This window comes from Flavobacterium sp. Root186 (genome assembly GCF_001428525.1).
Lineage (GTDB): Bacteria > Bacteroidota > Bacteroidia > Flavobacteriales > Flavobacteriaceae > Flavobacterium.
In genome coordinates this window covers 1-57,671 of record NZ_LMHW01000016.1, presented here as the reverse complement: position 1 = coordinate 57,671, position 57,671 = coordinate 1, and the positions used below count along the sequence as shown (strand labels likewise).

General features: G+C 32.9%; 46 protein-coding genes. 34 read left to right on the top strand and 12 right to left on the bottom strand.

Going from position 1 to position 57,671, the window contains the following annotated elements:
* The first annotated feature begins 145 nt into the window (after nucleotides 1–145).
* From ASD98_RS20910 to ASD98_RS20805, 21 genes are all read left to right on the top strand, one after another.
* On the top strand, nucleotides 146–715 hold the full coding sequence (locus tag ASD98_RS20910) for a DUF3109 family protein (protein ID WP_056208366.1): 570 nt from the start codon (nucleotides 146–148) through the stop codon (nucleotides 713–715).
* Between the two features lie 337 nt (nucleotides 716–1,052).
* On the top strand, nucleotides 1,053–2,030 hold the full coding sequence (locus ASD98_RS20905; RefSeq protein ID WP_053472511.1) for a ribonucleotide-diphosphate reductase subunit beta: 978 nt from the start codon (nucleotides 1,053–1,055) through the stop codon (nucleotides 2,028–2,030).
* A gap of 266 nt (nucleotides 2,031–2,296) precedes the next feature.
* Nucleotides 2,297–4,690, top strand: coding sequence for a ribonucleoside-diphosphate reductase subunit alpha (locus ASD98_RS20900; protein ID WP_056208363.1), 2,394 nt, complete (start codon nucleotides 2,297–2,299; stop codon nucleotides 4,688–4,690).
* An 88-nt stretch (nucleotides 4,691–4,778) separates the two neighbouring features.
* Entirely contained in the window at nucleotides 4,779–5,003 is a 225-nt protein-coding gene (locus ASD98_RS20895; protein ID WP_056208360.1) for a hypothetical protein, read from the top strand.
* 5 nt (nucleotides 5,004–5,008) lie between these two features.
* Nucleotides 5,009–5,284, top strand: a complete 276-nt coding sequence (locus ASD98_RS20890) for a hypothetical protein (protein WP_056208357.1) — start codon at nucleotides 5,009–5,011, stop codon at nucleotides 5,282–5,284.
* Nucleotides 5,285–5,665: 381 nt separating this feature from the next.
* On the top strand, nucleotides 5,666–6,508 hold the full coding sequence (locus ASD98_RS20885; protein ID WP_056208352.1) for a prephenate dehydratase: 843 nt from the start codon (nucleotides 5,666–5,668) through the stop codon (nucleotides 6,506–6,508).
* A gap of 117 nt (nucleotides 6,509–6,625) precedes the next feature.
* Entirely contained in the window at nucleotides 6,626–7,771 is a 1,146-nt protein-coding gene (locus tag ASD98_RS20880) for a pyridoxal phosphate-dependent aminotransferase (protein WP_056208349.1), read from the top strand.
* A gap of 116 nt (nucleotides 7,772–7,887) precedes the next feature.
* Nucleotides 7,888–8,745 (top strand): prephenate dehydrogenase, encoded by an 858-nt coding sequence (locus ASD98_RS20875; protein WP_056208346.1) that lies wholly within the window; start codon nucleotides 7,888–7,890, stop codon nucleotides 8,743–8,745.
* A gap of 13 nt (nucleotides 8,746–8,758) precedes the next feature.
* The gene (locus ASD98_RS20870; RefSeq protein ID WP_029270594.1) at nucleotides 8,759–9,841 is read left to right on the top strand and encodes a bifunctional 3-deoxy-7-phosphoheptulonate synthase/chorismate mutase type II; all 1,083 of its coding nucleotides are present in this window, start codon (nucleotides 8,759–8,761) and stop codon (nucleotides 9,839–9,841) included.
* A 216-nt stretch (nucleotides 9,842–10,057) separates the two neighbouring features.
* Entirely contained in the window at nucleotides 10,058–13,495 is a 3,438-nt protein-coding gene (locus tag ASD98_RS20860) for a VIT domain-containing protein (RefSeq protein ID WP_056208340.1), read from the top strand.
* A 131-nt stretch (nucleotides 13,496–13,626) separates the two neighbouring features.
* Nucleotides 13,627–14,604, top strand: coding sequence for a ribosome small subunit-dependent GTPase A (rsgA, locus tag ASD98_RS20855; RefSeq protein WP_056208337.1), 978 nt, complete (start codon nucleotides 13,627–13,629; stop codon nucleotides 14,602–14,604).
* 139 nt (nucleotides 14,605–14,743) lie between these two features.
* Entirely contained in the window at nucleotides 14,744–15,196 is a 453-nt protein-coding gene (dtd, locus tag ASD98_RS20850) for a D-aminoacyl-tRNA deacylase (protein WP_056208334.1), read from the top strand.
* 64 nt (nucleotides 15,197–15,260) lie between these two features.
* Nucleotides 15,261–17,168, top strand: coding sequence for a DUF3857 domain-containing protein (locus tag ASD98_RS20845; protein ID WP_056208329.1), 1,908 nt, complete (start codon nucleotides 15,261–15,263; stop codon nucleotides 17,166–17,168).
* A 20-nt stretch (nucleotides 17,169–17,188) separates the two neighbouring features.
* On the top strand, nucleotides 17,189–19,213 hold the full coding sequence (locus tag ASD98_RS20840; RefSeq protein WP_056208326.1) for a DUF3857 domain-containing protein: 2,025 nt from the start codon (nucleotides 17,189–17,191) through the stop codon (nucleotides 19,211–19,213).
* 2 nt (nucleotides 19,214–19,215) lie between these two features.
* A complete protein-coding gene (locus tag ASD98_RS20835; protein WP_056208323.1) occupies nucleotides 19,216–21,180 on the top strand; it encodes a DUF3857 domain-containing protein in 1,965 nt (654 codons plus the stop codon).
* Between the two features lies 1 nt (nucleotide 21,181).
* Nucleotides 21,182–23,173, top strand: a complete 1,992-nt coding sequence (locus tag ASD98_RS20830) for a DUF3857 domain-containing protein (protein WP_056208320.1) — start codon at nucleotides 21,182–21,184, stop codon at nucleotides 23,171–23,173.
* A 2-nt stretch (nucleotides 23,174–23,175) separates the two neighbouring features.
* Complete coding sequence (locus tag ASD98_RS20825; RefSeq protein ID WP_012022600.1) at nucleotides 23,176–23,502, top strand: nucleotide pyrophosphohydrolase; 327 nt, start codon at nucleotides 23,176–23,178, stop codon at nucleotides 23,500–23,502.
* Nucleotides 23,503–23,636: 134 nt separating this feature from the next.
* Nucleotides 23,637–24,866, top strand: a complete 1,230-nt coding sequence (aroA, locus tag ASD98_RS20820; RefSeq protein ID WP_056208318.1) for a 3-phosphoshikimate 1-carboxyvinyltransferase — start codon at nucleotides 23,637–23,639, stop codon at nucleotides 24,864–24,866.
* A gap of 333 nt (nucleotides 24,867–25,199) precedes the next feature.
* Nucleotides 25,200–26,249 (top strand): tRNA preQ1(34) S-adenosylmethionine ribosyltransferase-isomerase QueA, encoded by a 1,050-nt coding sequence (queA, locus tag ASD98_RS20815; RefSeq protein ID WP_056208315.1) that lies wholly within the window; start codon nucleotides 25,200–25,202, stop codon nucleotides 26,247–26,249.
* A 198-nt stretch (nucleotides 26,250–26,447) separates the two neighbouring features.
* Complete coding sequence (gene kynU, locus ASD98_RS20810; protein WP_056208312.1) at nucleotides 26,448–27,725, top strand: kynureninase; 1,278 nt, start codon at nucleotides 26,448–26,450, stop codon at nucleotides 27,723–27,725.
* A gap of 384 nt (nucleotides 27,726–28,109) precedes the next feature.
* Nucleotides 28,110–28,532 (top strand): YMGG-like glycine zipper-containing protein, encoded by a 423-nt coding sequence (locus ASD98_RS20805; RefSeq protein WP_056208309.1) that lies wholly within the window; start codon nucleotides 28,110–28,112, stop codon nucleotides 28,530–28,532.
* Nucleotides 28,533–28,590: 58 nt separating this feature from the next.
* On the opposite strand, the gene ASD98_RS20800 is transcribed toward ASD98_RS20805, so the two are convergent.
* Nucleotides 28,591–30,399, bottom strand: coding sequence for a hypothetical protein (locus ASD98_RS20800; protein ID WP_056208307.1), 1,809 nt, complete (start codon nucleotides 30,397–30,399; stop codon nucleotides 28,591–28,593).
* A gap of 409 nt (nucleotides 30,400–30,808) precedes the next feature.
* Entirely contained in the window at nucleotides 30,809–32,365 is a 1,557-nt protein-coding gene (locus ASD98_RS20795; protein ID WP_056208305.1) for a hypothetical protein, read from the bottom strand.
* A 117-nt stretch (nucleotides 32,366–32,482) separates the two neighbouring features.
* On the opposite strand from ASD98_RS20795, the gene ASD98_RS20790 reads away from it, so the two are divergent.
* Both ASD98_RS20790 and ASD98_RS20785 read left to right on the top strand, forming a co-directional pair.
* Nucleotides 32,483–34,870 carry a penicillin acylase family protein gene (locus tag ASD98_RS20790; protein ID WP_056208304.1) on the top strand — a complete coding sequence of 796 codons (2,388 nt, stop codon included), beginning with the start codon at nucleotides 32,483–32,485 and terminating at the stop codon, nucleotides 34,868–34,870.
* A gap of 57 nt (nucleotides 34,871–34,927) precedes the next feature.
* Nucleotides 34,928–36,628: an RDD family protein gene (locus ASD98_RS20785; RefSeq protein WP_056208301.1), complete on the top strand. Its 1,701-nt coding sequence runs from the start codon at nucleotides 34,928–34,930 to the stop codon at nucleotides 36,626–36,628.
* Nucleotides 36,629–36,729: 101 nt separating this feature from the next.
* Here ASD98_RS20785 and ASD98_RS20780 read toward each other — a convergent pair whose 3' ends face one another.
* The 7 genes from ASD98_RS20780 to ASD98_RS20750 form a co-directional block, all read right to left on the bottom strand.
* A complete protein-coding gene (locus ASD98_RS20780) occupies nucleotides 36,730–37,176 on the bottom strand; it encodes a hypothetical protein (RefSeq protein WP_056208299.1) in 447 nt (148 codons plus the stop codon).
* Nucleotides 37,177–37,328: 152 nt separating this feature from the next.
* Entirely contained in the window at nucleotides 37,329–38,786 is a 1,458-nt protein-coding gene (locus tag ASD98_RS20775; protein ID WP_056208297.1) for a serine hydrolase domain-containing protein, read from the bottom strand.
* Nucleotides 38,787–39,008: 222 nt separating this feature from the next.
* Nucleotides 39,009–39,476 carry a nuclear transport factor 2 family protein gene (locus ASD98_RS20770; RefSeq protein ID WP_242412147.1) on the bottom strand — a complete coding sequence of 156 codons (468 nt, stop codon included), beginning with the start codon at nucleotides 39,474–39,476 and terminating at the stop codon, nucleotides 39,009–39,011.
* Nucleotides 39,477–39,515: 39 nt separating this feature from the next.
* A complete protein-coding gene (locus ASD98_RS20765; RefSeq protein WP_056208293.1) occupies nucleotides 39,516–41,024 on the bottom strand; it encodes a serine hydrolase in 1,509 nt (502 codons plus the stop codon).
* 74 nt (nucleotides 41,025–41,098) lie between these two features.
* Nucleotides 41,099–41,893, bottom strand: coding sequence for an AraC family transcriptional regulator (locus ASD98_RS20760; protein ID WP_056208292.1), 795 nt, complete (start codon nucleotides 41,891–41,893; stop codon nucleotides 41,099–41,101).
* 89 nt (nucleotides 41,894–41,982) lie between these two features.
* The gene (locus ASD98_RS20755; protein ID WP_056208288.1) at nucleotides 41,983–43,446 is read right to left on the bottom strand and encodes a P-loop NTPase fold protein; all 1,464 of its coding nucleotides are present in this window, start codon (nucleotides 43,444–43,446) and stop codon (nucleotides 41,983–41,985) included.
* A gap of 59 nt (nucleotides 43,447–43,505) precedes the next feature.
* The gene (locus ASD98_RS20750) at nucleotides 43,506–44,099 is read right to left on the bottom strand and encodes a GNAT family N-acetyltransferase (protein ID WP_056208285.1); all 594 of its coding nucleotides are present in this window, start codon (nucleotides 44,097–44,099) and stop codon (nucleotides 43,506–43,508) included.
* Between the two features lie 212 nt (nucleotides 44,100–44,311).
* On the opposite strand from ASD98_RS20750, the gene ASD98_RS20745 reads away from it, so the two are divergent.
* A complete protein-coding gene (locus ASD98_RS20745; RefSeq protein WP_056208281.1) occupies nucleotides 44,312–45,655 on the top strand; it encodes an NAD(P)/FAD-dependent oxidoreductase in 1,344 nt (447 codons plus the stop codon).
* Nucleotides 45,656–45,815: 160 nt separating this feature from the next.
* Here the strand turns inward: ASD98_RS20745 and ASD98_RS20740 are convergent, their stop codons facing one another.
* The gene (locus ASD98_RS20740) at nucleotides 45,816–47,333 is read right to left on the bottom strand and encodes a helicase HerA-like domain-containing protein (RefSeq protein ID WP_056208278.1); all 1,518 of its coding nucleotides are present in this window, start codon (nucleotides 47,331–47,333) and stop codon (nucleotides 45,816–45,818) included.
* 380 nt (nucleotides 47,334–47,713) lie between these two features.
* Here ASD98_RS20740 and ASD98_RS20735 point away from each other — a divergent pair, with 380 nt between their 5' ends.
* The 8 genes from ASD98_RS20735 to ASD98_RS20700 all read left to right on the top strand — a co-directional run bounded on the left by ASD98_RS20735 (nucleotide 47,714) and on the right by ASD98_RS20700 (nucleotide 54,209).
* Nucleotides 47,714–48,538, top strand: a complete 825-nt coding sequence (locus tag ASD98_RS20735) for a MotA/TolQ/ExbB proton channel family protein (protein ID WP_056208276.1) — start codon at nucleotides 47,714–47,716, stop codon at nucleotides 48,536–48,538.
* A 55-nt stretch (nucleotides 48,539–48,593) separates the two neighbouring features.
* Nucleotides 48,594–49,220: a biopolymer transporter ExbD gene (locus ASD98_RS20730; RefSeq protein ID WP_053472544.1), complete on the top strand. Its 627-nt coding sequence runs from the start codon at nucleotides 48,594–48,596 to the stop codon at nucleotides 49,218–49,220.
* 19 nt (nucleotides 49,221–49,239) lie between these two features.
* Nucleotides 49,240–49,797 (top strand): biopolymer transporter ExbD, encoded by a 558-nt coding sequence (locus ASD98_RS20725; protein WP_056208273.1) that lies wholly within the window; start codon nucleotides 49,240–49,242, stop codon nucleotides 49,795–49,797.
* A 37-nt stretch (nucleotides 49,798–49,834) separates the two neighbouring features.
* A complete protein-coding gene (locus tag ASD98_RS20720; protein ID WP_056208272.1) occupies nucleotides 49,835–50,635 on the top strand; it encodes an energy transducer TonB in 801 nt (266 codons plus the stop codon).
* The gene (locus tag ASD98_RS24460) at nucleotides 50,635–50,865 is read left to right on the top strand and encodes a hypothetical protein (RefSeq protein WP_056208268.1); all 231 of its coding nucleotides are present in this window, start codon (nucleotides 50,635–50,637) and stop codon (nucleotides 50,863–50,865) included. Before ASD98_RS20720 ends, ASD98_RS24460 begins: the two co-directional genes overlap by 1 nt.
* Nucleotides 50,866–50,867: 2 nt before the next feature.
* The gene (locus ASD98_RS20710; RefSeq protein ID WP_056208266.1) at nucleotides 50,868–51,791 is read left to right on the top strand and encodes a PstS family phosphate ABC transporter substrate-binding protein; all 924 of its coding nucleotides are present in this window, start codon (nucleotides 50,868–50,870) and stop codon (nucleotides 51,789–51,791) included.
* Between the two features lie 16 nt (nucleotides 51,792–51,807).
* A complete protein-coding gene (locus ASD98_RS20705) occupies nucleotides 51,808–53,475 on the top strand; it encodes a tetratricopeptide repeat protein (RefSeq protein WP_056208263.1) in 1,668 nt (555 codons plus the stop codon).
* Nucleotides 53,476–53,576: 101 nt separating this feature from the next.
* Nucleotides 53,577–54,209: a 7-carboxy-7-deazaguanine synthase QueE gene (locus ASD98_RS20700; protein WP_056208260.1), complete on the top strand. Its 633-nt coding sequence runs from the start codon at nucleotides 53,577–53,579 to the stop codon at nucleotides 54,207–54,209.
* Nucleotides 54,210–54,291: 82 nt separating this feature from the next.
* Here the strand turns inward: ASD98_RS20700 and ASD98_RS20695 are convergent, their stop codons facing one another.
* Complete coding sequence (locus ASD98_RS20695) at nucleotides 54,292–54,837, bottom strand: YfiT family bacillithiol transferase (protein WP_056208958.1); 546 nt, start codon at nucleotides 54,835–54,837, stop codon at nucleotides 54,292–54,294.
* A 13-nt stretch (nucleotides 54,838–54,850) separates the two neighbouring features.
* A complete protein-coding gene (locus ASD98_RS20690) occupies nucleotides 54,851–55,558 on the bottom strand; it encodes a bifunctional 2-polyprenyl-6-hydroxyphenol methylase/3-demethylubiquinol 3-O-methyltransferase UbiG (protein WP_056208256.1) in 708 nt (235 codons plus the stop codon).
* A gap of 73 nt (nucleotides 55,559–55,631) precedes the next feature.
* Here ASD98_RS20690 and ASD98_RS20685 point away from each other — a divergent pair, with 73 nt between their 5' ends.
* A complete protein-coding gene (locus ASD98_RS20685; protein ID WP_056208252.1) occupies nucleotides 55,632–56,126 on the top strand; it encodes a YkgJ family cysteine cluster protein in 495 nt (164 codons plus the stop codon).
* Nucleotides 56,127–56,233: 107 nt separating this feature from the next.
* Complete coding sequence (locus ASD98_RS20680; RefSeq protein WP_056208250.1) at nucleotides 56,234–57,469, top strand: ABC transporter permease; 1,236 nt, start codon at nucleotides 56,234–56,236, stop codon at nucleotides 57,467–57,469.
* The last annotated feature ends 202 nt before the right edge of the window (nucleotides 57,470–57,671 follow it).

Here is a 57,671-nt window from a genome sequence, read left to right as displayed (position 1 = left end):
TTCACAAAGCTAAAATTGCGAAAAGAGCAAAAGCTGAATTATTCTTCGAATCTTCGTGGAAGTCTTTGTGAATCTTTGCGGTAAATTTTTTATCCGCTTTCTTTGACTATCTTTGCATTTTATAAATTTAGCGTATTTTATTATCATGTTTCAGTTAGGGAAAACTATTATTTCAGAAGACATTCTGGAAAAAGAATTTGTATGCAACTTGTCAGCTTGTAAAGGGGCTTGTTGTGTTGATGGAGATGCGGGTGCGCCTTTGAATGAAGCGGAAACTAAAATCTTAGAAGAAATTTATCCAAAAGTAAAACCTTTTTTAAGAAAAGAAGGAATTGCAGCAATCGAAGCACAGGGAACCTGGGTAAAAGGAACCGACGGCGATCTTGAAACGCCGCTTATCGATAATAAAGATTGTGCTTATGTTATTTTTGATGGAAAAACCGCGCTTTGCGGAATCGAACAAGCGTATAACGAAGGAATCGTAGATTGGAAAAAACCAGTTTCCTGTCATTTGTATCCAATTCGTGTAAAAGACTTCACAGAATTTGCAGCGGTAAATTATGACAAATGGGATATTTGCGATGATGCCTGTTCTTTAGGAAAAGAATTAGAAGTTCCGGTTTATAAATTTGTGAAAGAAGCATTGATTCGTCGTTTTGGTGAAGACTGGTATATGGAACTTGAAAAGGTAGCTCAGGAACTTAAAAATTCTTAAAAACTAAAGTGTAAAAAATACTCTTTTGCGAGGCTGTATTTTAACTCAAAAAATTAAAGTTTTAACTCAAAAAAAACTTTTCAAAACAATTTAAAATTTCTTGCTTTTTATATTTAAAAGTCTATATTTTACGGGACTTCAAGGAGTAATTGGTGTATTTAACCTGTTCATTTACAATAAATTAATTATTGTATGAAAAATGTTTCAAATTTGGGTCGTTGTTAAAAACTACATCAAATTGTGAATAAGTTTGACTTTCATTTTTGGCAGTAATTGACAATCTTTGTAGTCTATTGAATTGGTAGAAATTCAATACAAAAATTAAACAAAAATTGTCATGTCACAAGTAGAGCCAATCTTACAAGAAAATAAAAATCGTTTCGTTATTTTTCCTATCAAACATCATGATATTTGGGAATGGTATAAAAAAATGGAAGCTAGTTTCTGGACTGCTGAAGAAATCGATTTGCACCAGGACTTGACAGATTGGAACAATAAACTGAATGACGACGAAAGATATTTCATTAAACATATTTTAGCATTCTTTGCTGCTTCTGACGGAATCGTAAATGAAAACCTTGCTGAGAACTTTGTAAATGAAGTTCAATATGCTGAGGCGAAATTTTTCTACGGTTTTCAAATCATGATGGAGAATATTCATAGCGAGACCTATTCACTATTAATTGATACTTATGTGAAAGATGAGGCAGAAAAAGCAGAATTGTTTAATGCATTGGAAGTTTTCCCGGCAATTGCTAAAAAAGCAGAATGGGCTTTAAAATGGATCGAGTCTGATTCATTTGCAGAAAGACTAATTGCTTTTGCTGCTGTTGAAGGAATCTTTTTCTCAGGTGCTTTCTGTTCAATTTATTGGTTAAAAAAACGTGGTTTAATGCCAGGTTTAACTTTCTCTAATGAGTTGATTTCTCGTGACGAAGGCGTACATTGTGATTTTGCAGTTCACTTGCATAATCACCATTTGGTAAACAAAGTGCCAAAAGACAGAATCAAAGAAATTATTGTTGATGCACTGGATATCGAAAGACAGTTTGTAACTGAATCTCTTCCGGTAAGTTTAATTGGAATGAATGCAGGTTTAATGACACAGTACCTGGAGTTCGTCGCAGATAGACTTTTGGTTGAATTAGGTTGCGAACGCGTATACGGATCAGCGAATCCATTCGATTTCATGGACATGATTTCTCTTCAGGGAAAAACTAATTTCTTTGAAAAACGTGTTGCCGAGTATCAAAAATCTGGAGTTATGAACACAGACAGCGATGCTCAAAAAATTTCATTTGACGCAGATTTTTAGAACAACAGCATTTTTTTAATTCGGGACAATTTTATCTAAAGCCTGAATTAATTTTTTACAGAACATTTTAGGTTAAATCTCTATCACCCAAATCGGAGATTTAATAGCAATTTTAACGGCTTTTCGGTTTGATATTCAAATTGGGAAAGGACAACTATTGAGAATCCTGTAATTCTCGAAAAATAATTTAAAAACACGCAATGTTTAAGGACTGGAATTCGTTTTCTAGTTACTTTCATTTATTCAATAACTAAAATAGTAAGCTTATGTATGTAGTAAAAAGAGATGGACACAGAGAGCCTGTAATGTTTGACAAAATTACAGAAAGAATCAAAAAATTGTGTTACGGCCTGAATGAGCTTGTAGATCCGGTTAAGGTAGCGATGAGAGTTATCGAAGGATTGTATGATGGAGTTTCGACTTCTGAACTAGATAATCTTGCAGCAGAAACTGCGGCATCTATGACTATTGCACATCCTGATTATGCACAATTAGCAGCTCGTGTGGCGATTTCAAATTTACACTCTAATACAAAAAAATCTTTCTCAGAAACGATGAAAGATATGTATCACTACGTAAATCCAAGAAATGGTCAGGATGCACCATTAATTGCTGATGACGTATTTAAAGTGATTCAGGAAAATGCTGCTTTTTTAGATTCTCATATCATTTACACAAGAGATTTTAATTACGATTACTTTGGGTTTAAAACCTTAGAGCGTTCTTATCTTCTTAAAATAAACGGAAAAATCGTAGAGCGTCCGCAGCACATGTTAATGCGTGTTTCTGTTGGTATTCACTTAGACGATTTAAAATCGGTAATTGAAACTTACGATTTAATGTCTAAAAAGTTTTTTACGCATGCAACACCAACGTTGTTTAATGCCGGAACTCCGAAACCGCAAATGTCTTCTTGTTTCCTTTTGGCAATGCAGGATGATAGTATTGATGGTATTTATGATACATTAAAACAAACAGCAAAAATTTCGCAGTCAGCTGGAGGAATTGGACTTTCTATTCATAACGTTCGTGCGACAGGATCTTATATTCGTGGTACAAACGGAACTTCAAACGGAATTGTTCCGATGTTGAGAGTATTTAACGATACTGCTCGTTACGTAGATCAAGGTGGTGGAAAGCGTAAAGGAAGTTTTGCGATTTACATTGAAACATGGCATGCTGATATCTTTGATTTCTTAGATTTAAAGAAAAATACAGGAAAAGAAGAAATGCGTGCGAGAGATTTATTCTTCGCCATGTGGACTTCAGATTTATTCATGAAACGTGTTCAGGAAGATTCAACCTGGACTTTAATGTGTCCTAATGAATGTCCGGGATTATATGATGTTTACGGAGACGAATTCGAAGCAATGTATACGGATTATGAATTTAGAGGAAAAGGAAGAAAAACAATCCGTGCTCGTGAATTATGGGAGAAAATCCTTGAATCACAAATCGAAACCGGAACGCCATATATGTTGTACAAAGATGCGGCAAACCGTAAATCGAACCACAAGAATTTAGGAACAATTCGTTCTTCTAACTTGTGTACGGAGATTATGGAGTTTACCTCTAAAGATGAAATCGCGGTTTGTAACCTGGCTTCTATTTCGTTACCAATGTTTATTGAAAACGGAAAATTCGATCACGAAGCACTTTACAACGTTACAAAACGTGTAACTCGTAACTTAAACAAAGTAATCGACAGAAACTATTACCCAGTACAAGAGGCTGAAAATTCAAACATGCGTCACCGTCCGGTTGGATTAGGAGTGCAAGGTTTAGCAGATGCTTTTATTATGCTGCGTTTGCCTTTTACAAGTGATGAAGCTAAAACATTAAACCAAGAGATTTTTGAAACATTATACTTCGCTGCTGTAACCGCTTCTATGGAAATGGCAAAAGAAGAAGGGCCGTATTCTACATTTGAAGGATCTCCAATGTCTAAAGGAGAATTCCAATACAATATGTGGGGAATGAAAGATGAAGAATTATCGGGACGTTGGGACTGGGCTTCATTAAGAAAAGAAGTGGTAGAGCATGGAGTTCGTAACTCATTATTGGTTGCACCAATGCCAACAGCTTCAACTTCTCAAATTCTTGGAAACAATGAAGCTTTTGAACCGTACACATCAAACATTTATACACGTCGTGTATTATCTGGAGAGTTTATCGTAGTAAACAAACATTTACTAGAAGATTTAGTAAAATTAGGTTTATGGAACGAAACGTTGAAACAGGAAATTATGCGTCATAACGGATCTGTTCAAAATATTGATATTATCCCGCAAGACTTAAAAGAACTATACAAAACAGTTTGGGAAATGTCGATGAAAGATATTATCGATATGTCTCGTCAAAGAGGTTATTTCATTGATCAATCGCAATCATTGAATTTGTTCATGCAAGATGCCAACTATTCTAAACTAACGTCAATGCACTTCTACGCTTGGCAGTCAGGCTTAAAAACTGGTATGTATTACCTAAGAACAAAATCAGCAGTTGATGCGATTAAATTCACATTGAACAACGATAAAAAAGAAGAAACAGCCCCATCTTTAGTTGCTGAAACAGAAGAAATCAGTGTTGAGGATTACAAAGCTATGCTTTTAAAAGCACAAGCCGCTGATCCTGAAGATTGTGAAATGTGTGGGTCTTAATAGTTTTAGATTATAGATCTGAGATTTTAGATTTTAATTATATAAAGCAGTTATTGTAATGATAGCTGCTTTTTTAATATAAATATTTATGGTAAAAGTAATAATGGAAAGTTGGAGATATGGATTGAAGAAAGTGTCTCTAACTAAATTGCAATACGAAAAATTAGGTTTGTCTTTGTCTGAATCTAAAACAAATACTGATATGCTTTTAGACGATCAGATAATAATTTTAGAAATTGAAGATGAAAATATGGCTCAAGAGTTTCTTGCAGAAGCAGATAAATTTGGTGTGAATTGTAAAATGATACAATAGTAAAGATGGATTTAAATGAATTTATTGTTGAAAATAAAAATGAGTACTATAGTCTTGCAAATGAGTACTTCAATAATGTAAATATTGAGGAATATGAAAACGAAAAAGTCAATGCAATTGTTTCAAAATCTATTTCGATTTTAATAGATCATGACTTTATTCCAACTCCTTGTGTTCAAATTAGATTAAATCTTCTTCAAGATCAAAAAGAAGTTGGTTCTTATTTTTTATATATCAATAAGGATAAAGAATTCATCGATGAATTTTTAATAATTGAATGATTGATCAACAGGATTTTTTCATTTGATATATTATTACTAAATCAAAAAATCTCAAAACCCTTAGAAACCCCAATTGTAAATATCTCATTTTAAGCCCATATTTTTATATTATCATACAAATCAGTCTAAATTTGTTAAGAAATCCCTTTTTGTTTCATAAAATGCAACATTTTTTTTGGTGCGGTAAAAATAATTTATACATTCGCAGAGAATTTACAAAATAACACAAACAAAATGGCAAGTAACCGTTTTTATTTTAGCAACAACTTTTATTTCTTCTTTAGTAGAAGTGAGGATTGTGCTATGGTTATTTGAAAAATATAAAAGACAAATAAAACTAATATACAATCCTGATGCAAATCAGGATTTTTTTTTGAATATATGACAACGAAAATTGCAATACAAGGTATTAAAGGATCTTTTCATCATCAGGTTGTGAAGGAGTATTTCTCTGAAAATGTGGATATTGATGAATGTTTGTCTTTTGAAGAATTGATCGACAGCCTTATTGCCGGAAAATCAGATCAGGCTGTTATGGCGATTGAAAATTCAATTGCAGGTCCGATTATCCCGAATTATGCTTTGATAGATAAGAATAATTTACACATTATTGGAGAACATTATTTAAACATTCAGCAGAATTTAATGGCTTTAAAAGGTCAGAAAATTGAAGACATAAAAGAAGTTCATTCACACCCAATGGCACTTTTGCAATGCATGGATTTCCTGAAACAATATCCAAATATCAAATTGATTGAGGATAAAGATACAGCCGAAACGGCAAGAAGAATTCAGGAAAAACAGTTAACCGGAATTGCTGCAATTGCCAGTGTAACGGCTTCTGAAATGTATGATTTAGATATTATCGCGTCATCAATTCAAACGATTAAAAACAATATGACGCGTTTTGTGATCATCAAAAAGCAAAATTCATTTTTGCCTGAAAGTGAAATCAACAGAGCGTCTATTAAGTTTGAATTAGATCATAAGAGAGGAAGTTTAGCAGCAGTATTAAATGTAATGAGCGACTGCAAACTGAATTTGACAAAAATTCAGTCGCTTCCAAAAATTGAAACACCCTGGAAATATTCGTTTTTCGTAGATGTAACATTCGAGAAATACGAAGATTTTGCAAAAGCAAAAGCATTATTAAATATAATGGCTGAATATTTTAAAGTGTTGGGAGAATATAAAAATACGAAACCTTTGAGTAGTGAGTCATAAAGTTGGAAAGCCAAAAGTCTTAAAGTCCAAAAAAGCTTAGAGCTTACTATCTAAAGCAAAATTAAAAGTTTAAAAAGAGCCTAAAGCCTAAAGCTTACGGCCTAAAGCAATAAAAAAATGATTACAACAGCAAAAAGATTAGATACAGTTGAAGAATACTACTTCTCATCAAAATTGAGAGAAGTTCGTCAACTGATGTCTGAAGGAAAATCTATCATCAATATGGGAATTGGTAGCCCTGATTTGAGTCCGTCGAAAGCAGTAATTGAAGCAGTCGCTGCGGCAATTCAAGATGAAAACGGGCATGGTTATCAGAGCTATCAGGGATTGCCGGAATTGAGAAAAGGAATGGCAGATTTTTATCAGAATCAATTTGGTGTTGAATTAAATCCGAATAATGAGATTTTGCCTTTGATGGGTTCGAAAGAAGGAATTATGCACATTTCATTAGCGTTTTTAAATGAAGGCGATCACGTTTTGATTCCGAATCCGGGTTATCCAACTTATACTTCGGTAACAAATTTAGTTGGAGCGATTCCGGTTTATTATGATTTGAAAGAAGAAAATGCTTGGGAACCAGATTTTGAAGCTTTAGAAAAATTAGATCTTTCGAAAGTAAAAATTATGTGGCTGGGATATCCTCACATGCCAACAGGAGCAAGAGGAAGTTTAGCGTTATTTGAAAAATTGGTTGCTTTTGCTAAAAAACACAACATATTATTGGTTAACGATAATCCGTATAGTTTTGTTTTGAATGATAATCCGATGAGTTTATTGCAGGTTGAAGGCGCAAAAGATGTAGCTCTAGAATTAAATTCATTAAGCAAAACCTTCAACATGGCAGGCTGGAGAGTCGGAATGGTTTTGGGAAATCCTGAAATTATCGATGCAGTCTTAAAAGTAAAAAGCAACATGGACAGCGGTATGTTCTACGGGATTCAGAAAGGTGCAGTTGCAGCGTTGAATTGTGATAAATCATGGTTTGAAGATCAAAATAAAATTTACAGACGCCGAAGAGAATTAACAGAGAAACTAGCAGAAAAATTAGGCTGCGAAGTTTATAAAGATGGAGTCGGTCTTTTTGTCTGGGCAAAATTGCCGGAAGGAATCGAATCAGCAGAAAAGTTCATTGACGAAATATTATACGAGAAACATATTTTCATTACACCGGGAACTATTTTCGGAAGCAACGGCGAAGGATATATTAGATTTTCGTTGTGTGTGAAAGAAGAAAAAGTACAAGAGGCGATAGATCGATTTTAAGTATTAAGATTTTAGAATCAAGAATCAAGATTTTTGTCCAGATTGTCAGATTGAGTGAAGTTGAAGCTTTTTAGTTGGAATTTGGAATTTAAAATATTGAAATTTAAAGAAATAGTATGAAAGTATACGTAATAGGAATAGGGCTAATAGGAGGTTCGATGGTGCTGGACATCAAAGACCAACATCCTGATTCGACAATTTTTGGAATCGACAGTAACGAAAAACATTTGCAGGAAGCAATTGATCTGGGAGTTATAGACGAAGCGGGAAGTTTTGAAGATTTGGGCGAAGCCGATTTTGTAATTGTTTCGGTTCCGGTTGATGTGGCGCTGACAGTTTTACCTAAAGTTCTGGATTCGGTTGGAGATAAAACAATAGTTTTTGAAGTTGGATCCACTAAAAAACCAATTTGTGAAGCAGTAGCAAGTCATCCAAAAAGAAGAAATTTTATTGCCACGCATCCAATAGCAGGAACAGAGTTTTCTGGGCCTTCGGCGGCGATAAGAGGTTTGTTTAAAGGAAAGACAAACATTATTTGCGAAGTGGAAAAAACCACTTTTAAATTGCAGGAAAAAGCATTAAAGCTTTTTAGCGAAATAGGAATGAGGATTCGATATATGGATCCGACTTCGCACGACAAACATATCGCTTACGTTTCGCATTTGTCCCACATTAGTTCGTTTATGCTTGGTAAAACGGTAATGAATAAAGAAAAAGACGAACAGGATATTTTTGACATGGCGGGAAGTGGATTTGAAAGTACCGTTCGTTTAGCAAAAAGTTCGCCGGCAATGTGGACACCGATTTTTAAGCAAAACAAAGAACACGTTCTGGAAACATTAGAAGAATATATTTCAAACCTAAGTCGGTTTAGGGATTTGTTGAAAGATGAAAATTACAATGCCATTTTTGAAGAAATGGAAAGCACAAATAAAATAAAAGAGATATTAAACGGATTAACAATTAAAAAATAAACTAAAAATTAAGATGGAAAATAAGAAAGAAATGAGAAAGTGGTTAGAAGATTTCAATTTAAATCACCCACTTGTGATAGCTGGACCTTGTAGTGCAGAAACGGAAGATCAAGTATTGAAAATTGCTCATGAATTGAAAGATTCAAAAGTTAGTGTATTCAGAGCAGGAATCTGGAAACCAAGAACGCGTCCGGGAGGATTTGAAGGTGTTGGAGAAATTGGTTTAAAATGGTTGCAAAAAGCAAAAGCTGAAACTGGTTTATTGATGGGAACTGAAGTTGCGACTGCAGCTCACTGTAAACTGGCTTTAGAACATGATATCGACGTTTTATGGGTTGGTGCACGTACAACTGCAAACCCTTTCGCAGTTCAGGAAATTGCTGATACCTTGAAAGGAACTGATAAAATCGTTTTGGTTAAAAACCCTGTAAACCCGGATTTAGCTTTATGGTTAGGTGGTGTTGAGCGTTTACACATGGCTGGAATCGAGAAATTAGGAGTTATTCACAGAGGTTTCTCTACTTACGAAAAAACAAAATACAGAAACATTCCAGAATGGCAAATTGCTATCGAATTGCAAAATAAATTCCCTGATTTACCATTAATCATCGATCCATCTCACATTACAGGAGATCGTAAAATGATTTTCGAAGTAACGCAAGAGGCTTTAGATTTGAACTACGATGGTATGATTATCGAAACGCACTACGATCCGGACAACGCTTGGTCTGATGCAGCGCAGCAAGTTACTCCAGACGCTTTGAAACAAATTATTAAAGATTTGACGATCAGAAAAACGGATGATACTACAGATGAGTACAGTTCAAAAATGACAAAACTAAGAGCTAACATCGACGTTCTTGATGCTAATTTATTAGAGTTATTAGGAAAACGTATGAAAGTGGCTGACGAAATTGGTCAGGTGAAAAAAGATGCAAACGTAGCGATTCTTCAAAACAACCGTTGGAACGAAATCTTAGGAAAAATGATTTTAGAAGGTGAGAAAAAAGGTCTTACTGAAGAGTTTGTTTTGAGAATGTTCAAAGCAATCCACCAGGAAAGTATCGGTCACCAAGAGAAGATTTTCAACGCATAATTTTTTCTAAAACCATATAGTAATATAAGTGCTATAAGTTTTATTTGATTTTTACAAACCCAATTATTAGATTTTCTTATATCACTTATATCGTAAAATTTTATAATCTCCATTGTCGTAAGGCTTTGGAGATTTTTTTTGGAAAGAAGTATTACCCTCCCAACCTTTTTATGTTTTTTGTTCTCTATATCAATATACAACCTTAACTTTCACGTTATGAAATCTAAAACCAATGTTTTTATGCCAGCAATGTTTCAAGTTAACTTCAAATTGTTATTTTGTTTTATACTGTTTTTAGGAACAAAAACTTTCGCACAAAGCCCTGAACTAAATGTTAAAGGTGATGATGCTGAAAAAGTGAGAATGAACAAACTTTTAGTCAATGTAAAAGTTGTTGGGAATATTGCTTACACCACTGCCGAAATGCACTTTTTTAATTCGGGAACTCGTCAGATGGAAGCAGAACTAATTTTTCCGTTACCGGAAAATGTTTCGGTTTCAAGATATGCCATTGATATTAATGGAAAAATGAGAGAAGCCGTTCCGGTAAATAAAAATAAAGGAAAACAGGTTTTTGAAGCCATTGAACATCGTCGTGTTGATCCGGGTTTGCTGGAGAAAGTAGATGGAAATAATTTCAGAACCAGAATTTATCCTTTACTACCAAACGGAGAACGAACTGTAATAATTGGTTATGAAGAAGAGCTTTCGGCATTTGATAAAGATAATTTGGCGTATCAACTGGTAAGCCGTTTTCCGAAAAAATTAGATCAGTTTGAAATTAATGTATCGGTTTTAGGAGTTTCAACAGCACCAACTGTTACAGAGAATTCAGGAAATGAAATTACTTTTTCAAAGTGGAATCAATCTTTTCAGGCTTCTGTTAAAAAAGAAAATCATCAGCCTGCAGAAAAAATTGTGCTAAAAATTCCGATACAGCAAAATATTCCAAGTGTTTTGATGCAGGACGTTGGCGGACAGCATTATTTTTATGGAAATACTTTTATAGAAGGAAATAAAACAGTTAAAAAAACACCAGCTTCAATTGGTTTAATTTGGGATAATTCTTTGAGTTGCCAAAATAGAGATTTAAAGAAAGAATTGAATTTACTGGATGCTTATTTTCAGAAAATAAAAAACACAAAAGTTACGCTGTACTTTTTGAATTATACTTTTGATAAACAACAAGAATATATTATTTCTAACGGAAATTGGGATGCTTTAAAAGCCGTTTTAGAAAAAACAAAATACGATGGAGGAACCCGTTTTTCGCAGCTCAACTTTACAGCTCAGGATGAATATTTGTTTTTTACGGATGGATTATCTTCTTTGAGTGAAAATCTTCTTCCAAAAACTAAAAAAACAATTTATACCATTACTTCTTCAGTATCTGCCGATTTTGCCTTTCTGAATTATTCAGCAATGCAGACTGGTGGTAATTTTATCAATTTAAATCAGATTAATACTGAAATCGCTTTGGATAAATTGACAAATACAAATTTGAAATTTTTAGGAATAAAAGAAAATTTAACGGTAACTGATTTGTTTCCGATAGAAGGAACTTCGGTTTCAGGAAATTTTAGTTTTTCGGGAATTTCTTTAAATCCAAAAAACGAAATCACTTTATTATTTGGATATAATAATGAAGCCGTTTTAGAAAGAAAAATTACGTTGGATGGTGCGGTTCAAAACACGACTGATGTAAATATTGAAAAGCTTTGGGCGCAGAAAAAAATAGCAAATCTTGATTTTGAGTATGCTAAAAATGCTGACGAAATTGAGCTTTTGGGAAACAAATACGGCATCATTACTAAAAATACTTCGCTGATTGTTTTAGAAAATATTCGCGATTATATTTCGTATGATATTATTCCGCCAGCAGAATTACGTGCTGAATTTGACAGAATTAAAAAACAGGAACACGATACTAATTTGGCTCAGCAAAAAAGTAATTGGGACAATATAGGAAGCTATTTTAACGGATTAGATATTTGGTGGAAAAAGAATATTAAGTATAAAGGACAAAAAATAGCGTCGAAGTATAAACACAAAGGACAAGTTCCACCGCCGCCGCCAGGGGCAAGAGGCAGAGATGGGGATATAACAATTGGATCTGAAACTATAAAAGGAGATCCAGATGCTGTTTTAACAATAGACGAACCGGTTGGAATGGCTCCAGCAGCAATGGTTATTGAGGAAGATAATAATGTATATCAAGCAGCTCCTGTATCATCTACACCTCAAGCTAATCAGGTAAAATTTGTTGCACCTGTGGTTGCGAAAGCGAAGGAAGTTACTGACGACCCACCAAAAATTGTTGAATTAAAAGATAAAAAAGTTGGAAGCGAAGTAATACAAAGAGAGACTAATGCTGCTAAATTACAAGAAACAGTTGTAGTAGGATATGGAACTCAAAAAAAATCAGATGTTGTTGGTGCTATTTCAGAAGGCATCTTAAAAAATAAAGATCTTTCACAGGCACTCGAAGGTAAAGTTTCGGGATTAGAAGTAACGCAGTCGCCAAATAACAATGTAGTAATAAGAGGAAATACATCAGTTACAAATGCAAATAAGCCTTTAATTATAGTTGATGGTCAGTTTTATGAGGGCGAATTGACGGATTTAAAGTCGGATGATATCGAGTCGGCAGATGTTTTGAAAGATGCGTCGAGAATTGCTGCTTATGGCAGCAGTGGGGTAAATGGAGTTATTATAATAACAACGAAAAAGCAGTCTTCAAATAGTGGAGTTGTCCAAACAAAAAGTTGGAATCCAGATCGATTGTATTTAAAAGCTTTAGCAAAAGCACCAAAAGAAAAACAATACGATTTGTATTTAGAATTGAGAAAAGCACAGGAAAGAAATCCGAGTTTTTATTTTGATGTGGCGCATTTCTTCTACAATCAGGGAGATGTTAAAAAAGCATTATTGATTATCAGTAATATTGCCGATTTAGGTTTAGAGAATCATCAACTTTATAAAACACTTACGTATACATTACGCCAATGGAAAGATTATGATGATGCGGTGTTTACAGCAAAACAAGTGGCGAAATGGAGAGCTCACGAACCACAAAGCTTAAGAGATTATGCATTGACGCTGGAAGATGCAGGGAAATATCAGCAATCTTTTGATCAATTAGTTAAAGCTCTGGAAGTAAATTATTACGGAGAAATGGACGGACAATATGAAGGTGTGGAAGATATTATTTTAATGGATATAAACCGTTTAATTACGGAGCATAAAGGAATTAAGATAGATAAATTAGATAAAAAATATCTTGCGAAAATGCCGGTTGATATCAGAATTATTATGAACTGGAATTTAATGGATGTCGATTTAGACCTGCATGTTATTGAACCAAATGGGGAAGAATGTTACTATGCTCATGAGAGAACACAGGCGGGTGCCAGATTTTCTAAAGATTTTACAGAAGGTTATGGCCCGGAACAATATATAATTCGAAATGCGGTGAAAGGGAAATATCAAATTAAAACCAATTATTTTGGAGAAACTGAATTAAATGAAAATGGCCCAGCTACAATTATGGTTGAAATTTATACAACTAAAGCAGGAAAAACATCCAGAACTTTAAAAACAATTCAGCTCGGAAAAGTTAAAGAGAATGAAGTTTTAGCTGAAATAGTCTGGTAAGATTCATAAATTCAAAAGATAGATTTTAATTTTAAAAGGCGAAGTTGCGTTGTTCAATTCTAAAAACGTAATTTTGCCTTTTAAAATTTTTAGCTTTAAGAGCAATCTAAAATCAGAAATCTAAAATTTGAATGACAGGAATCGTATATAAATCTACAGGAAGCTGGTACACCGTAAAATCTGAAAAAGGTGATTTTATTGAGTGCCGTATGAAAGGGAAATTCAGAATGAAAGGTATTAAAAGTACCAACCCAATTGCTGTAGGCGATATTGTCGATTATGAATTAGAAGAAACTTCGGATGCCTTAACGGGAACGATTCATAAAATTCACGAAAGAAAAAATTACATTGTTCGTAAATCTGTTAACTTATCCAAACAGATTCACATTATTGCATCAAATATCGACCAGGTTTTTTTACTGGTTACAATTGATAATCCGCCCACAACTACAAGTTTTATAGATCGTTTTTTAGTTACTGCAGAAGCATACGGAATTGAAGCAATTTTGATATTCAACAAAATTGATACACTTAACGAACAGACTTTAGACGATCAGCTTTACTTACAGCATATATATACCGAAATTGGATATAAATGCCTTAGAATTTCATCTACCGAAAACAAAGGGGTTGATCAACTTAAAGAAATGATGATTGGTAAAGTGAGTATGTTTTCAGGACATTCCGGAGTTGGAAAATCAACTTTGGTAAATGCGATGGAACCAAGTTTGCATCTTAAAACTACCGTAATTTCAGAACAAAGCAAACAAGGGCAACATACAACAACTTTTGCTGAAATGTATGATTTATCTTTTGATGCCCGAATTATTGACACTCCAGGAATCAAAGGTTTTGGAATTGTAGATATGGAAAAAGAAGAAATCAGCGGCTATTTTCCTGAATTCTTTAAACTGAAAGATCAATGCAAGTTTAATAATTGTCTGCATAAAGAAGAACCTCATTGCGCCATAAAAGCAGCTTTAGAAAAAGATGAAATTGCATGGTCACGTTATAACAGTTATCTGAAAATTCTTGAAGGTGATGATGAACATTACCGCACCGATATTTATGGCGAAGATCGTGCAGCGAGTGATGAAACGAGAAAGTAATTGAAATTCCAATTTTTTCAAATTCCAAATTCCAAAAACACGACGTATTCAAATGTAGAGATGCACTGCAGTACATCTAAGGCTAGTTTAAAATCCGTTAAATCCTTTAATCTGTGGCATCAAACCATCTTCTGTAATAATGAAAGTAGTCGTACAAAGAGTTTCCGAGGCATCCGTAACCGTTGATAACCAAATAACAGCCGATATTAAAAAAGGATTATTAGTTTTAGTTGGAATTGAAGATGCCGATACTCAGGAAGATATTGACTGGCTTGCCGGAAAAATTATAAAAATGAGAATTTTTGGCGACGAAAATGATGTCATGAACTGTTCGGTTCAGGATGTCGACGGCGAAATTATTGTTGTCAGTCAGTTTACACTTCACGCTTCTACAAAAAAAGGAAACCGACCATCTTACATAAAAGCTTCAAAACCAGAATTCGCAATTCCAATGTATGAAAACTTTGTAAAAGCTTTAGAAAAAGAGTTTGGTAAAAAAGTGCAAACAGGAATTTTTGGTGCCGATATGAAAGTCAGCTTGTTAAATGATGGCCCAGTAACGATCCTTATAGACAGTAAAAACAAGGAGTAAAAATAAATTCAACAAGTGTTAAGAATTTCTAAAAATAATATATATTTGACGAAATTACTTACTAATGAAATCTACCTGTTTTAGGCTTTTTTTTATCTTATTTTCCCTTATTTCTTCTGCTCAGAAGAATAATTATTCTACATTATTTATACCTGATAGTCTTAAACAAAATGCTAATGCTGTTCTACGCTTAGATCAGATGGATATTGTTATTGCTTCGCAAAGAAGTATGAATATCAAAACCCAAAGAGTGGTTTCTGTCTTAAATGAAAAAGGTTTAAATGATATTGATGCTTATGCGCATTATGATAAAACTACTTCAATAAAAAGTATAGAAGCTATAGTTTATGATGCATTAGGAAATGAGATAAAAAAAATAAAACGGAAAGATTTTAGGGACCAAAGTGCAGTTAGCGGCAGTACGCTGTTTTCAGATAATCGGGTACTTTATTTAGATTATACACCAATTTCATATCCTTTTACAATTGTTTACACCTGTGAAACGGAAACTTCAAATACCGCTTTTATACCACAATGGTATTTCTTGGGCGCTTATAATCTAAGCGTAGAGAAATGTGCTTTGAATGTTACCTTTCCTAAAGAATTGGGATTTAAAAAGAAAGAATTCCGATTTGATGGTTTCAATATTAAAAAAACGACTGATACAGATACGAATTTAGGCTACATAGCAACAAATATTACTGCTCAGAAACAAGAAGATTTAAGTCCGTCTTACGGGGAGCTTTTTCCTAAAGTTATGATGGGATTAGAAAATTTTCACTTAGAAGGAGTTGACGGAAAAGCTACTACATGGGAAGCATTTGGAAAATGGTATGGAGAGAAAATCTTAAATGGGACTACTGTTTTACCTGATGAAACCAAAGTAAAAATAAAAGCACTTGTGGGAGACGAAAAAGATCCTGTCAAAAAAGCAAAAATTATTTACGATTATGTTCAAAAAAAGTCCAGATATGTGAATATTGCAGTTGGTATCGGAGGATGGAAACCTATGTTTGCCAGTGATGTAGATCGTTTAGGATATGGAGATTGTAAAGCACTATCGAATTATACAAAAGCACTTCTGGAGGTTGTAGGTGTTCCATCTTATAATACTATTTTATATGGAGATCGTTATAAGTTAGATATTCAGTCAGATTTCGTTTCGATGCAGGGTAATCATATGATTCTTGCTGTTCCAAATGGGAATAATTATATCTGGTTAGAATGTACAAGTCAGGATGATCCTTTTGGATATCAGGGAGTTTTTACAGATGATCGTGATGTTTTGGTAGTAAAACCTGAAGGAGGAGAAATTGTTCGTACTAAAATTTACGATGATAAAGGAAATATTCAGGACGGAAAAGGAACTTATACAATTGATGAAAACGGAAATTTTTCGGGGGTTTTAAAAATTGCATCGCAAGGAAGTCAATACGCTTCCAAATCAAGAGTTGAAACCATGCAGCCAAATGAAAAAGAAGAACATTACAAAGAGTATTGGGATAATATCAATAATTTGAAATTGGGCAGAATAACTTTTACAAACGACAAGGAAAATGTTCGTTTTATTGAAGATGCTCAGATGAATGCTTCAAATTACGGAACACTTTCGGGTACTAAAATGATGTTTGTGGTTGATGCTTTTAATCAATATACAGGAAATATAAAACGAATTAGAAACCGTAAAAATCCATTTCAAATTCAGCGAGGATATTTAGATACAGATGAAATCGAAATCAATCTTCCGGCTGGTTTTTCAATAGAATTTCTGCCTTCAAACTTTGAATTAAAAGGCAAATTTGGAGAATACAAAACCGAAATCATCAAGAAGGACAATAATAAACTGATATACAAACGCTCAATGTTTGTAAATAAAGGGAAATATTCAAGCAAAGAATATGACGAATACCGTCTTTTTATAGAGCAGGTGTCAAGAAATGATAATGCCAAAATCATATTAAACAAAAACTAACCAAAATCAAAAATAAAATAATGAAAATCAAGATTTTTAGCCTGGTAATTTTATTGTTGTTTATTTCAAAAGTAACTGCGCAGGAATTTAAATTAGGAAAAGTTTCTATTGCAGAGCTGGAACAAAAAGTGCATCCAAAAGATTCATCTGCAGCGGCTGCTATATTGTATAAAAGAGGAAAAGCCAGAATTGAATACGATCAAACAGATGGTTTTGTGACAATTACTGATGTTGAGACACGTATAAAAATATATAAAAAAGAAGGCTATGATTGGGCAAACCATGAAGTCTTGTACATTTATAATAGTGAGTTCAGAGAAAAAGTTACATTCAGTGATGCCGTAACATATAATTTAGTTGGGGGAAAAGTCGAAGGTACCAAACTAAAAAGTGATGGTATATTTGATGAAGTTGTGAGTAAATACAGAAGTCAAAAAAAGATAACGATGCCAAATGTTAAAGAAGGCTCAGTTATAGAATTTAAATACACTATAAAAAGCCCGAGTGACGGGATGATCCGTGATTGGGATTTTCAAACAAGCATTCCGGTAAACTATTCTGAATTTTCTACATATGTACCTGAATATTATGTTTTTAGTCCAAGACAAAAAGGGTATATCTTTCCTAAAATGACTGTAGAAAAAAATAACAAAGCAATTATTATAAATTCGAAAGAAAGATATAACTCAGGAGGATTTGGCGGCGGAGCTGTTAGGACAGAATTTACTCAGGATAAATTTGACTATTTAGAAACTAAAACAACATATATCGCTGAGAATTTCCCGGCAATGAAAGAGGAAGCTTTTGTTAACAATATTGATAATTATACTTCTTCTATTTCTCATGAATTATCAATGACAAAATTCCCTAACCGACCAATGAAACCCTATTCTACAGATTGGAATTCCGTAGTGAAAACAATTTATGATTATGATGATTTTGGACCAGAATTAAACAAAACAGGATATTTTGAAGATGATTTGAAAAAACTGCTGACAGGTCTAAACACTCCAGAGGAAAAAATATGGGCTGTTTTTAACCATGTTAAATCTAGTGTAAAATGGAACAATTACACAGGCTACAGCTGTGATAATGGGGTTCGAAAAGCGTACAAAGAAAAAACAGGAAATATTGCCGATATTAATTTGATGCTTACTGCAATGTTGCGCTATTCTGGCTTAACTGCAAATCCGGTATTGGTTAGTACACGTTCTAACGGGATAGCTTTATTTCCTAATCGAACGGCATTTAATTATGTAATTGCAGCGGTAGAAACTCCAAACGGATATATTTTATTAGATGCGTCTGAGAAACTTTCAACTCCAAATATTTTACCGTTAAGAGTTCTCAATTGGTCAGGAAGATTAATACGAAAAGACGGAACATCTGAAGAAATCAATTTAATGCCTGAAAAAACATCCAATGATAATGTTTTCATGACATACAGTATTGATGCCGATGGTAAAGTTACAGGAAAAGCAAGAAGACAATCTACAGACTATAATGCTATGATTACGAGAGATAATATTAGCAGTCTGAAGGAAGAAGAATATCTTGAAAAACTGGAAAATCGAAACAATAAAATCGAAATTAGCGAATACGTCAAAACAAATGAAAAAGATATTTTACAGCCTATAACAGAGACTTATTCTTTTACGGGAACAAATTTATGTGAACTTATTGGAGGAAAAATTTACGTTAGTCCAATGCTGTTTTTTACAAAAGATAAAAACCCATTTACGCAAGAGGTTAGGGAATATCCTGTAGATTTTAGTTATCCTTTTACGGATAAATTCAATATTACAATTCAAATTCCGGAAGGTTTTACAGTTGAGACATTACCAGCTCCGGCAGCTGTATCTATGGAAGGTAATTTGGGTACTTTTAAGTTTAATATTGCTGCAAGTGCAAATGTACTTCAATTATCAATTTTGCATCAAATAAACGAGGCAATTGTATCACCTGAAAAATATGAAATGCTGAAAGAATATTACAAAGCAATGGTTGCTAAAGAGACAGAAAAAATAGTTTTAAAAAGAATCTAATTATGAAAATTTCAAGTTCAGTATTTATTTTATTTTTCCTTTTTATTGTAAAGGTACAATCTCAAAATTACGAGTTAGGAAAAGTAACTATTGCTGAACTTGAAGAAAAAATGCATCCAAAAGATAGCAGCGCATCCGCTGCTATTTTATTTAAAAAAGGAAGGACTTTTTTTACTCATAGTCCATCAGCAGGTTTTGTTTCGAATAATGTCTACGAAATAAAAATTAAAATTTATAAAAAAGGCGGCTTAAGCTGGGCAAATCAAAAAGTTCCTTATTATGTGGGTTATGATGGTTTGAATGATGATACAGTTAAATTTTCGGATGCGGTAACATACAATCTTGAAAACGGTGTAATCGTAAAAACGCCATTAAAAAGCGAGGGTAGTTTTAAGGCGAAAAAAAATAAATATTGGAACGAAGCATCCATTACTTTTCCTAATGTAAAAGAGGGCTCAATAATAGAGTTTAAATACATTTTAAAAACAGAAATGTTAGTTCGGCTTCCTGATTTTGATTTTCAGTTTAATATACCGGTTAATTATGCAGAATATAAAACTGAAATTCCGGAGTTTTATATTTACAAAACATTGTTAATAGGATTTAATAAAATAGAAAATGAATCTCATCTGACAGAAAATAAAGAAATATACGGAGTGACTTATAAAGTGGCCAATAATACTTATAAAGCCTATAATATTCCGGCACTCTTTGAAGAAAATTATATTGACAATATAAATAATTATCTCAGTTCCATACATAACGAATTACAAGGGAAAAGACTTCAAAATATGCCCTTCATAGAGTCTGCAGATCCTTGGCAGGATGTGGTGAATATAATTTACAAAAGTGAAAGTTTTGGAAATGAATTAAAAGAAAAAGAATTTCTAGCTGAAGATGTAGAACGATTAGTTACCAACGTTGAATCTCAAAAAGAAAAATTAGATATTATTTTTAATTTTCTCCAAAATAAAATGAATTGGAATGGAGAAAAGGGTTACCATACCGATAAAGGTGTTATAAAAGCCTATAAAGACCAAATTGGGAATGTTGCAGAAATCAATTTTATATTGATAAACATGCTAAAAATAGCAGGTATAGAAGCAAATCCGGTTTTGGTAAGCACGATTGAAAACGGCATACCTGTTTATCCCACAAAAACGGGTTTTAATTATGTTATTGCTTCTGCTGAAATTGATGGAAAGCAAATACTTTTAGATGCGGCTCACAAGCTCGCTTCACCAGATATATTACCACTAAATCTATTAAACTGGAAAGGAAGACTGATCAAAAAAGACGGCACCTCGCAGGAAATTGATTTAATTCCAGTAAACTTATCTAAGGAATATACAAACGTTCTGGTGAAAATGGATGATTCAGGGAAAATGAATGGTAAAGCCAGAATTCAGAGAGCAAATTATGAAGCGTATGGTTTTAGGGTAGAAAATGACAATAAAAATGAGGAAACTTATCTTGAAAAGTTAGAAGAAGAATTAGGAAATCTGAAGATATCGGATTATAAAATAGAAAATAAAAAAACAAATCTTGCAGAACCCGTTTTAGAAACTTTTTCTTTCACGGCAGAAAATCAATCAGAGATTATCAACGATAAGATATTTTTAAATCCTTTGCTGTTTTTAACCAAAACGAAAAATCCATTTAATCAGGAAAAAAGGGTATTGCCTATTTATTTTGGTTATCCTTCGGAGGAGGAAATTATTATAAATCTGGAAATTCCTGCAGGTTATAAAATAGAATCAATGCCTAAACCTATTCAGATTTCATCAGAAAATAAAGAGATAGTTTTTGTTTTAGATATTGTGAATGTCGATGACAGAATACAAATTAGCTGCTCAAAAGTTATTAAGAATAGCGTTTTTGAAGCAGATCAATATAATGGATTGAAAAATCTTTATCAGAAAATGTTAGCCAATCAAAACGAAAAAATAGTATTAAAAAGAATATAATATGAAGCTGCCAAAATTTTTAATTGCTATAATTTTCTTTGTTTTTATCGCAAAAGTACAATCTCAAAACTATCAATTGGGAAAAGTAACTATTGCGGAACTTCAGGAAAAAGTGCATCCAATAGACAGCAGCGCCTCTGCAGCCATATTATTTAAAAAAGGAAGAACCTATTTTAGTTACAATAAAGATGCTGGGTTTACGGCCAACCATGTCTGTGAAGTCAAAATTAAAATTTACAAAAAAGAAGGCCTAAAATGGGCTGATCAAAAAGTTAGATTTTATATAGGTTATGAAAACTTAAACGAAGACCGACTAGAATTTTCTGATGCAATTACCTATAATCTCGAAAATGGCGCCGTAGTAAAAACCAAGCTGGAGAATCAAGGCGCATTTAAGAAAAAAATCAATAATTACTGGAAAGAAAAAGCCATTACACTGCCCAATGTAAAAGTGGGTTCTATTATCGAATATAAATACATTTTGAAGTCTGAGAATATTGTAAAATTCCCTGACTTTGATATGCAATACGATATTCCGGTTAATTACTTTTATTATAAAACAGAAATACCTGAATTTTACATCTACAAACCAATTTTAATCGGAGGAATTCCACTGGAAAACGATTCTAAATTCTCTACCGGAAGCCAGACATTCGAAAACGAACACAATCAAACCAATTCATTTTCATATCGACAAATTGAAGCCTATTATTCAGGAAAAAATGTCCCGGCTTTATATGAAGAACCGTATGTAAATAACATTGAAAATTATAAAGGAACAATTAAGCACGAATTGGAAAGAGTAAGAATGCCGGAACAACCCGTAAAAGATTATACGATGACTTGGGAAGGTGTGGCAAAAACAATTTTTAAAGATGACAGTTTTGGAAAAGAACTTAATGAAATGAGTTTTTTAGTCGAGGATGTAAAACGATTAATTGGAAATGTAGAGTCTCAAAACGAAAGACTTAACTTGGTTTTTACCTATGTTCAAAACAAAATGAACTGGAATGAAAACTATGGTTATTATACAGATAAAGGAATTAAAAAAGCATATACAGACCAAACGGGAAATGTTGCCGAAATTAATTTCATTTTGACCAATATGCTTAGACTGACAGGAATAGAGGCAAGCCCGGTTTTAGTAAGTACAATCGAAAACGGACTGCCTGTCTATCCCACCAGAACCGGATTTAATTATGTCATTGCCGCTGCAGAAATAGACGGAAAACAATTTCTACTAGATGCAACACACAAATATACTTATCCAAACATTTTACCTTTAAACGTTTTGAACTGGAAAGGAAGACTTATAAAAAATGAAGGGACTTCAGTAGAGATCAATTTAGAGCCTTCAAATCCTTCCAAAGAAAGTTTTAATTTGATGGCAAAAATAGATAAAGATGGAAAAATGAGCGGACAGGTCAGAATTCTTCGAACAGATTATGATGCATATCAGTTTAGAGTTGAAAATGCCGCTAAAACCCAGGATAATTATCTTGAAAAGTTTGAAACAGAATTAGGAAATCTGAATATTTCAAATTATAAAATTGAGAATCAAAAATCAAATATCAAAGATCCAATTTTAGAAACTTTTTCTTTTACGTCAGGCAGTCAGTCCGATATAATAGGAGGGAAAATTTTCGTAAATCCATTATTGTTTTTTACAAGAAACAAAAATCCATTTAATCAGGAACAAAGAGTCATGCCAGTTTATTTTGGATATAAAAATCAGCAAAAATATAATGTGAATATAGAGATTCCAGAAGGTTTTCAAATAGAATCTCTGCCACAGCCTATTAGAATTGCGACAGAAGATAAAAATATAATCTACATGCTGAATTTTGCTGCCGAAGGAAATAAAATTCAAATAACCTGCTCTAAAGAAATTAACAGCAGTATTTTTGCAGCAGAGCAATATACAGGTTTGAAAAATATTTTTCAAAAAGTTGTTGCGAGTCAAAACGAAAAAATTGTCCTTAAAAAAATGTAATCATGGATTTGAAAAATGCACAACTAGATGTTGATACCTGGATAAAAGAACACGGAGTTCGTTACTTTAACGAATTAACCAATATGGCACAGCTCACAGAAGAAGTTGGTGAAGTAGCCAGAATTATTGCCCGCCGTTACGGAGAGCAATCTGAAAAAGAAAGCGATAAAAACAAAGATTTAGGCGAAGAATTAGCCGATGTTGTTTTTGTAGTTTTATGTCTGGCCAATCAAACGGGAATCGATTTACAAGCCGCTTTTGATAAAAAAATGGACTTAAAATCAGTTAGAGATAAAGATCGTCACAAAAACAACGATAAATTGAAATAATTGTGAAATATCACTCATAAGTTTTGAATTATGAGTTTTGAATTTTGAATTATGAATGGGGAGTGGTAAATTGCGGGGCTGAATTATGTTTCTAATCATTCATAATTCATAATTCACAACTTACAATTAAAAAAATGAATTTAAAATTAAGTACGAATTCACAATTCACCATTGATAATTCACAATTAAATATCACGGGTTCTAAAAGTGAAACAAACCGCTTATTATTACTAAAAGCTTTATTTCCAAATATTACCTTAGCCAATACTTCAAACTCTGATGACAGCGAAGTAATGCAGAAAGCATTAATTGGTAATGACAAAATTGTAGACATTCACCACGCCGGAACGGCAATGCGTTTCTTAACCGCATATTTTGCCGTAAACGAAGGTCGAGAAGTGATTATGACAGGTTCAAGCAGAATGCAGGAACGCCCGATAAAAATTTTGGTTGAAACATTAGGTCAATTGGGAGTCGAGATTAGTTATGAAAAAGAAGTGGGTTATCCTCCAATTAGAATCAAAGGGAAAAAGGTTACCGCTTCAAAAGTTAGTTTAGCAGCCAATGTAAGCAGCCAGTATATTTCGGCACTTTTATTAGTTGCTTCAAAATTAGAAAACGGTTTGGAGCTGACATTGGAAGGAGAAATTACTTCAGTTCCTTATATCAAAATGACATTAGCTTTGCTGAATGATTTAGATATTCAAACCAGTTTTGAAGGAAATGTAATCAAAGTTTATCCTAAAGAATCTGTCGAATCAAAAGAAATGGTTGTAGAATCTGACTGGAGTTCAGCTTCTTATTTCTTTAGCCTTGTGGCTTTGGCCGATGCTGCAAAAATAACCTTAAGCAGTTATAAAGAAAACAGCCTTCAGGGAGATTCAGAATTAGTGTCTCTTTATGAAAAAATGGGTGTGAAAACTATTTTCCAAAACAATAAAATGACATTGGAAAAACAAGCTGGCTTTAAATATGAAGATGTAAATTTTGAATTGAATAATACACCAGATATCGCACAAACAATTGTAGTAACTTGTTTAGGTTTAGGAATTGGATGCCATTTAACAGGTCTTCATACTTTAAAAATTAAAGAAACAGACAGATTGGAAGCATTGCGAATTGAGCTTACAAAATTAGGAGCTAATATTTCGGTAACTAATGATAGTTTAACTTTAAAGCCATCTTCAACTATTAATCAAGGCGTGCATATCGCAACATACAACGATCACCGTATGGCAATGGCATTTGCGCCGCTTGCGATAAAAGTGCCAATCATTATCGATGATGCCGAAGTAGTTTCAAAATCATATCCAGATTTCTGGAATGATTTAAAAGCCTTAAACTTTCAAATCTCAGAATTATAGCAAGTAAAAAATAGCCACGAATTCACGAATTTATATTTTAAAAATTAAGATTAATAAAAATTCGTGAATTCGTGGCGAAAAAATAGTTAGGACATAGCCTTTGGTTTCAACCAGAGGCTTTTTTGTTAAAGGAATCCAAATTAAATGATCTTATATAACTTATATGATAAAAAAAACATTTTTATGGTTACTAAAACCTCACTAAATCAAGGGCTTTTGAAAATAAACGTCAAAACACTTGACAACGCCTATCTCACAATCGTATATTTGCAGGCGATTTAAAATTTTAGATAAAAAAATCTAAGATTGATATTTTAAAATCTAACTTCAAATATGAAATTATCACACTTCAATTTCAATTTACCGAAAGAACTTTTAGCTGAATTCCCGGCAGAAAATAGAGATGAATCTCGTTTAATGGTAATTGACCGTCAAAAACAAACTATAGAACATAAAATGTTTAAAGATGTTATCAACTATTTTGATGACGGAGACGTTTTAATTCTTAACAATACAAAAGTTTTTCCTGCACGTTTGTACGGAAACAAAGAAAAAACCGGAGCTAGAATTGAGGTTTTCTTATTAAGAGAATTAAATTCAGAACAACGTCTTTGGGACGTTTTAGTAGATCCGGCTAGAAAAATCCGTATCGGAAACAAACTTTATTTTGGTGACGACGATTCGTTAGTTGCTGAGGTAATCGACAATACAACTTCTCGTGGTAGAACTTTACGTTTCTTATACGATGGCTCTTATGAAGAATTCAGAAACAAATTGACAGAACTTGGAGAAACTCCAATTCCTAAATACATCAACAGAGAAGTTACTGCTGAAGATGCTGAAAGATATCAAACAATTTACGCAAAAGAAGAAGGAGCTGTAGCGGCGCCAACTGCTGGTTTACACTTCTCAAAACACCTTTTGAAAAAATTAGAAATCAAAGGAGTAAATTTTGCTGAGGTAACTTTACACGTTGGTTTAGGAACTTTCAATCCGGTTGAGGTTGAAGATTTATCTAAACACAAAATGGATTCTGAAGAGTTGATTATTAATCAACAAGCTTGTGATATCGTAAACGAAGCGAAAACAAAGAAAAAACGTATTTGTGCAGTAGGAACAACTTCTATGCGTGCAATCGAAAGTTCTGTTTCTTCTGCAAATACTTTGAATCCTTACGAAGGCTGGACAAATAAATTTATTTTCCCTCCTCACGATTTTAGTATTGCAAACTGTATGATTACAAACTTCCATACTCCAAAATCAACATTATTAATGATGATTTCTGCTTTCTGTGGACATGATTTAATGAAAAAAGCCTACGACGAAGCGATTAAAGAAGGATATAAATTCTATTCTTACGGAGATGCAATGTTAATTCTATAATTAGAATTTATCTTATAAAGAGACCCGACAAGTTTTAAAAACTTGTCGGGTTTTTTGTTTTAGAATGGTTTCAAGTTTCAGGTTTCACGTTCTGCTGATAACTTGAAACGTGAAACCTGAAACAAAAAAAACACTCATATTGTTAAATTTATTCGAAATATTTCAAAAGGTGTTATTTTAGCATCCAAAACAAAAACAATGACTTTTCAAAATACACGCGAATTTGCGAAACAACTTGATGCACAAGATGCATTAAATCATTATCAACAAGAATTTATCTTCCCAAAAGTTAACGATAAACGTGTGATTTATTTCACCGGAAATTCATTAGGATTACAGCCAAAACGTACCAAAGCCTACATAGATGAAGTAATGAACGACTGGGCAGAACTAGCCGTCGAAGGTCATTTTTATGCAGAGAAACCTTGGTGGGATTATCAGGAAAGATTTGCTGAACCATTGAGTAAAATTGTGGGAGCACTTCCGTCAGAAGTTACGGTGATGAATACTTTAACTGTAAATCTTCATTTGTTGATGGTTTCTTTTTATCAGCCAAAAGATAAACGTTACAAAATTATCTGCGAAGAAAAAGCATTTCCGTCAGATCAATATATGTTTCAAAGTCAGGTTCATTTTCACGGCTATAAACCAGAAGATGCAATTGTAGAAATCAAACGTCGTGAAGGAGAACACAATATTCGTCTGGAAGATGTTTTAGCAAAAATTGAAGAAGTTGGTGACGAATTGGCTTTGGTTTTAATTGGAGGTGTAAATTATTATACGGGACAAGTTTTTGATATTAAAACCATTACGGCAGCAGGACAAAAAGCCGGAGCAAAAGTAGGTTGGGATTTGGCACATGCTGCCGGAAATATCAAGTTAGAACTTCATGATTGGAATGTAGATTTCGCTGCTTGGTGCAGTTATAAATATATGAACTCAGGACCAGGAAATGCTTCTGGGGTTTTTGTTCACGAAAGACATCATAACGATCCAGACTTGCCGCGTTTTGCCGGCTGGTGGGGACACAATAAGGAACGCCGTTTTAAAATGGAACCCAACTTTGATCCCGTTCACGGAGCAGGCGGATGGCAGATTAGTAATCTTCCGGTTCTTTCTCTAGCACCTTATTTGGCTTCTGTAGAAATGTTTGCTGAGGTTGGAATGGATGCTTTAATTGCAAAACGGGATCATATTACATCTTATCTGGAATTTATTTTACACGAAATTGATAAAGAAGTTGCCGGTAATTTTGAAATCATAACGCCTTCAAATCCTGAAGAGAGAGCTTCGCAATTATCAGTTTTTCTGCATGGAGAAGGAAGAAGTTTATTTGATTTTTTAATGAAAAATGGAGTAATTACAGATTGGCGTGAACCAAATGTAATTCGTTTGGCACCAGTTCCTTTATATTGCTCTTATGAAGATATGTATGACTTTGGGCAAATTCTGAAAAAAGGAATTTTAAGAAAGTAAAAGCGAATTGATCTCGCAAAGGCGCAAAGTTTTTTTGTTTAAAGCTACAGATTAAAAGTATTAAAAAGATTTTTTTGAATTGCCTCCAGCTTTAGCTGGAGGCATTAAAGATGAAATTTGAAAAGGCTTTAGCCAAACTATACTTGTTTGGCTAAAGCCTTTTTTGTTTGATCAATTTTTCATCCTGCTAAAGCTGGACGCTATTGAACTTAAAACCTAAACTTCGCGACTTTGCGAGATTAAATACATTAAGCAAAATCCAAAAATAATCTGCGGGACACAACACAAAATCTTCTAATCTTATAACGTTTCTAAAAAATTCTGTAACAATCATTATAGCAGATATTCCGTATTTTGTAGTGTATAATTTTAAAAACTACAATCATGAAAGGCTTATATATATTATTAGCGGCAATATTTTTAACTTCTTGTCAAAATCAAAGTAAAGAAGATCTAAACAGAGCCAAACAAGCCAGTATTGATTCAATGAAAGTTGAGATTAACAAACAGCGTGTTATCGATTCAATGAAGACAGAAATGGCAAAGATAAAAGAGGAACAGAAAGTTGAATCTCAAAAAGTTGTTGTTGTACACCAAAATGACGGAACAGCCACTACCACAGCTACCAAAAAGAAAGGATGGAGTGCAACTGCTAAGGGTGCTGTAATTGGTGCCGGAGTTGGTGCCGCAACCGGAGCAATTGTGAGTAAGAAAAAAGGTGAAGGTGCTATTATAGGTGGTTTAGCCGGAGCTGCATTAGGTACAGGAACCGGAGCTGTTATTGACAGCAAGAAGAAAAAAGAATAGATTTAAATTTCTATAATATTAAAACGCCGATTTAGAAATTCTAAATCGGCGTTTTGTTTTATACTAATTGGGGTGTCGGAATCTGGATTGCATTCAATTCTGATTTATAAAAATCGAATTGATTTTTGATTTTTTCTTCTCCCTTTTTAAAATAAGAAGTCGATGAAAACAGATTATGATAATATTCGATTCCTTCTAAAATATTCGCTTTAAAAGAATTCCATTTTTTTAGCTGCATTGTGGTTACTTCTCCCGAAATCATTTCAATTTCATTTCTAAAATAATCAACATACATTTTTAATTCCTTCACAAATAAATTTGGGCGATCCGTTCTCAAAACCGATATTCCCTGATAAATGTGCTGAACCATTTCTTTTAAAGAAACTTCCTGATCAAAATAAGCCAGATTTGGCCCCGGACAAATTACCACGCCTTGAGCCTGACCTTTTATTTTAATGTCATTTTCCAGATAAGAAGCATTTGCCAAACCGACACACAGACATGATTTTTCGGTTATTTTGGTTTTGCTTTTCTCAAATGCATCGGCAGATAAAGTCTCTTTTCTATTTTCTAATTCGGCCAGTTTGATATCCTGATATTTTTTAGATGCCGTACAAATCCCCTGCGGATCGTATTCTTTGCTTAATGCTAAGAATTTCTTCGGGCAGGAACTTCCAGCTTTATTTTCGTGAATTCTTTTTTGTTTCAAAAACTCATTTGTTGTGCCTTTTAATGTATTAAACGGAACTCCCAAAGGCGAAATATTACTTAAATAGAAATCATCCTCTTTGGCATTCATCAGTAAATCCCGGGTTTCTTTATCTACAGAAGTGGCTTCTGGAACTAGTAAAAATGGAGATCCCCAGCCAACAGAATCGACTTGATATTCTTCTAATAAAAATTCATGTTCTTCTGCTGTTCCAACTCCACCCTGAACGGTAATTTTCAGTTTCAAAGGCTTTTCTGGAAAAACTTGATTTTTTAGCTGTAAGGCTTTAATCATTAATTCGTGGGCCGATTGTACTAGCTGCTCTTTTTTCTGCTTAAATTCTTCTAAAATGGTACCCAATAAGAGTCCGTCAGTAGCAAAGGCATGACCGCCGCAGTTTAATCCGGATTCAATTCGGTATTCAGAAACCCAAAGTCCTTTTTTAGCCAAGAAATTTCCCTGAATCATAGCCGATCGAAAATCACTTACTTTTAAGATAATTTTCTTTTTCAGTTCGTTATTTTCATTTGGGAAAAAATCTTTGAAATTTTCGAAATAACCAAACAATCTCGGATTCATTCCGGCAGAAAGCACAACAGACGATTCTAAATTACTGTTTGCAAAACCTCTTAAAGCAGCGTGAGCATCATTAAATTCAATTGGAAGCTGTTCATCTTTGTCAAAATTATCTTTATCCAGCTTCGTCATAATGTTAACGTCGATTTCGCCGGGGAAAAGATTCGTTTCAATATAACTCTGAATGTTTTCTTTAAAAGCAATTCCATCATCCAATAAATTCTGAAAACCTTTTTTAATATCAGAAGTATTAGGAAGCATCGACATAAAATTTTCAAGAGAAGTTTTGCTTTCTGCTAATTCAGTTTTAAAATTCTCGAATTTTTCTTTTACAATTTTGTCCACTAAATTTAAGTAAGAAGTGATTCTTTGGGTACGGTAATCATGAAATTTCTGCGTGATTTCTTCGTACGGAATATTGAATTTAGTGCTGTAAAAATTACGCATCTTTTCAATCAAATCATCATCAGCGATCGAAATAACAGACGAAATCCCATATTGCGCCACGCGAATTGGGCTGTCAATTGTATATGCAAGACCCATCACCGGTATATGAAAAGTGTGTAAAGGTATTTTTGCCATTTGTTTTCAGATTAAAATAAAGGCAAATATTGAAAAAAGGATTTTTTTAAAACCTGATAATTGTCAGGTTTGTGGGTTGGTTGCCACGAATTACACGAATTTCCACTAATTTTTACTCGAAGAATTTTAAAAATTAATTCGTGAAAATTTCCACAATCTTGTCATTCCGAGGAACGAGGAATCGCACTAGGGAATCGACAAAGATTGGCGATATGCTGTACGGAGTTTCTTGTGCGATTCCTCGTTCCTCGGAATGACAAAACTATTCGGAATACTATGATTCATAAAAAACATAGCCCGTGGTTTCAACCACGGGGAACGTATTGTGAGAATGCGTTATGGGATTTCTTTGTGGAAATGCCTTGTGTTCCTGTGGTTGAAACCGCAGGCTATATTGACGTAGATGCTTTTATATCAAAATCTTCTTCAAAGACTCTGCAATACTTCTCCATAAAAAATTATAGAATGATTTTTCCTGAATTCTTTCTACTTCAACATCGGCGGTTTTGGCTTTGTCTTTAGAATCATTTTTGACCAGTAGATTAGCAATTGCTGATTTAAGTTTTGCTTCTTTTTCAGGATGTTTCTTTTTGTATAATTTTACTTTTAGATCGTCATAATCTAAAGAAGCATTTCCTTTTGAAACATTATCATTTCCATAGAAATTAAAGCGGTATTTATGAAAAGCTCCAGTAAATGTAGCATTCATATAAGGTTTACTGAATTGTCCCATCGCTCTCACATCAAAATTTGAGATTACACCCTGAATGTGAAAACCGTCACTTTTATCCAGAACATTAAAACTCCAATCGACATCAAGAGGCGAAGTTTTCATGAAAATACATTTGATTTTAATTTTTACGTCATCCGTTTTTTTCAAACCAAAACCACTTCGCAGATTGGTTGCCTGCAAGTTAAATTTGTCGAAATTTAAAACTCCCGGACCTTTGGAGAAATCAATTTCTTCTTCATAGACCAATTTCGATTTCAAAACCTGTAAAGTGTCAATTTGAAGCGGGAATTTTATATTTCGGAGTAAATGATTGTAAAGATATTTTTTGCTCAAATCATCTTTTGGCATTTTTCCACGGTAGATATTCGCATCAAAATGATTGATTACAAGTGAATTTGCCTTAAAGAAAAAACGATCATTCTTGAACCCCCAATCCATTTTTGAAACTTGAGCCGAATCGAATTTCAGCGTGTAAATATCTTTTTCTTTATCCAGTCGTTTAATAAAATCTGGCCGGTTAAATTGCGGAAGATTAGAGAAATTGTTGATTTTTAAAAAGTTTTTCTCGGTACTGATTTTGCCAATATTAATATGATAAAAAGCGCTTGGTCGGTAAAATAAACTATCAATAACCAATGTATAGCTTTTATACTGCAGCGGAATTTTTTCTTTTAAAGTGGCATCTGTCAATAAAATTCCTTCTAATTTCAGTATGATTTTTTTGATGCTGAAAATAGGTTTTTCGGTATCTAAAGAAACAATATCGACCGTTCCGTCATTTAAGTAAATATTCGAAACAGCGACAATTTTGCGAAAAGGTTCAAAGATTTCGCTTTTAATACTTTTGCTGTTATTCAATAATTTTTCGCCTTTTTTATATAAAATTACCCGAGGTTTATTGATAATGATACTTTCAGCCTGAATAATATCACGGAAAGCCAAATCCCAAATATTAAAATGTTTTATTGTAATGGATTCAATTTTAGAGAAAAGCCCATTTTTGCTGTCTTTAGGCTGATTCTTCGGACTCACTAATAATGTCTGTGCGTAAATATTTCGGGAAAAAATAGAAACTTCAATTTTTTCGTAATTGATATTATAGACCGTTTTGTTTTTCTCGTGAATAATAATCGGAAGCTGTTTTTTAATCCAGTAATTCAAACCAATATTGGCAAAAATTAAAAGCAGGAAAAGAGAAATTAAGCCGATTGCTATTTTTTTATATATTGACATTTATAGGATTGATTTTAAATACATAAATTTAGGCTTTTAAAAAGGAGGATTTTTACATTATTCTTCTTTTTGATTACATCATTTTACAAACATTTACTGTTTATACTCTTGCAAAATATGAGAAGATTTAAAAAATTTCTGTTGGTTTTAGTGTTGCTTGTTGTTGCACTTGGAATTGGTTTATGTGCTTATATTTTTCATTTGAAACCTAAATATGAAGGAGAAATAGAATTGAAAAATCTCCAAAAACAAACCACAGTATATTTTGATGAATATGGTGTTCCTCACATTTATGCCGATTCTGAAAAAGATGCTATGACGGCGCTTGGATACGTTCACGCTCAGGAAAGATTATGGCAGATGGAATTGCTCCGCAGAATTGCCCCGGGTAAATTATCAGAAATCTTCGGATCTGTAGCTCTTAAAAATGATACCTTTTTTGCCGGAATTGGTATTGAAGAAGCTTCAGCGAAAGCGATTGCCAAATTGGACAAAAACAGTGAAAGTTATAAATTGACACAAGCTTATCTGGACGGAATAAATCAATATTTAGAAGAAGGAACGACACCAATTGAATTTACATTGGTGGGAGTAAAAAAAGAAAAATTCACAATAAAGGATGTTTATAATATTTTTGGATACATGTCTTTCAGCTTTGCTATGGCTCAAAAAACAGATCCTTTATTAACCGATATTCGTAATAAATTCGGTTCCGAATATCTGAAAGATTTAGGAATTGAAGGCGAATTCAACACGACGCAAATAAAAAGTTCAAAAGAAAATATTGAAGATTATACCGCTGTTTCAAAATCGATAACAGCATTGTTGGACAAATCGCCAATTCCGCCATTTATTGGAAGTAACAGCTGGGTTGCGGGACCACATAAAACAAAGAGTGGAAAAGTAATTTTTGCCAATGATCCGCATATTGGATTTTCTCAGCCGGCAACTTGGTACGAAGCACATATCGTAACCCCGAAACATGAATTGTACGGCTGTTATCTGGCGGGCACTCCATTTCCGTTATTGGCACATAATCGTGATTATGCCTATGGTTTAACGATGTTTGAAAATGATGATATCGATTTTTATCAGGAAAAAAATAAAGACGGAGATTCCAATCAATATCAAACGCCGACTGGTTTTGCCAATTACGAAATCAGAAAAAAAACGATTAAAGTAAAAGATACTTCGGATGTTGTGCTAACCATTAAATCTAGCCGACACGGGCCAATTATGAATGATTTACTGGAAAGATTGGATCGCAAACATCCCATTGCAATGTTGTGGACTTACACGCATCAGCCAATTCAAATTTTAGATGCCGCTTATGGTCTTTCGCATGCTAAAAACAGAGATGATTTTAAAAAAGCAGCAAGCTTAATTGCTGCGCCTGGATTAAATGTAATGTATGGCGATGCCAAAGGAAATGTTGGCTGGTGGGCGACAGGGAAATTATATAAACACAATAAAGGCGTAAATACGCATTTAATTTTAGACGGTTCAAGCGGAAAAGATGATATTGTAGAATATTTAGATTTTTCGAAAAATCCATCGGCTGAAAATCCGAAATGGGGTTATGTATATTCTGCTAATAATCAGCCGGAACCAGTTGACGGATTTTTATATCCGGGTTATTATCTGCCGGAAGATCGTGCGAAAAGAATTTCAGGTTTAATGGATGCAAAATCCGATTGGGATAAAGAAGCCATCAGTAAAATGATTTATGATAATACTTCTGAGGTTGCAGTTGGAACAGTTCAAAACCTAATTTCGAATATTGATCTTAATTCAATTTCGGCATCAGAAAAAGAAGCTGTAAAGATTTTAAAATCATGGAAAGGAACAACCAATTTAGAAGATGTTGCGCCAACGATTTACAACAAATGGATTTATCTCTATTTAAAAAATACTTTTGAAGACGAAATGGGCGAAGACAATTTTAATATGTTTTTAGGGATTTCTATCGGAAAACAAGTTATTGCCAATCAAGTTAAAAATGAAAACTCGGTTTGGTGGGATAATATCAAAACAAAAAATGTAAAAGAAACCAGAAAAGATATCGTTTCTAAATCGTTTCATCAAGCTATTTCGGCACTTCAAAAACAATTAGGAACCACAATTACCGATTGGAAATGGGGAGAAGTTCACACCGTTGAGCACGAACATCCGTTAGGAAAAGTGGCTGCGCTTCGTGGTTTATTCAACGTTGGGCCTTTTGCTTCGCCGGGTTCAAATGAAGTAATCAATAATTTATTTTTTGGTTTAACTAATGAAGGAAAGTATTATGTAAAAGGCGGCCCTTCAACCAGAAGAATTGTAGATTTCTCAGATATTGAAAATAGTTGGAGTATTTTGCCAACAGGACAATCCGGAAATCCGTTCAGTAAACATTACAGCGATCAGGCCGAAATGTACAACGCCGGAAAATTCAGAAAAATGAAACTAAATAAAGAGGAGATTATAAAAACTTCAACTAAACTGGTTTTGAAACCGAAACATTAGCATTAACTATATTGCCAAAATATTTTGATTATTTTTGAAACCTAACTCCTTATTTTAATGTATAAAAAAATAATTACGCTTCTTGCCTTATTGATTTCACTTTCAGGATTAATACTTCAATTTTTTTACGATGATATTAACCAAACGTTTTCTTCTATATTATATCAGTTTAATTATAATTTATTAATTATTGGCGATGATATTTTGTGGATAAGTGGAAATTCCTGGTCATTACTTTTTAATATCATGGTTTTCATTGGAGCTCTTGCTTTTTATCTTTCAAAAGAAAAAGAGATCAGACTTTTACGTTTCGCTTTTCCTGTTTTATTAATAAGCAAGAGTTATATTGTTTTACTCCATTTTTATTTCATTTTCTATCCTGAACAACCGCTTAGTGGGATTGAAATTGTATATAGCATTGGTCTACTAGGGCTGCGAATTTTTATACTTTACCTTTTTTACAAAAGCACTCTTTATCTGAATAAATTAAAAGAAATAGATTCTGAAACTCTTGTTTATACTCGAACTACTGAAATATCTTATTTTAAAGCAAGTAAATGGCAGCGTTTATTTCATTTTATTTTTGATGCAGTAATTTTTGGAATTATTGGTTTTCAATTCCTATTAGTTTTTGCACGTAGTAAAGAATTTCAATCGGATTTTAGAAGTATTGAAATATTATTTAACAGACAAATTTTCCCATCGGTTCTTGTCCTTTTCTTTGGTACTCTTTTTTATTTTGTATTTGAAAGTCTTTTTCAGGCAACACCCGGTAAATTTTTGACAGAAAGCAGAGTTACAGATAAAAATGGTGCAAAAGTTTCTGCTTTGACTGTTTTTAAAAGATCCCTGAGCAGAAATATTCCTTTTGATCCGCTTTCATTTTTAGGAAAAGGAAATTGGCACGATTCTGTTTCTAATACAGTAGTTTACAAAGAAAAACAAACTGGAATTAAAGGCAAATACTATTTATTACTTATTCCAGTATGCGCAATTGTTTTGACTTCAATGCATTATTGGGAGGTTAGAATAAAAAAAGAAATGGATTTAGAATATTCAAATAAAGTTCTTAGAGAAAAAAATGAAAAAATAGTAGAGTCTTTAAAAACTATTGATACAAATACGGTATTGCAATTACCAACCAATGCTTTTAATTTTAGAAACATATTTTTAAAAACTGAGAAAGTAGCAGATTCCATTATCGAATTTTCAGTTTTATATGTGGAAGAAACGGGAGATGATCTGTATATTGAAAAGGGATATGAAAATGCTAAAGGAAGATTACGGAGAGTCAAATTAAAAAGAAGCGATTTGCAAAGGATGATTTTAAGGGATTTTAAACAATCTCCTCATTATGAAGAAGATGATAAAAAGCCTTTTTTAGGAATATCTGAAATTCCTGCGTTAAAAGGAAAATATATTGATGATGTTTTAGAGCTGAATTCGCCTAATTTGAAGGCAATATTTGAACCAAATTTTACTGATAATGAATTGTTGTTGAAGTTGAGATTACACAATCAAGGCATTCCTGCTGAAGTAGTTTCGATAATACCAGAAAGCAAAAATGTAAAATGGAATGTAGATGATTTTCCTACAGATTTTGATGATAATTATATAGTTTATCTGATCGCAGAAGGAAAAGGTATTGAAAATTATAAATTAAAAGTAATAGTGAATGATAGCCTAAACAAGCAGTTTATTTACGAAATATCAGGAACAAAAGATCAACACGAAGCCACAGTTATTTTGTTAAAGTAAACTTTACAAAGTTTGTGATATAAAAAAACCTTTATCAAATTGATGTTTGATAAAGGTTTTTAAAATTTAAAAAAAACTTAGCGCCTTAGTATCTCAGAACCTTATTTAGAAATATACTTCCCTTTCACAATATCATTTGCAAAAATGTTCAAATTATTAGTAAGGACTTTACTTGTAGTCATAATATTTTGGCTTTGATACGCTGTATCTTTCTCGTATGCTTTTAACAAAGTTTCTAACTCCACTTCATCATACACAACAAAAAGATTGTAGATCGCATCTCTAAAATTTTTGTAGTTGATGCTTTCCGTAATTTCCATTGCTTTTTGTTCGTTCCAGCCTTCCTTTGCCGAAGCCTCGTTTATTTTAGCTAAACAAAAATCAATTACATACGTTTTGTAATGTGCGGCTTCGATGATTTTGTCTACAATAATCTTATTTTGCTGTGAAGGCATTGCCGGAGGCGGCGGATTTTGCGAAATACAAATAGTTGGAATTAAAAGGCATAGATATAAAGCCAGAAAAGCGTGCTTCTTTAGATTTTTCATAGGTTATTTTAGTTGTTTTGGGTACGGCTAAAATAATATTTTTTATGATAAATTATCAAGTTTGAATGTTACAAGTTATAACAAAAAGAACTCCGATAAAACAGATTTTAAATCGATTTTACCGGAGTTGATTTTAAAAGATTTTCTAAAAATTATTTCGCTTTATTTTTTGAAAGTTCTTCTAATATTTTTTTTCCATTTTCGTTTGAAGGATCAAGTTCAACTGATTTTGAGTAATTAGTAAAGGCCAGTTTTTTATCTCCATCGGCTAAATAAGCTTCACCTAAACTATCGTAAACATTTCCTGATTTTGGGAAAGCTTCAACATTAATTTTAAAAATTTCAATAGCTTCTTTCTTTTTTCCGGTTTGCAATAATTGGTAACCAACATTATTCATGTCGCCTTCCTTGATACCATAAGTTGGGTCGCTTTTTAATTTTTTATAAGTATCTATACCGGCAGATGTCCCTTTTTCTTTAAAAACATCTAAAAGTTCAAGTGCCATTGATTTTTTGGCCTGATTATAGGGCTGATTGTATAGAATGTTACGAATAGCTTCATTCATTTCGCCTAAAACCGTTCCGCCTGTATTGTTCAGTAAAACAACTAAATTTTTGTCAGCAGGTATGCGGGAAATGACCGTATTAAATCCATTAATTCCTCCACCGTGTTCTATAATTTTATATTGTTTATCACCAATTTTTTCTTCAGATAAAAACCATCCATATCCATAAGATTCATTCCCAAACGAGATGTAAGATTTAAATAAAGATTCCATTGATTTTTCTGAAAGTAGTTTAGTAGTATAAAGTGCCTGATCCCAAAGATATAAATCTTCTACGGTTGAGTATAAAGAGCCTGCCGCATACGGAATGCTCATGTCAATGAAAGAAGAGTTTACAAAGTTTTTGCCTTGTTTTTCATAACCGGCCGCTCTGTTTTTAAGTATAACTTCACTATGGTCAAAACCTGTATTTACCAGTTTTAAAGGTGTGAGGATAGTTTCCTGTAAATATTGCTCGTATGTTTTACCTGTAATTTTTTCAATAATATAACCTAATAAAAAGTAACCAGAATTACTGTAACTAAATTTTTCGCCAGGCTTAAAATCCAGAGGCAGTTTATTAAACGTTTTTACAAACTCTTCAGGAGTACTCGGATTACGGCTTTTTTCTCTAAGAAAGTTTGGAACAGAAGTATAATTCGGAATTCCGGATGTATGCGTAAGCAAATGATGAATGGTTATTTTGTCGCCATTTTCTTTTGGATAATCCGGTAAATAAGTTGTGATTGGAACATCTAGTTTTAGTTTTCCTTCTTCAGCCAGTTTTACAATTAAAAACGCTGTAAATTGTTTGCTGATAGAACCCAATCTGAATTTTGTGTCGGGTTGATTTGCAATATTCCATTCCATATTCGCCAAACCAAAACCTTTTTTAAAGATTACTTTTCCGTTTTCTGCCACCAAAGCAGATCCGTTAAATTGCCCGTATTCAGTGTATTTGGCTAAAAGATCTTCGATTTGTTTTGCTTTGTCCTGCGCAAAAAGAGTTATTGTAAATAACTGCAATATTGTACAAAGTGCAATTAGTTTGATTGATTTTTTCATAATGATGGTTATGGGTTTAGTTAATGAATGATGCGTTTTGATTGATGATTGAAACTTCTAAGAACTAGATATTCAATAAAATGAAATCGAAAGTACGATTTTTTTTACTTGAATAAATCCAGGCGCTTAAAATGTTAGACGATTGAATTACGATTTGGTTTCAACAATCAAAGATTTTTTTCATTCACTTTACTAAAAAAGAATTTGAGTATCAACTAAAAGCTAGTTTTTATAAGGTCTATGCTCGTAACTCACAATTCGTTTTAATTTCCAATCTTTACCATTCCTTTCCCAAATATGAACAAATTTCCCGGTTCCTTTTGGAACACCATTAACATAAAAGGTATGTTCTCCTAATTGTACAGCTCCAAAATCACCTAATTTATCAATTGTACAGGAATTTAATTTTCTAGTTAATTTTTCGGGGCTCTCGCATTTTGAAATCAGCGATTTGATTTCATTTGCCTGCGAGATATTCAATCCGGATCGATCATCGTAAAACTCAATATCTTCTGAAATTATTTTTTTAAAGAGAGCAGCATCGCATTGATTGAATGCAATATCAAAAAGTAAACTGTCCATTTTAATAATTTCAGTTTTTAAAAGATCCATTTTAATAATTTCTGAATTTGTTTGTGCGATAGCTTCTCTTTTTAGAAATAACATAAAGAGAACTAATATATTTATCATTTTTGGCATAGCTATAATTTTATATATCGATTTTGGGAATTATTTCGTTTCGATATCGATTAGTTTTTGCCCATTTTCTCCAAGATAATGCAAGAGTAAATCTATATAAATTTTATAACCGTCATCAACATTGGTAAAAATAATAAGACCTTGTTTTGTTTTTGGAAGTATAAAAAAGAGAGTTTGTACGCCCTTATCTGCCCCGCCGTGTGATAAAGCATATTCTCCGTTTCCTAAATCATAAATCTCAAAACCAAGACCAAAATATTTATCTTTTTTAGTTGTAATCTGATGCGCGTTCATGTCATCAAATACTTTTTTGCTTAAACCCTCGCTGTTTAAAACACTGCAAAGAAACTTTCCGTAATCTTCGATAGTTGTTAATAAATCATCGGCAGCGTTTGCAGTTTTATTTTTTGTTGGTTCATAAGCATTTCCTGTGTTGTCGTAGTTAATAGCATATCTCGAAAGATCTATTTTATCATTCCAAACGAGCTGCGTATCATTCATTTTTAAGGACTCAAAAATCAATTCTGATGCTAGTTGTTGTAATGTTTTATGAAATTTTTTCTCCAACGCTTTTCGCAGATATTCAAAACCTTCACCGGAATATTGATATTGAGTTCCGGGTTTGAATTTGAAATCCAGTTTTCCAGATTCGTTTAAAAATCTCCAATTCGGGAAACCAGTTTGATGACTTAAAACAATTCTCGTTGTAAGCAATTTTAAATACGGATCATTTGCAATATCAGGATCAGTCCAGTATTTATAAAGTGGCTCGTCAAGATCCCATTTTCCTGCACTCACTAATTTTAGAGTAGTAATCGCAGTAATAGGTTTAGTTAAAGAAGCGACGTTCCAAATCGTATTATATGGTGCGGTAACACCTTTTTTTAGTTCACCAAAAACTTTTACCTGTTTAAGTTTTCCATCTGTTATAATTCCAATTCCAAGGGCTGGCACTTTGTTTTCTTTCAGCCATTTTTCGGTTAAATCGTCATTATCAAAAAGAGTCGATTTATTTGGTGCCGAACTTGTCATTTGATGATTGTAGCTCAATGATCGCGCTAATTTCCAATCTTTATTTTTTAAGAGCCAAAGATGCGTGAATTTGGCAAAACTTCCGGCCTGTTCAGCACTGCCAGCCGTATTTTCATAAAAACGATGCGTTCCCATTTGAATCGCTCCGTATAAAATACCATTTTTATACAACGGATAAATCTCGGTGCTTCCATCAATTAGTTCTCTACGATAGTTATATTTTCTTGTTGGAGAACAGATTCCGTTTTTCAATGTTTTTAAAAATCGGGCTTTATCCGAAATGCTGTCTTTGTCATGATAAAACTCAAAATCTTCGGTATAAAGATTTTCAAATTGTTTTATATCGCAGGTATTAAAACCAATATTAAAAAGAAGACTATCTTTTGACATAATGGTTTTGTACAAAGCCGAGTTTTCGGTTTCCTGAGAAAATCCAATTTGGATTTGAAAAAGTAAAATTCCAATTAAAATAAGTTTTAATTGAAAGAAAGTGTGATTGATTTTCATTGTGATTGATTGATGATTAATGATTTGCAATATTACATCAATCAAAATATGAAAAATAGTATAAAAGCGAAAACTTATCTTTTTTGCGAAAGAAAGTACGAATTGGGATCGAACATCTTTGGCGTTGTTTTCGTTACATCTTTAAACTTTTTTATAAAATGCGATTGATCAAAATATTTATTGTAAAGTGCAACATCAGTTAGTTTTAGTTTTTCCAAATCTGAATTTACCATTTGATCGACTGATTTTCTGAACTTCAAAATTTGAATGTATTTTTTAATCGTAAGTCCGGTTGCCGTTTTAAATTTAATCTGCAGCAATCGCTGCGATGATTTTAAATCTTTACTGATTTCTGAAACCGAAATTGCTGAATCCTGATTTTTAATGACTTCACAGATTCTTTCAATTACATTTTTAGCTGAATGCAAATCAGACAATTCTTCAAAATAAGCATTTATTGTCTTTAATAAAGTTTCAATTTCGGCATCAGTTTGAACTTTAAAAGGCAATTCTTCAGGATTAATTTTAAGAATAGAATCTGTAAAATTGCTTAAATCATATTTTGGAAACATCGAAAGTGTCCACGTATGCAACTGTATTATAGTGACTTTAGTTTTCGGCTGAATATTCACCAAAACTTTATTGGTCATTTGCGAACAAAAGTAAACACCTTCGTTCATTTCATATTTGTTTTTACTGGTATGAACTTCTATAGCGTTCCCAGTTACAATGGCGAGATTAAAACAGCCATTTGGTAAAACGAGTTTATTTTCAATCAGGCTTTCGCCGATGCTGTTGTCTAAACACCAAATTTTATTGACGAACCTTTCAGTTTTTTGGGTTACATAATGTTCTGAGTAGAGGTTCATTTTTGGTTCTTTGCTTTGACAATTTTAAATATAAAAAATATCCTTTTGAGTTAAAAATATTCTATCAGATAATTTTTGATAAAAAAACATTATAAGATATTTTTTATTAGCTGTTTAATTGAATTTAGTGAGGAAGTGTTTTGACTATTTTTTAGCCAGCTTGCAGGACTTTTTTTATTGATATATTTATAAAATAAAAAGTCAATATGTTTTTGTGAAATTTCTATTTCATGAGCATGAGATACACTTAAATGATCATAGCTGATTTTTTTTATATTGAAAGGACTTAGACAAATGAAAAAACAAGCCAAAGATATTGGACTAGATCCGGAAGTATATGCATATATATCGGAGAATGGAGTTTTAGAATAATTTTTTTTAATAATTTCATTTATATTACTGAAATTACTTGTGTCAATTGCTGATAAACTATAAGTTCCCCTTTTTTTATCAAAATCTAAAAAAGAATCAAAATCAGATTGGAAAAATTCATGTAAAATGATTAAGTACAAAACGATTATGGTTTCAAATAAACCCTTTTCAGACTTGTTTTTCATGTCTATATTGGGAAAATTTTCAGATTTATTAGATTTCATTTGCTTAAAATCTCTAAGCATTTGAAATTTATTTAAAACTTTTTTTACACGTCTTGGATTTGTAAATTCAAGTTCTTTGAAAAAAATATTTATAAAATTGTTTATTGAATCTTTTTCTCCTGCTATGTTATAGGATTGATTGTCAAAATAAAAATTTATTAGTTTAATTAAATCAGTATGTTCAGGCATTGAAAATGAAATGTCAAATATTTTTTCTAAATATTCATTTGATTTAACAATTTTACCATATTTTGTTTTTACGGCTTCTTGAACTGCTTTTCTGTCTATTCCACAAAGAAAAATTGTCTTTTGACCATATGTAAAAAATAATTTAATTGCAGACATAAGATTTAGTACTTGTTCGGGTTCACATCTATCTAAATCATCTATAAAAACAATATTATATTTAGGTTTCCCTTCTCTAGTAAGAAAGTCTTCTAGCCTTCTAAAATCTATTTTAAAATTTTCTAGTGCTTGGTAAAAAGTAGGTTCCTCAGTTTTTGAGATTTCTTCAATAAAAGGAGAAGAATCTATTTCAAGTTCAGGACCACCAGGAAACAAAGGGATGTTAAGTTTTAGTGATTTTCCCATTCCTCTTAGTATTCTTGCACCGAATTTTATTAAATCAGAATAAAAAGTTTCGGATGAACTATTACTCTTAATTCTAATAAAATCTAGTAATGACATTGCTAAATTTTCATCTTTTTCAAATTCCCAAGCTTCAAAAAAGAAAGTATTAAATTCAGATTGTAATTCATTCTCTAAATATTTCATTAAGCTGCTTTTTCCACTTCCCCAATCTCCGTAAAGAGAAAACATTTTAATTTCATCAAAAGAATCTTTACTCCCGATTAAAAAATCTCTCATTATTTCCCCTTTATCAATGATGCCAAGGTAATCTGTTTTTTTATCTAGTTTTTCGATCCTTAAGTTTGAAAGTAATTTTTGCTTAGTCATAATGATTTTGAATATAGAGCTAAGGTACTATTTTTCTATTACAATACTTATAGCGATTTCTATTCAAACTCCCCAAAATAATCTCGCTTAGTATTCTGCCATTCCTCTAAAATTATACTATAATAAACATCGTCTTTACTATTTCCTTCAGAATCGATATAATTATTTCTAAATAAACCTTCTTTTAAAGCTCCCAAATTTTCAATAGCTCTTTGCGATCTTAAGTTTTCAAGATCAGCGCTAAATTGTATTCTCTTAAATTGAATATTTTCGAAACCAAAATTTAGTAATTCATATTTACAGGCTTTGTTTAAACCAGTTCCCTGAAAATCTTTTCCGTACCAGGTCCAGCCAATTTCACATTTTTGGCTCGCATGATTTAAATATCCGTAACGCGTACTTCCGGCAACTTTGTTTGTAGCTTTGTCTATAATAAGAAAGGGATAACAAACTCCGTCTGCTTTTTGTTTTAAGGTGCTTTGAATGTAATTTTCGAAATCGGCATCGCTGCGAACATACATTCCCATATATTTCCAGATTTCGTCATCAAAAATAATTTCTTTGAGTTCGATGTTTCTTTCGTTCTCAAACGGAATTAATAATACACTTTCATTTTCTAAAATGATTTCTGATTGTAAAATTTCGCTGTTCATCGTGGTTATTAATTATAATGGGTTAATAGTTTTCTGTAGCGAAATTACTTCTTTTGAGAATCTAAATAAATCTATTAAAATAGGATTTTGTTATGAAAACAGGTGTCTTGCCCCAATAAATATTGGTCTTTAAGGTTAAATATTTGTTGTAATTTAAAGCTTATGTACAATTATTACTTATTTTTACGATCTTATATATTAGATTTTCCCCGATGCAAACTTCTCTAAAAATTGCTGTTGTAGGTTCTGGACTTGTAGGATCGCTGTTGGCAATTTATCTTAAAAAAGCAGGTCACACGGTTCATGTTTATGATCGCAGTCCTGATATTCGAAAAATAAATTTTTCTGGCCGTTCTATTAATCTTGCAATGTCTAATCGTGGATGGAAAGCGCTTGACGGGGTTGGAGTTGGTGATGCAGTTCGGGAAATTGCAATTCCTATGGGTAAACGTGCCATTCATTTGGTCGATAAACTCAATTTTCAGAATTATGGGCAGGAAGGCGAATCGATTTATTCGATTTCCAGAGGGAAATTAAACAGAAAAATGATTGATTTGGCCGAAAATGCCGGAGCTGAATTTTATTTCGAACAAAAAATCTGGGACGTAACATTAAGTGATGCAACTTTGCACATTGGCGAAAGTGAAAGAGGTGAGTGGGAAGAACGAAAATACGATATGGTTTTTGGTGCCGATGGAGCTTTTTCGAGAATCCGCCACAGAATGCAGCGTCAGAGCATGTTTAATTATTCGCAGGAATTTTTAAATATGGGTTATAAGGAATTGAATATCCCTGCAAAAGCTGACGGAACGCATAAATTAGACAAAAATTCTTTTCATATTTGGCCGAGAGGCGAGTACATGTTAATTGCGCTTCCTAATCTTGACGGAAGTTTTACCTGTACTTTATTTATGCCTTTTGAAGGCGCTAATTCTTTTGAGTCGCTTACAGATCGTAAAATGGTAGAAGATTTCTTTGAGAAAAACTTCCCGGATTCGATTGAAGTGATTCCGGAACTGGCAAATGATTTCTTTAAAAATCCAACAAGTACTTTGGTAACCATGAAATGTTTTCCGTGGACTTACGAAGATAAAATTGCTTTAATTGGAGATGCCTGCCACGCCATTGTTCCGTTTTACGGACAAGGAATGAATGCCGGTTTTGAAGATATTACGGTTCTGAACGAAATGATCGAGAAATTTGGAAACGACTGGAAAAAGATTTTCTCTGAATATCAAATTTCGCGTAAACCAAATGCCGATGCGATTGCTGAACTTTCGTACCGAAATTTCATGGAAATGAGTACCAAAACAGCAGATGAAAAATTCTTATTACAAAAGAAAATAGAGAAAGTCTTTTCAGATAAACATCCAGATAAATGGATTCCGCTTTACAGCCGTGTTACATTTAGTGACCGTCCGTATGCAGAAGCATTGGCAATTGGAGATTTCCAAAACGGAATTATGGAAGAAGTTTTAAAACTGGAGAACATAGAAAATATCTGGAACTCACCAGAAGTTGAAAATAAAATTCTGGAGTTGCTGCAAAACGCCTAATTTTTTTTAAAACCATATAAGTTATATAAGTTAATATAATACTTTGTGTATAGTAAACCCGACAGGTTTTTAAAACCTGTCGGGTTTACTATTTAGGAACTCCACATAATTAGACATATAAATTAAATGAACTTATATAACTTATATGGTTTAATGTTTTTTATTTCTTAAAGATTTTGGTCAATACGCCAAATACGCCTCTTATAAAGGTAGCACTTGTTACCACTTTTAAAACAGATTTACCCACAACACTTGCCGTGCTTGGTTCTGCTTTTGAGGATTTTGTCGGAGCTTCTTCTTCTCGTTGCGCTGCGGCTTCATTAGCGTCGGCTATTTTTTGAGTTAAGATTTCGAAGGCGCTTTCACGGTCAATCTCTTCGCCGTATTTTTTTACTAATTTCGATTTGTTGTTTATTTCTTCAATTTCTGAAGCCGATAAAATATCCATTCGGCTTTGCGGCGCACGCATCATTGTGGCAACAAGAGGGGTTGGAACTCCTTTTTCATTTAGAGCTGTTACCAGAGCCTCTCCAATTCCTAAACTTGTCAGCAATTCATCGGTTTTATAATATTCAGAGGTTGGGTAATTATCTGCAGTTTTTTTAATTGCCTGACGGTCATTTGCAGTAAAAGCTCTAAGCGCATGCTGAATCTTTAATCCTAATTGTGCCAAAACACCACTCGGAACATCCATTGGGTTTTGAGTAACAAAATAAACACCGACACCTTTTGAACGAATTAATTTTACAATCGTTTCAATTTGTTCTAATAATGCTTTGCTGGCTTCATTAAAGATTAAATGTGCCTCATCAATAAAGATTACCAATTCAGGCTGTTCTGCATCTCCTTTTTCAGGCATTTTTTGATAGATTTCTGCTAAAAGACTTAACATGAAAGTAGAGAATAATTTTGGTTTATCCTGAATATCCGTTAAGCGGATGATATTTACGTAGCCTTTTCCGTTTTCGTCAATTCGCATTAAATCATCAGTGTCAAAAGACAATTCGCCAAAAAACAAATCACCGCCTTGCTGCTCCAGTTCAATAATTTTTCTAAGAATCGTTCCGGTTGTAGCAGTTGAAATTTTGCCATAACTCGCGGCGATTTCTTCTTTACCTTCTTCCGTAATATAATTGATAACTTTTTTAATGTCTTTTAAATCCAGCAAAGGCATTTGTTTATCATCACAATATTTAAAGATAACCGCAACAACTCCGGCCTGAGTATCATTTAAGTCTAAAATCCTCGAAAACAAAACTGGACCAAATTCTGAAACTGTAGCGCGCAGACGAACTCCGTTTTGTTTAGATAATGACATTAATTCAACTGGAAATGCAGCTACATTATAAGGTACATTTATTTTAGCGTGACGCTCGGTAATAAAACCTTCCTCTTTTCCTTCTTTTGCGATACCGCTGAAATCACCTTTAATATCCATCATTAAAACAGGAATTCCGGCATTTGATAACTGCTCAGAAAAAACCTGAATTGTTTTTGTTTTTCCAGTTCCCGTTGCTCCGGCGATAAGACCATGGCGGTTTAATGTTTTTAAGGGAATCTTGACATGAGCATCGCCAATTGCCTCTCCATCTAAAATAGCACCGCCAAGAATTATAGAGTCACCTTTAGCAGAATAACCATTGTTTATGTCCTGAATGAAATTATCTTTTTTATTCATGTTTTTATTTGTAATTTAGATGATTATAAGGGTTTTGTTTGGTTTTTTAACAATTTAACTATCTTTTTTTTAGTAGGAAAATGCTTTTTTTGATTGAAATTGACATAAAAAATAAATTCGCAGCTTTTTAAGAAGATTTCAACGGAATGATTGAATATTTACTAAAACGTTGTAATTTTTTTACTATTCGCCTTTTTTTTTGTTTTATCATAAAAATGTTGCAGACAAATTAATGAGATATTTTTTAATTTGACGTTAAATTTCCTTCAATAAAATTAAAAAAAGTTTTTTTATTTAAACTAAACGTATAAATTTGCTACCCTACAAGTTAAATATAACTAAAAAATAAAAATTATTTAAAACTATTAAAATTTAAAAAAATGGCAAACGTTAAAGTTAAAAAAGAAAGCACTTCAAATGGAGGAGGGATGATTACAGGAATCATTATTGTAGCGTGTATTTTGGTTGGGGTGTTTATTTGGAAAGTAATCATGGGAGATTCTGCTAACTTCGAAGGAGGGAACCCTGAAACTGGACATCCAATCAATACATTAGGACAAGTTTATAAAGGAGGATTTATTGTACCAGTATTATTAGGTATGTTTTTAATGGTTGTTGTTTTTTCAATTGAAAGATTCATTGTTATCGGTAAAGCTGCTGGAAAAGCTAACCTTGACAAATTCATGAAAAGCGTTCAAGGAAGTATTAAAGAAGGAAACATCGAGGCTGCTATCGCTTCATGTGACAAACAACAAGGTTCAGTTGCAAACGCAATTAAATCTGCTTTGATTAAATATCAAGACGTTAAAAAAGAAGGTTTCAACAGTGAAGAAGCTTCAGAAGTAATCCACAAAGAAATCGAAGAGGCAACTTCATTAGAAATGCCAATGTTAGAAAAAAATATGACTATTATCTCTACTTTAGTATCATTAGGAACTTTAGGAGGATTATTAGGAACTGTATCAGGTATGATTAAAGCGTTTGGTGCGTTAGCTTCTGCTGGAACTCCTGACCAAGCTGCTCTTGCAACTGGTATTTCTGAGGCACTTATCAACACTGCAACAGGTATCTCTACATCTATCTTAGCAATTGTTTCTTACAACTTCTTTACTGCTAAAATTGACGATTTAACTTACTCTATCGATGAGGCTGGTACTACAATCGTGAATACTTACAGAAGATTCAGAGGAAGTTTGAAACAATAATTAATTTTTGATATTAATAATTACAATTAATTATATCAAAATAAAATAAAAGAGAATGGCTAAAATAAAAATGAAAAAAAAGTCAACATCGACAGATATGACTGCCATGTGTGATGTTGCGTTCCTTTTGCTTACGTTCTTTATTTTGACCGCTACTGCTAAGGTGCCTGAAGCACTTCCTGTAGATATGCCTGCATCTGTTGCTGAATTTAAATTACCAGATACTGATTTGGCAATTATTACAGTAGGTAAAGATAAAGATGGGAAAAGCAAAGTGTTTTTTGACCTAAAAGGTAGAGAGATTCGTAAAAGAACTCTTGAAGGAATGGGAGCAAAATTCGGTGTAACTTTTTCAGAAGATGATAAAACTAAATTTGCTTTAATGGATGACTTCGGTGTTCCTGTAACAAGTTTAAAACAAATCATTGGTATGACTTCAGCTGAAAGAGTAAAAGCGGATCAACCTGGAATTCCAATCGATTCTTTAGATAATCAATTAAAAGAATGGTTGTTAGTTTCAAGAAGAGCTGCGATTGATCTAGATGATAAAGAATTGCAGATTGCAATTAAAGGAGATGCTAAAGAAGAATATCCAAAAATTAAAAAAATTATGGATATTTTACAAGATCAGAAAATCAACTCCTTTAACTTAGTTACAGGTACGAGAGGAAAAGACTTTTAATTAAAAAAGATACACTAAAATGGCTGAATTAAATACCGGCGACGGTGGCGGCGGAAAAGGTGGCAAGGTAAGAAGTAAAAAGCAAAATTCGAAAGTCGATTTAACGGCTATGGTGGATTTGGCATTCTTATTGATCACATTCTTTATGTTAACCACATCGTTGTCAAAACCTCAATCGATGGATTTGTCCTTGCCAAATAAAGAGGATGATACGACGAAGGTAGAAAATACAAAGGTAGATGAGAATCGTACGATGACTGTAATACTTGGTGCCGATAATAAATTGACTTATTATATGGGATTGTTAGAAAAACCTATTGGCGGGCCTAAAGATATTGGATATGGTAAAGATGGGATTCGTAGAGAATTGCTCTCAAGAAAGAAAGCAGTTTTAGAATATTCTGCTGCTAAAGGGAAACCTAAACAGGGAATTATTGTTATTATCAAACCAACTAAAAAATCAAATTACCGTAATTTGGTGGATATATTGGATGAAATGGCAATTACTAAAGTTGATACGTACGCTATTGTTCCTGAGTTTACACCAGAGGAAACAAAATTGATAGAGAAAAAATAAGGGTTATCTTGTTTTAACATCCTAATAATCAAGAAAAATGAAACTAGATATAATTAAAAACACGTGGCTTGATATCGTATTCGAAGGACGTAATAAGATATATGGTGCATACGAGTTAAGAAAATCGAATAACAAAACTACGGTAAAAGCACTTATCATAGGTTCGATCATTTTTAGCTTTGCTGTTGCAGCGCCTCTTATTGCAAGCTTTTTACCAGAATCTGGGGAAGAAGAAGTGAATAACAATGTTAAGATTGCTACAGTGAAATTACCTCCTAAAAAAGAGGAAGTAAAGCCTAATCAACCACCACCACCACCGCCACCGCCAAAAGTGGATCAGGTGAAATTTACAAAACCGGTTGTTGCTAAAGCAGAAGAAGTTACTGAAGATCCTCCAAAAATTGAGGATTTGAAAGACAAGAAAGTAGGTAATGAAACTATCAAAGGTGATCCGGATGCAGTTTTAACTGTTGATGAGCCAGTAGGTACAGGACCAGTTTCTCAGGTAGTAGAAGAAGATAACAGTGTGTACAACACAGCTGGTATCGAAGTAAAACCTGATTTCCCTGGAGGGATGGATAAATTCTACAAATTCGTAGGAAATAATTACAAGACTCCGGAAGAAGAAGGCCTAAAAGGTAAAGTTTACGTTACTTTTGTAGTTGAAAAAGACGGTTCATTAACCGACATTAAAGTTTTAAGGGATATCGGTTACGGTACAGGAGCAGAAGCAATTCGTGTTCTTAAAAAATGTCCAAAATGGACTCCCGGCGAGCAAAATGGTAAAAAAGTTAGGGTTCTTTACTCTTTACCTATTACTATTCAATCTGCAGAATAATGTTAAAAAATATGCTTAATAATATTCAGAAGAAATCGCTCAAAGAGCGATTTCTTCTTGTTTTAGGAATACTGTTTTTTTTAATATATCTTGTGCTGGGTTTAATGATAATGTTTTGGGAAAAGCTTCCTTTAAATATGGAGCCTAAATACAGATATGCTTTTGGAGGATTGCTTATTGTTTATTCAGCAATACGTTTTTTAAGATTAATAAATTCAAATACAGAATAATTATGCTAAAAAATAGTAGGTTTTTAGGTTTGGTTATTTTTGTTTTTTTGTTTGCAATGTGTAACCAAAAAAGCAAGAGTGAATCTGAAAAGGAAACAATTTTAAAGGGGTCAGTTGATGTTACTGTTGATGAAACTATAAAACAAATTGTCGATGATCAGGTTGCTGTTTTTGAAGGGACATATTACGATGCTAAGATTACGGTTAAGCCAAAATCAGAAGTGGAGCTTATTAACGACTTGTTAAATAAGAAAGCGAAAGTTGTTGTAACGGCTAGAAAATTGAGTAATGAAGAATTGGGAAGATTCGAAAAAAGTAAAATTAAACCTCGAATCACACCCTTTGCTGTTGATGGAATTGCCTTAATTGCAAAGAAGAACAATAATGATACATTAATTGCGTTGAAAACTGTAATTGATTTTTTACAAGGTAAAGCTGATTCAAGAATAAAAGGGATTGTTTTTGATAATCCTAATTCCAGTACAGTGCGTTATATGAAAGAGCTGGCGAAAGTAAAAGATTTTCCTTCAGCAGGTGTTTTTTCTTTCAAAACAAATGATGAAGTTATTAAATTTGTTTCAGAAAATGATAATATGATTGGTGTTGTTGGAGTAAATTGGTTGTCGCAGCCATCTCCCAACATGATTGAGGCAATTAAGAAAATTGATGTTTTAAGTGTTAAAGGCTTAAAAGGTGACAAGTATTATAGTCCTAGTCAAACTAACATAGCATTAAACGAATATCCTTTGGCACGTGATTTGTATATTATAAACTGTCAGGGTTATTCTGGACTAGGAATGGGACTTGCGTCTTTCATGGCTGGTGAGATTGGGCAAAGAATAGTTTTGAAATCTGGGTTAATGCCTGTTAAGACTCCGGGTAGGAAATTCCATATTAGAAGTCAAATTATGAACGATAAAGAATAAATTAATTACTATAAAGATGAATAAATTTAAAATTTTTAGTCTTGCTATGATTGCTACAGCTTCTGTTGCAAATGCGCAAGATATCAAAGAAGCAAAAAAGGCAATCGATGCTGAACAGTTTCAAAAAGCAAAATCATTACTTAAATCAATCATCAAAGCTAAGCCTTCAGATGGTGAAGCTAATTTTGTTTTAGGTAATATTTACTTAAACCAAAGCGTTATAGATTCTGCTAAAATCTATTACTTAAACGGAATTGAAGCAGCAGATAAGAAAAACTTAAACTATATTGGTTTAGGTCAAATCGATCTTGATAATAAAAACGCGGCTAGTGCACAAGCTAACTTTGCTTTAGCTACAAAAGATATTAAGCGTAAAGATATAGAGGAATTCATTTATATCGGTAAAGCTTACATGAACTCTGTAAATCCTGATTATACAAATGCAGTTGCAAGTTTGAAAAAAGCTTTAGCAATTGAACCGCAAAATGCAAATGCACTTTTGGCAATTGGAGATGCATATTACGGAGCTAACAATCAAAACGATGCTTACAAAGCTTACCGTGATGCTTTTACAGCAGATCCAACTCTTCTAAGAGCAAAAATGCAATTAGGTGTTTTATTGAAAGGAGCAAAATCTTACGATGAAGCTATTAAATCTTTCAATGAAGTTATTGCCTTGAATCCAAATTATGGTCCTGTTTACAGAGAATTAGCTGAAACATATTACAAATGGGGAAGAAACAAACCTTCTACAGCTAAAGTTAATTTGCAAAACGCAATTACAAACTACGAAAAATACCTAAGCTTAACGGATTACTCTTTAGATTCTAAAATGCGTCACGCAGATTTCTTGATCTTGGTAAAAGATTACAAAAGTTTAGAAACTGTTGCAAACAAAATGATTGCTGAAGATAAAGTAAATCCTAGAATCTTTAGATATTTAGGTTATGCAGCTTACGAAAACGGAAACGTTGATGTAGCTATTAAATCTATCGAAGATTATATCAAAACTCCAACAAATAAAGTAATTGGAAGAGATTATTTATATTTAGGTTTATCTAAAATCAAAAAAGGAACAAATGCAGAAGGTGCTATAGATCAAGCTTCATTTGATGCTGGAATTGCAGATATCAACAAAGCAATCGAATTAGAGCCATTAGTAGTTGAAGAACTTAATGATTTAGGAAAAGCTTTATTTGGTAAAAAACAATTTGCGCAAGCTGCTTCTATCTTTGAATTCGGTGCAAACAACAAAGATTCTAAGAACTACTTAGATGATAACGTTTACTATGGTATTTCAGTTTACTACGCAAATGCTAATAAAACTGGCGGAGCTGCTGATGCTGCTCAGTTAGCTAAAGCTGATGCCGCTTTTGATAGAATCTTAGTTGCGTCTCCAACTTATGATGAAGCTTACTTGTACAAAGGAAGAATCAACAACTTGTTAGAGAAAGATGATTTAATTATCAAAAACTACGAAGAATATGTTGCTAAAACAACTGCAAAAGGTGCTGAAGAATTAGCAAAACCAGCTACAGTTAAAAAAATCGTAGAAGCTTACAATAGTATTGGTGCAAGTTACGCAAATACTGATAAAGCAAAAGCAATTGAATATTTCAATAAAACTTTAGTTTTAGATCCAGCAAATACATACGCTGCACAATCTGTGAAAGCTTTAAAATAATATAGTTTTAAACTAATTTATTAAAACCGATAGTTCGCTTTGAACTATCGGTTTTTTTGTTCCGTATTTAATTGACTATCTTTGCACATTAAATTAAAATAATGTTACCAAAAGAAATACAATTAGAAGTAAACAAAGGAGCAATGTTACCTTTGATGGAAGAATTTTATACCATTCAAGGTGAAGGTTTTCATACCGGAACGGCTGCTTACTTTATTAGAATTGGAGGCTGTGATGTTGGGTGTCACTGGTGTGATGTGAAAGAGAGCTGGAACGCAGAACTGCATCCGCCAACAAATATCGATGTAATTGTAAATAATGCTTCAAGTTATGCAAATACAGTGGTGGTTACCGGTGGAGAGCCGCTTACATGGGACATGACCCTATTGACGCAGCAATTGAAAAATAAAAACTTAAAAGTTCATATTGAAACTTCTGGAGCTTATCCTTTATCTGGAACTTGGGACTGGATTTGTCTTTCTCCAAAGAAGAACAAACTTCCCACGCCGGATGTCTATGCTAATGCACATGAGTTAAAAGTGATTATTTATAATAAACACGATTTTATCTTTGCAGAAGAACAAGCAGAATTGGTTAATGAGAATGCTATTTTGTTTCTTCAGCCAGAATGGAGTAAAAAAGAAGAAATGACTCCGCTGATTGTAGATTATGTAATGAATAATCCGAAATGGAGAATTTCACTTCAAACACATAAGTATTTAAATATACCTTAAATAATACAAAAAACCTCTTCTAACTTAGAAGAGGTTTTTTGTATGTAATAAATACACGCTGTATAAAAAAGAAACATTTTTATTATTTCCAGTTTTTCTGATTTTTTAAATTGACAATCTGTGCAAGATGATGATTTCCGTGCCAGGCATACATCTCAATAATTTGTTGAATTCGATATTCAGAATTATTTTCAGGATGAATAAATGACTTTTCTAAATCAACTTCCGATAAGTTTTTCATTATATAGGCTAATCTAAAATGCAATCCTTCTAATAAAATTAGTGTTGGAGCGATTGGCATGGTTAAACTATCCGGTAGCTCAGACCATAATTTTTCATCATAAGGTTTTATAATTGGATTGTTTTCGGTTAAAGCCCATTTTAATCTAATGTAACAATTCATATGACTTTCGGCGCAATGATGAATTACTTGTCGAACAGTCCAGCCTTCCGCACGATATGGAGTGTCTAATTGCTCATCATTAAGATGAGCAACTTCCTTTTTTAATCTTTCTGGAAAAGTCGAAATCTCTTCAATCTTATCTAAAATATATTTAGATGTGAATTTTTCAGGAACTTCAAATTTTCCTATAGGGTATTTTAATTTTTCTAAATCTAAATTTTCCATGATTAAAAGATATTTATATTGAAAGTCTTGCCAGATAATCATAATGCTCACCTTCCATAACTAATTCACATTTTAATCCGTTTGCAATTGCGGCATTCTGTAAGGTATTATAATCGAGATATAACCAATCAAAAGTTTCTTCTTTTTCTCCTTTATACGATATAGTAAAAGTAAGTTCTCCATAATATTCTGTTTCAGACGGAATCCATTTTCCACCATCTTCATCTTCGTCAAACATATAAATGATATCAGAACTGTCGATTAAAATTTGCCCGCCCGGATTCAAGAGTGATTTCAATTTTGATAAATACGTATTGCAATTTTCTAATTTTCCAAAAATACCGGTTCCGTTCATCAGCAAAATAACCGTATCAAATTTTTCTCCTTCAAAATCTAATATATTTTGAACTTTAGCATTTTTTGAACCCCGAAGTTTACAAGTTTCAATTGCTTTTTCAGAAATGTCTATTGAAGTAACATCTAAATTACGGTCATTTTGTAAAGACAAACTATGGCTTCCGGCACCACATCCAACATCTAAAGTTCTTCCTATTGCAAGTTGTAAAGCCTTTTGTTCAATTTTCGGCATTTCATCATAAGAGCGGAATAAATATTCAACGCTCATTTCATCTTCTTCAGAAATTGAAGTTTCGGTAATAATATCTTCGGGTGAATTATTAGTCTGGAAATCATACATTGCTTTCCCAAAAAGATCTTTCATCGTAATTTAGTTCAAAGTTTAAGGTTTCAAGTTTAAAGTTGTTTAATTTTGCAGCTCAACTTAAAATTTAAACTTGAAACAGATTTTAAATAACTTAAATAAGTTAGCCAAAGATAAGCATATCGAAAACAAAAAGTATTTTGATAAGCTGAAAAAGAAACAGCCAAAGAATTTAGATTACGTTATGCAGGACTTGCATGATGCTGAATTTAAAAAAACGGATTGTTTACAATGCGCCAATTGCTGTAAAACAACCGGGCCTTTATTTACTTTGGCAGATATTGAAAGAATATCAAAATCTTTCAGGCAAAAACCGCAGCAATTTATTGATCAATATCTTCGTATCGATGAAGATAAGGATTATGTGTTGAAAAGCGTTCCTTGTACATTTCTCGATAGTGAGAATTATTGCTTGATTTATGATGTAAGGCCAAAAGCCTGCCGAGAGTTTCCGCATACAGATCGTAAAAAGTTTCATCAAATTTCAGATCTGACTTTAAAAAATGTTGCAATTTGTCCCGCTGCTTATAATATAGTAGAAGAAATGAAAAAGAAATTACCGCTTTAATCATTAAAATCGCATTGTTGTTTTAAGATTATACATTTCGCTTTTTTAAATGTATTTTTGAATAATCTGAAATCAAGTAAGAAATATAAATCATAACAGAACCTAAATTGAATCTAGAATACTTTATAGCAAAAAGACTCATCACTGCCAAAGATTACAAAAGCAGTATATCGGCACCAATTATTAAAATTGCCATTTCGGCAATTGCAATAGGTATTATTATGATGATCGTTTCTGTAGCAACCGGAATTGGTTTACAGCAAAAAATACGCGAAAAAGTTTCAGCCTTCAATGGTCAGATTATTATTTCGAATTACGATAACAACAATTCAGAGATAACCTTAATTCCAATTTCGAAAAAACAGGATTTTTATCCAAATTTCAAATCAGTTCCAGAAGTAAGCCATATCCAAGCAGTCGCAAGTAAAGCCGGAATAATTAGAACAGAAAATGCTTTTGAAGGAATTGTTTTTAAAGGAGTAGGAGCAGATTACAACTGGAACAATATAAAAGAGTATTTAGTAGAAGGTAAATTACCTGATTTTTCAAAAACACTAAACGAAGAAGTTATTATTTCAAGATTTCTTGCAAATCGATTGAATTTAAAATTAGGTGACAGTTTCAATACCTTTTTTATAAAAGAAGAACAAGGAAAACTGCCAAATAGCCGCCGATTTAAGATTGCAGGTATTTTTAGTTCAGGATTTCAGGATTTCGATGCTACATATATAATAGGAGATATTCGTCACATTCAGCGAATCAATAAATGGAGTCCGGATCAAGTTGGGGCTTTTGAGGTTTTTGTGAAAGACTTTACAACTATTAAAGAAACAGGAAATCAGATTTACGAAAAAATCTCTTCAAATCTAGATACAAAAACCATTACCGAAAAATACAGCTATATTTTTGACTGGCTTCAGCTTTTCGATTTCAATATAATTGTGATTCTTGCTATAATGATTCTGGTTGCTACAATTAATATGGTGGTAGCATTATTGGTTCTTATTTTAGAACGCACACAAATGATTGGAATTTTAAAAGCATTAGGAGCAAATAACTGGACAGTTCGCAAAGTTTTTCTATACAATGCATTCTACTTAATTGTTCGGGGATTGTTTTGGGGTAACTTAATTGGGATTTCGTTACTGTTAATTCAACAGCAATTCGGAATCATTCATTTAAATCCTGAAAACTACTACGTGAATCAAGCTCCTGTCTATTTAAATTGGGGTTATATCGCTTTGTTGAATTTACTAACCATAACAGTATGCTTCTTAGTATTATTAATTCCGTCCTATATAATAACAAAAATCTCTCCTGTGAAAGCAATTCGCTTCGATTGATTCATTAAAACAAGATATTTCACAACCCGACAGTTTTTCAAAACGTGTCGGGTTTGTTTTTATATACTATTATATGGTATGTATAACGAACGATTCTGTCGGGCTGCGCGAAGTCGAAGTCTTTAGCGGGTAGTTTTTTGGAATTTGTACTTTCATAATTGTAATTTTCAGGAGCTTAATCCCGCTATCCGCTTCAATCTTT

Excerpts from the sequence above, each read along its gene's own strand:
- ASD98_RS20770 (WP_242412147.1), bottom strand. The coding sequence starts at position 39,476 with ATGATAAATATATTAGTTCTCTTTATGTTATTTCTAAAAAGAGAAGCT.
- ASD98_RS20870 (WP_029270594.1), top strand. The coding sequence starts at position 8,759 with ATGGAAAATAAGAAAGAAATGAGAAAGTGGTTAGAAGATTTCAATTTA.
- ASD98_RS20775 (WP_056208297.1), bottom strand. The coding sequence starts at position 38,786 with ATGAAAAAATCAATCAAACTAATTGCACTTTGTACAATATTGCAGTTA.
- dtd (WP_056208334.1), top strand. The coding sequence starts at position 14,744 with ATGAAAGTAGTCGTACAAAGAGTTTCCGAGGCATCCGTAACCGTTGAT.
- ASD98_RS20785 (WP_056208301.1), top strand. The coding sequence starts at position 34,928 with ATGTATAAAAAAATAATTACGCTTCTTGCCTTATTGATTTCACTTTCA.
- rsgA (WP_056208337.1), top strand. The coding sequence starts at position 13,627 with ATGACAGGAATCGTATATAAATCTACAGGAAGCTGGTACACCGTAAAA.
- ASD98_RS20900 (WP_056208363.1), top strand. The coding sequence starts at position 2,297 with ATGTATGTAGTAAAAAGAGATGGACACAGAGAGCCTGTAATGTTTGAC.
- ASD98_RS20860 (WP_056208340.1), top strand. The coding sequence starts at position 10,058 with ATGAAATCTAAAACCAATGTTTTTATGCCAGCAATGTTTCAAGTTAAC.
- ASD98_RS20735 (WP_056208276.1), top strand. The coding sequence starts at position 47,714 with ATGGCAAACGTTAAAGTTAAAAAAGAAAGCACTTCAAATGGAGGAGGG.
- ASD98_RS20800 (WP_056208307.1), bottom strand. The coding sequence starts at position 30,399 with ATGGCAAAAATACCTTTACACACTTTTCATATACCGGTGATGGGTCTT.
- ASD98_RS20790 (WP_056208304.1), top strand. The coding sequence starts at position 32,483 with ATGAGAAGATTTAAAAAATTTCTGTTGGTTTTAGTGTTGCTTGTTGTT.
- ASD98_RS20755 (WP_056208288.1), bottom strand. The coding sequence starts at position 43,446 with ATGACTAAGCAAAAATTACTTTCAAACTTAAGGATCGAAAAACTAGAT.
- ASD98_RS20845 (WP_056208329.1), top strand. The coding sequence starts at position 15,261 with ATGAAATCTACCTGTTTTAGGCTTTTTTTTATCTTATTTTCCCTTATT.
- ASD98_RS20830 (WP_056208320.1), top strand. The coding sequence starts at position 21,182 with ATGAAGCTGCCAAAATTTTTAATTGCTATAATTTTCTTTGTTTTTATC.
- ASD98_RS20705 (WP_056208263.1), top strand. The coding sequence starts at position 51,808 with ATGAATAAATTTAAAATTTTTAGTCTTGCTATGATTGCTACAGCTTCT.
- ASD98_RS20745 (WP_056208281.1), top strand. The coding sequence starts at position 44,312 with ATGCAAACTTCTCTAAAAATTGCTGTTGTAGGTTCTGGACTTGTAGGA.
- ASD98_RS20825 (WP_012022600.1), top strand. The coding sequence starts at position 23,176 with ATGGATTTGAAAAATGCACAACTAGATGTTGATACCTGGATAAAAGAA.
- ASD98_RS20695 (WP_056208958.1), bottom strand. The coding sequence starts at position 54,837 with ATGGAAAATTTAGATTTAGAAAAATTAAAATACCCTATAGGAAAATTT.
- ASD98_RS20880 (WP_056208349.1), top strand. The coding sequence starts at position 6,626 with ATGATTACAACAGCAAAAAGATTAGATACAGTTGAAGAATACTACTTC.
- ASD98_RS20895 (WP_056208360.1), top strand. The coding sequence starts at position 4,779 with ATGGTAAAAGTAATAATGGAAAGTTGGAGATATGGATTGAAGAAAGTG.
- ASD98_RS20795 (WP_056208305.1), bottom strand. The coding sequence starts at position 32,365 with ATGTCAATATATAAAAAAATAGCAATCGGCTTAATTTCTCTTTTCCTG.
- ASD98_RS20905 (WP_053472511.1), top strand. The coding sequence starts at position 1,053 with ATGTCACAAGTAGAGCCAATCTTACAAGAAAATAAAAATCGTTTCGTT.
- ASD98_RS20700 (WP_056208260.1), top strand. The coding sequence starts at position 53,577 with ATGTTACCAAAAGAAATACAATTAGAAGTAAACAAAGGAGCAATGTTA.
- ASD98_RS20840 (WP_056208326.1), top strand. The coding sequence starts at position 17,189 with ATGAAAATCAAGATTTTTAGCCTGGTAATTTTATTGTTGTTTATTTCA.
- ASD98_RS20725 (WP_056208273.1), top strand. The coding sequence starts at position 49,240 with ATGGCTGAATTAAATACCGGCGACGGTGGCGGCGGAAAAGGTGGCAAG.
- ASD98_RS20835 (WP_056208323.1), top strand. The coding sequence starts at position 19,216 with ATGAAAATTTCAAGTTCAGTATTTATTTTATTTTTCCTTTTTATTGTA.
- ASD98_RS20910 (WP_056208366.1), top strand. The coding sequence starts at position 146 with ATGTTTCAGTTAGGGAAAACTATTATTTCAGAAGACATTCTGGAAAAA.
- ASD98_RS20890 (WP_056208357.1), top strand. The coding sequence starts at position 5,009 with ATGGATTTAAATGAATTTATTGTTGAAAATAAAAATGAGTACTATAGT.
- ASD98_RS20720 (WP_056208272.1), top strand. The coding sequence starts at position 49,835 with ATGAAACTAGATATAATTAAAAACACGTGGCTTGATATCGTATTCGAA.
- ASD98_RS20765 (WP_056208293.1), bottom strand. The coding sequence starts at position 41,024 with ATGAAAATCAATCACACTTTCTTTCAATTAAAACTTATTTTAATTGGA.
- aroA (WP_056208318.1), top strand. The coding sequence starts at position 23,637 with ATGAATTTAAAATTAAGTACGAATTCACAATTCACCATTGATAATTCA.
- ASD98_RS20875 (WP_056208346.1), top strand. The coding sequence starts at position 7,888 with ATGAAAGTATACGTAATAGGAATAGGGCTAATAGGAGGTTCGATGGTG.
- ASD98_RS20690 (WP_056208256.1), bottom strand. The coding sequence starts at position 55,558 with ATGAAAGATCTTTTTGGGAAAGCAATGTATGATTTCCAGACTAATAAT.
- ASD98_RS20760 (WP_056208292.1), bottom strand. The coding sequence starts at position 41,893 with ATGAACCTCTACTCAGAACATTATGTAACCCAAAAAACTGAAAGGTTC.
- ASD98_RS24460 (WP_056208268.1), top strand. The coding sequence starts at position 50,635 with ATGTTAAAAAATATGCTTAATAATATTCAGAAGAAATCGCTCAAAGAG.
- ASD98_RS20710 (WP_056208266.1), top strand. The coding sequence starts at position 50,868 with ATGCTAAAAAATAGTAGGTTTTTAGGTTTGGTTATTTTTGTTTTTTTG.
- ASD98_RS20885 (WP_056208352.1), top strand. The coding sequence starts at position 5,666 with ATGACAACGAAAATTGCAATACAAGGTATTAAAGGATCTTTTCATCAT.
- kynU (WP_056208312.1), top strand. The coding sequence starts at position 26,448 with ATGACTTTTCAAAATACACGCGAATTTGCGAAACAACTTGATGCACAA.
- ASD98_RS20730 (WP_053472544.1), top strand. The coding sequence starts at position 48,594 with ATGGCTAAAATAAAAATGAAAAAAAAGTCAACATCGACAGATATGACT.
- ASD98_RS20780 (WP_056208299.1), bottom strand. The coding sequence starts at position 37,176 with ATGAAAAATCTAAAGAAGCACGCTTTTCTGGCTTTATATCTATGCCTT.
- ASD98_RS20750 (WP_056208285.1), bottom strand. The coding sequence starts at position 44,099 with ATGAACAGCGAAATTTTACAATCAGAAATCATTTTAGAAAATGAAAGT.
- ASD98_RS20740 (WP_056208278.1), bottom strand. The coding sequence starts at position 47,333 with ATGAATAAAAAAGATAATTTCATTCAGGACATAAACAATGGTTATTCT.
- queA (WP_056208315.1), top strand. The coding sequence starts at position 25,200 with ATGAAATTATCACACTTCAATTTCAATTTACCGAAAGAACTTTTAGCT.
- ASD98_RS20805 (WP_056208309.1), top strand. The coding sequence starts at position 28,110 with ATGAAAGGCTTATATATATTATTAGCGGCAATATTTTTAACTTCTTGT.